Annotated in this window: 55 protein-coding genes (1 of these 55 cut by a window edge); 40 read left to right on the forward strand and 15 right to left on the reverse strand. The window is 69.0% G+C overall.

What is annotated here, in order from left to right:
* On the forward strand, positions 1–561 hold a 561-nt coding region (locus N864_RS24450), incomplete at its 5' end, for an ImmA/IrrE family metallo-endopeptidase (RefSeq protein ID WP_155892752.1).
* 288 nt (positions 562–849) lie between these two features.
* Here N864_RS24450 and N864_RS00865 read toward each other — a convergent pair.
* Positions 850–1,761, reverse strand: coding sequence for an amidohydrolase family protein (locus tag N864_RS00865; RefSeq protein WP_034712293.1), 912 nt, complete (start codon positions 1,759–1,761; stop codon positions 850–852).
* 114 nt (positions 1,762–1,875) lie between these two features.
* Positions 1,876–2,748 (reverse strand): PaaI family thioesterase, encoded by an 873-nt coding sequence (locus N864_RS00870; RefSeq protein ID WP_034712295.1) that lies wholly within the window; start codon positions 2,746–2,748, stop codon positions 1,876–1,878.
* Positions 2,749–2,821: 73 nt separating this feature from the next.
* On the opposite strand from N864_RS00870, the gene N864_RS00875 reads away from it, so the two are divergent.
* The 8 genes from N864_RS00875 (at position 2,822) to N864_RS00910 (ending at position 12,750) form a co-directional block, all read left to right on the forward strand.
* Positions 2,822–3,976, forward strand: coding sequence for an acyl-CoA dehydrogenase family protein (locus N864_RS00875; protein ID WP_034712297.1), 1,155 nt, complete (start codon positions 2,822–2,824; stop codon positions 3,974–3,976).
* A complete protein-coding gene (locus tag N864_RS00880; RefSeq protein ID WP_034712299.1) occupies positions 3,973–4,887 on the forward strand; it encodes an LLM class flavin-dependent oxidoreductase in 915 nt (304 codons plus the stop codon). The genes N864_RS00875 and N864_RS00880 overlap by 4 nt, the downstream gene beginning before the upstream one ends.
* Before the next feature lie 117 nt (positions 4,888–5,004).
* The gene (locus N864_RS00885) at positions 5,005–6,678 is read left to right on the forward strand and encodes an AMP-binding protein (RefSeq protein ID WP_034712300.1); all 1,674 of its coding nucleotides are present in this window, start codon (positions 5,005–5,007) and stop codon (positions 6,676–6,678) included.
* Positions 6,679–6,691: 13 nt separating this feature from the next.
* The gene (locus tag N864_RS23310) at positions 6,692–8,485 is read left to right on the forward strand and encodes a PucR family transcriptional regulator (RefSeq protein ID WP_162164480.1); all 1,794 of its coding nucleotides are present in this window, start codon (positions 6,692–6,694) and stop codon (positions 8,483–8,485) included.
* A 166-nt stretch (positions 8,486–8,651) separates the two neighbouring features.
* A complete protein-coding gene (locus N864_RS00895; protein ID WP_051518028.1) occupies positions 8,652–9,398 on the forward strand; it encodes an SDR family oxidoreductase in 747 nt (248 codons plus the stop codon).
* A complete protein-coding gene (locus N864_RS00900; protein WP_240474149.1) occupies positions 9,382–10,386 on the forward strand; it encodes an NADPH:quinone oxidoreductase family protein in 1,005 nt (334 codons plus the stop codon). Before N864_RS00895 ends, N864_RS00900 begins: the two co-directional genes overlap by 17 nt.
* A gap of 46 nt (positions 10,387–10,432) precedes the next feature.
* Entirely contained in the window at positions 10,433–11,200 is a 768-nt protein-coding gene (locus tag N864_RS00905) for a tyrosine-protein phosphatase (RefSeq protein ID WP_051518019.1), read from the forward strand.
* Positions 11,200–12,750, forward strand: coding sequence for a class I adenylate-forming enzyme family protein (locus N864_RS00910; protein ID WP_051518020.1), 1,551 nt, complete (start codon positions 11,200–11,202; stop codon positions 12,748–12,750). The genes N864_RS00905 and N864_RS00910 overlap by 1 nt, the downstream gene beginning before the upstream one ends.
* A gap of 208 nt (positions 12,751–12,958) precedes the next feature.
* Here the strand turns inward: N864_RS00910 and N864_RS00915 are convergent, their stop codons facing one another.
* Positions 12,959–13,831 carry an SDR family NAD(P)-dependent oxidoreductase gene (locus tag N864_RS00915; RefSeq protein WP_338033611.1) on the reverse strand — a complete coding sequence of 291 codons (873 nt, stop codon included), beginning with the start codon at positions 13,829–13,831 and terminating at the stop codon, positions 12,959–12,961.
* A gap of 40 nt (positions 13,832–13,871) precedes the next feature.
* Here N864_RS00915 and N864_RS00920 point away from each other — a divergent pair, with 40 nt between their 5' ends.
* Positions 13,872–14,918 carry a phosphotransferase family protein gene (locus N864_RS00920; RefSeq protein WP_034712305.1) on the forward strand — a complete coding sequence of 349 codons (1,047 nt, stop codon included), beginning with the start codon at positions 13,872–13,874 and terminating at the stop codon, positions 14,916–14,918.
* A 65-nt stretch (positions 14,919–14,983) separates the two neighbouring features.
* Here the strand turns inward: N864_RS00920 and N864_RS00925 are convergent, their stop codons facing one another.
* Positions 14,984–15,982, reverse strand: a complete 999-nt coding sequence (locus tag N864_RS00925) for an NADPH:quinone oxidoreductase family protein (protein WP_034712307.1) — start codon at positions 15,980–15,982, stop codon at positions 14,984–14,986.
* A 15-nt stretch (positions 15,983–15,997) separates the two neighbouring features.
* A complete protein-coding gene (locus N864_RS00930; protein ID WP_034712309.1) occupies positions 15,998–16,450 on the reverse strand; it encodes a MaoC family dehydratase in 453 nt (150 codons plus the stop codon).
* 154 nt (positions 16,451–16,604) lie between these two features.
* Between N864_RS00930 and N864_RS00935 the strand changes: the two genes are divergently transcribed.
* On the forward strand, positions 16,605–17,840 hold the full coding sequence (locus N864_RS00935) for an acyl-CoA dehydrogenase family protein (protein WP_034712311.1): 1,236 nt from the start codon (positions 16,605–16,607) through the stop codon (positions 17,838–17,840).
* Here N864_RS00935 and N864_RS25865 read toward each other — a convergent pair.
* Complete coding sequence (locus N864_RS25865) at positions 17,821–18,771, reverse strand: TetR/AcrR family transcriptional regulator (protein WP_240474150.1); 951 nt, start codon at positions 18,769–18,771, stop codon at positions 17,821–17,823. The genes N864_RS00935 and N864_RS25865 overlap by 20 nt on opposite strands.
* Between N864_RS25865 and N864_RS00945 the strand changes: the two genes are divergently transcribed.
* From N864_RS00945 to N864_RS00960, 4 genes are all read left to right on the forward strand, one after another.
* The gene (locus tag N864_RS00945) at positions 18,679–19,596 is read left to right on the forward strand and encodes a LuxR C-terminal-related transcriptional regulator (protein WP_240474151.1); all 918 of its coding nucleotides are present in this window, start codon (positions 18,679–18,681) and stop codon (positions 19,594–19,596) included. The genes N864_RS25865 and N864_RS00945 overlap by 93 nt on opposite strands.
* A 68-nt stretch (positions 19,597–19,664) precedes the next feature.
* Positions 19,665–20,645 carry a quinone oxidoreductase family protein gene (locus N864_RS00950; protein WP_034712314.1) on the forward strand — a complete coding sequence of 327 codons (981 nt, stop codon included), beginning with the start codon at positions 19,665–19,667 and terminating at the stop codon, positions 20,643–20,645.
* Between the two features lie 23 nt (positions 20,646–20,668).
* Positions 20,669–21,448 carry an enoyl-CoA hydratase/isomerase family protein gene (locus tag N864_RS00955; RefSeq protein ID WP_034712316.1) on the forward strand — a complete coding sequence of 260 codons (780 nt, stop codon included), beginning with the start codon at positions 20,669–20,671 and terminating at the stop codon, positions 21,446–21,448.
* Between the two features lie 83 nt (positions 21,449–21,531).
* A complete protein-coding gene (locus N864_RS00960) occupies positions 21,532–23,193 on the forward strand; it encodes an AMP-binding protein (RefSeq protein WP_034712317.1) in 1,662 nt (553 codons plus the stop codon).
* A gap of 98 nt (positions 23,194–23,291) precedes the next feature.
* Here N864_RS00960 and N864_RS00965 read toward each other — a convergent pair whose 3' ends face one another.
* Together N864_RS00965 and N864_RS00970 are read right to left on the reverse strand one after the other, a co-directional pair.
* Entirely contained in the window at positions 23,292–23,723 is a 432-nt protein-coding gene (locus N864_RS00965) for a MaoC family dehydratase (RefSeq protein ID WP_034712318.1), read from the reverse strand.
* A complete protein-coding gene (locus N864_RS00970; RefSeq protein ID WP_034712319.1) occupies positions 23,720–24,178 on the reverse strand; it encodes an FAS1-like dehydratase domain-containing protein in 459 nt (152 codons plus the stop codon). Before N864_RS00970 ends, N864_RS00965 begins: the two co-directional genes overlap by 4 nt.
* A gap of 73 nt (positions 24,179–24,251) precedes the next feature.
* On the opposite strand from N864_RS00970, the gene N864_RS00975 reads away from it, so the two are divergent.
* Together N864_RS00975 and N864_RS00980 are read left to right on the forward strand one after the other, a co-directional pair.
* Positions 24,252–25,427 (forward strand): acyl-CoA dehydrogenase family protein, encoded by a 1,176-nt coding sequence (locus tag N864_RS00975; RefSeq protein WP_034712320.1) that lies wholly within the window; start codon positions 24,252–24,254, stop codon positions 25,425–25,427.
* Positions 25,428–25,430: 3 nt separating this feature from the next.
* The gene (locus tag N864_RS00980) at positions 25,431–27,386 is read left to right on the forward strand and encodes an AMP-binding protein (RefSeq protein WP_034712321.1); all 1,956 of its coding nucleotides are present in this window, start codon (positions 25,431–25,433) and stop codon (positions 27,384–27,386) included.
* 106 nt (positions 27,387–27,492) lie between these two features.
* Here the strand turns inward: N864_RS00980 and N864_RS00985 are convergent, their stop codons facing one another.
* A complete protein-coding gene (locus N864_RS00985; protein ID WP_205620833.1) occupies positions 27,493–28,275 on the reverse strand; it encodes a FadR/GntR family transcriptional regulator in 783 nt (260 codons plus the stop codon).
* A 107-nt stretch (positions 28,276–28,382) separates the two neighbouring features.
* Here N864_RS00985 and N864_RS00990 point away from each other — a divergent pair, with 107 nt between their 5' ends.
* The 21 genes from N864_RS00990 (at position 28,383) to N864_RS01090 (ending at position 47,914) form a co-directional block, all read left to right on the forward strand.
* Positions 28,383–29,465 (forward strand): acyl-CoA dehydrogenase family protein, encoded by a 1,083-nt coding sequence (locus N864_RS00990; RefSeq protein WP_034712323.1) that lies wholly within the window; start codon positions 28,383–28,385, stop codon positions 29,463–29,465.
* A 150-nt stretch (positions 29,466–29,615) separates the two neighbouring features.
* Positions 29,616–30,782, forward strand: a complete 1,167-nt coding sequence (locus N864_RS00995; protein ID WP_034712325.1) for an acyl-CoA dehydrogenase family protein — start codon at positions 29,616–29,618, stop codon at positions 30,780–30,782.
* Positions 30,782–31,531, forward strand: coding sequence for an SDR family NAD(P)-dependent oxidoreductase (locus N864_RS01000; protein WP_034712327.1), 750 nt, complete (start codon positions 30,782–30,784; stop codon positions 31,529–31,531). Before N864_RS00995 ends, N864_RS01000 begins: the two co-directional genes overlap by 1 nt.
* Positions 31,532–32,731, forward strand: a complete 1,200-nt coding sequence (locus N864_RS01005; RefSeq protein WP_034712329.1) for a thiolase family protein — start codon at positions 31,532–31,534, stop codon at positions 32,729–32,731.
* The gene (locus N864_RS01010; RefSeq protein WP_034712331.1) at positions 32,728–33,969 is read left to right on the forward strand and encodes an acetyl-CoA hydrolase/transferase family protein; all 1,242 of its coding nucleotides are present in this window, start codon (positions 32,728–32,730) and stop codon (positions 33,967–33,969) included. Before N864_RS01005 ends, N864_RS01010 begins: the two co-directional genes overlap by 4 nt.
* A 26-nt stretch (positions 33,970–33,995) precedes the next feature.
* Positions 33,996–34,919 (forward strand): hydroxymethylglutaryl-CoA lyase, encoded by a 924-nt coding sequence (locus tag N864_RS01015; RefSeq protein ID WP_034712333.1) that lies wholly within the window; start codon positions 33,996–33,998, stop codon positions 34,917–34,919.
* Positions 34,920–34,952: 33 nt separating this feature from the next.
* Positions 34,953–35,711, forward strand: a complete 759-nt coding sequence (locus N864_RS01020) for an SDR family NAD(P)-dependent oxidoreductase (protein WP_034712335.1) — start codon at positions 34,953–34,955, stop codon at positions 35,709–35,711.
* 12 nt (positions 35,712–35,723) lie between these two features.
* Positions 35,724–36,581 (forward strand): 1,4-dihydroxy-2-naphthoyl-CoA synthase, encoded by an 858-nt coding sequence (gene menB / locus N864_RS01025; protein WP_034712340.1) that lies wholly within the window; start codon positions 35,724–35,726, stop codon positions 36,579–36,581.
* 35 nt (positions 36,582–36,616) lie between these two features.
* Complete coding sequence (locus N864_RS01030; protein WP_034712342.1) at positions 36,617–37,402, forward strand: enoyl-CoA hydratase-related protein; 786 nt, start codon at positions 36,617–36,619, stop codon at positions 37,400–37,402.
* Entirely contained in the window at positions 37,402–38,367 is a 966-nt protein-coding gene (locus N864_RS01035) for an EamA family transporter (RefSeq protein ID WP_051518023.1), read from the forward strand. Before N864_RS01030 ends, N864_RS01035 begins: the two co-directional genes overlap by 1 nt.
* Positions 38,368–38,489: 122 nt before the next feature.
* Positions 38,490–39,743 (forward strand): ABC transporter substrate-binding protein, encoded by a 1,254-nt coding sequence (locus N864_RS01040; protein WP_034712345.1) that lies wholly within the window; start codon positions 38,490–38,492, stop codon positions 39,741–39,743.
* 81 nt (positions 39,744–39,824) lie between these two features.
* Positions 39,825–40,676 carry a branched-chain amino acid ABC transporter permease gene (locus tag N864_RS01045; protein ID WP_034712349.1) on the forward strand — a complete coding sequence of 284 codons (852 nt, stop codon included), beginning with the start codon at positions 39,825–39,827 and terminating at the stop codon, positions 40,674–40,676.
* 1 nt (position 40,677) lies between these two features.
* Positions 40,678–41,754, forward strand: coding sequence for a branched-chain amino acid ABC transporter permease (locus tag N864_RS01050; RefSeq protein ID WP_155892756.1), 1,077 nt, complete (start codon positions 40,678–40,680; stop codon positions 41,752–41,754).
* Positions 41,751–42,452 carry an ABC transporter ATP-binding protein gene (locus tag N864_RS01055; RefSeq protein ID WP_034712355.1) on the forward strand — a complete coding sequence of 234 codons (702 nt, stop codon included), beginning with the start codon at positions 41,751–41,753 and terminating at the stop codon, positions 42,450–42,452. Before N864_RS01050 ends, N864_RS01055 begins: the two co-directional genes overlap by 4 nt.
* On the forward strand, positions 42,449–43,141 hold the full coding sequence (locus N864_RS01060; protein ID WP_034712357.1) for an ABC transporter ATP-binding protein: 693 nt from the start codon (positions 42,449–42,451) through the stop codon (positions 43,139–43,141). Before N864_RS01055 ends, N864_RS01060 begins: the two co-directional genes overlap by 4 nt.
* Positions 43,142–43,168: 27 nt before the next feature.
* Complete coding sequence (locus N864_RS01065; RefSeq protein WP_034712359.1) at positions 43,169–44,368, forward strand: CaiB/BaiF CoA transferase family protein; 1,200 nt, start codon at positions 43,169–43,171, stop codon at positions 44,366–44,368.
* 10 nt (positions 44,369–44,378) lie between these two features.
* Positions 44,379–45,200 carry an enoyl-CoA hydratase/isomerase family protein gene (locus N864_RS01070; RefSeq protein WP_081793247.1) on the forward strand — a complete coding sequence of 274 codons (822 nt, stop codon included), beginning with the start codon at positions 44,379–44,381 and terminating at the stop codon, positions 45,198–45,200.
* Between the two features lie 5 nt (positions 45,201–45,205).
* Positions 45,206–46,054: an enoyl-CoA hydratase/isomerase family protein gene (locus N864_RS01075; RefSeq protein WP_051518029.1), complete on the forward strand. Its 849-nt coding sequence runs from the start codon at positions 45,206–45,208 to the stop codon at positions 46,052–46,054.
* A gap of 3 nt (positions 46,055–46,057) precedes the next feature.
* The gene (locus N864_RS01080) at positions 46,058–47,143 is read left to right on the forward strand and encodes a phosphotransferase family protein (protein ID WP_051518024.1); all 1,086 of its coding nucleotides are present in this window, start codon (positions 46,058–46,060) and stop codon (positions 47,141–47,143) included.
* Entirely contained in the window at positions 47,121–47,582 is a 462-nt protein-coding gene (locus N864_RS01085; protein ID WP_034712361.1) for a helix-turn-helix domain-containing protein, read from the forward strand. Before N864_RS01080 ends, N864_RS01085 begins: the two co-directional genes overlap by 23 nt.
* Positions 47,579–47,914 carry a HepT-like ribonuclease domain-containing protein gene (locus N864_RS01090; protein ID WP_034712362.1) on the forward strand — a complete coding sequence of 112 codons (336 nt, stop codon included), beginning with the start codon at positions 47,579–47,581 and terminating at the stop codon, positions 47,912–47,914. Before N864_RS01085 ends, N864_RS01090 begins: the two co-directional genes overlap by 4 nt.
* 33 nt (positions 47,915–47,947) lie before the next feature.
* Here the strand turns inward: N864_RS01090 and N864_RS01095 are convergent, their stop codons facing one another.
* Positions 47,948–48,748 (reverse strand): PaaX family transcriptional regulator, encoded by an 801-nt coding sequence (locus tag N864_RS01095; protein WP_155892757.1) that lies wholly within the window; start codon positions 48,746–48,748, stop codon positions 47,948–47,950.
* Positions 48,749–48,939: 191 nt separating this feature from the next.
* Here N864_RS01095 and N864_RS01100 point away from each other — a divergent pair, with 191 nt between their 5' ends.
* On the forward strand, positions 48,940–50,106 hold the full coding sequence (locus tag N864_RS01100; RefSeq protein ID WP_034712367.1) for an acyl-CoA dehydrogenase family protein: 1,167 nt from the start codon (positions 48,940–48,942) through the stop codon (positions 50,104–50,106).
* Between the two features lie 12 nt (positions 50,107–50,118).
* Here N864_RS01100 and N864_RS01105 read toward each other — a convergent pair whose 3' ends face one another.
* Complete coding sequence (locus N864_RS01105; RefSeq protein WP_034712426.1) at positions 50,119–50,916, reverse strand: SDR family NAD(P)-dependent oxidoreductase; 798 nt, start codon at positions 50,914–50,916, stop codon at positions 50,119–50,121.
* Between the two features lie 153 nt (positions 50,917–51,069).
* Between N864_RS01105 and N864_RS01110 the strand changes: the two genes are divergently transcribed.
* Positions 51,070–52,725, forward strand: coding sequence for an AMP-binding protein (locus N864_RS01110; RefSeq protein ID WP_034712370.1), 1,656 nt, complete (start codon positions 51,070–51,072; stop codon positions 52,723–52,725).
* 112 nt (positions 52,726–52,837) lie between these two features.
* Here the strand turns inward: N864_RS01110 and N864_RS01115 are convergent, their stop codons facing one another.
* From N864_RS01115 to N864_RS01130, 4 genes are all read right to left on the reverse strand, one after another.
* Positions 52,838–53,782, reverse strand: coding sequence for an acyl-CoA dehydratase activase (locus N864_RS01115; protein ID WP_081793249.1), 945 nt, complete (start codon positions 53,780–53,782; stop codon positions 52,838–52,840).
* A 17-nt stretch (positions 53,783–53,799) separates the two neighbouring features.
* On the reverse strand, positions 53,800–55,140 hold the full coding sequence (locus tag N864_RS01120; protein WP_034712374.1) for a 2-hydroxyacyl-CoA dehydratase subunit D: 1,341 nt from the start codon (positions 55,138–55,140) through the stop codon (positions 53,800–53,802).
* Between the two features lie 31 nt (positions 55,141–55,171).
* On the reverse strand, positions 55,172–56,332 hold the full coding sequence (locus tag N864_RS01125; protein ID WP_034712377.1) for a 2-hydroxyacyl-CoA dehydratase subunit D: 1,161 nt from the start codon (positions 56,330–56,332) through the stop codon (positions 55,172–55,174).
* 131 nt (positions 56,333–56,463) lie between these two features.
* Positions 56,464–57,277, reverse strand: the 3' portion of a protein-coding gene (locus N864_RS01130) for an SDR family oxidoreductase (RefSeq protein WP_034712380.1). Its footprint extends 68 nt past the window's final position; only the last 814 of its 882 coding nucleotides appear in the window; its start codon lies off the right edge, out of view; the stop codon is at positions 56,464–56,466.

Here is a 57,277-nt window from a genome sequence, read left to right on the forward strand (position 1 = left end):
ACTGTGGGCGATGCGCGAGAGGCGCTCTATTGGATTAGTGAGAACGCCAAGTGGGACGGCTTGCGAGTATCCCCGACCAATCGTGGGTGGGACCATGCGGGCTGCCTCTGGCCCGCGAATTCCTGTCTGATTCAAGAGGCGTACGGAAAGGGGAGGCAGATCCACTCGGTGCCCATTCGTTATGAAGCGCTAATCAACTCAGCGCATACGGACGCGACACGACTGGCAACGCTGGCCCACGAGCTGGGCCACCTCTACTGCGGTCACGCCGGCACTCACGACAAGGATCTCTGGCCGGATCGGAGTGGCACGCCCGAGGAAATGAGGGAATTGGAGGCTGAGTCGGTAGCGAAGGTCGTGTTCCAGCGACGCTATCCAGGCGTTGAACTTCCTGACCACCTCAGTCAGTTCTTCAAGGGCGAGATACCCAGCCTGGACGGACTGGACTTGGAACGCGTCCTCACCGCTGCCGGCCGGATCCTCGAGACTGCGGATGGGTACCGTCCGCGCCGCTCCAAGATCCGACGGCCCGACCTGCACGGCATGACGAAAAGGGAGTAGCCCGCTGAGCAGAGCTGGTTGCTCGGCAAGTTACGCGAGGAGCCAACTTCGTGAGCGGCGCAGGGCCGACCGACTGGACTTCGTTGGCGTGTCGGCATGGGCTGTCATCCAGGACGACGTAAAGAGGAAGGGCCCCGACAAACTGTGAGTGCTCAACGTCCTACGGACGCATGGCACGACCAGTGGCCTGCCGCTCAGCACCTCGCTGAACCCGGGCTGGAGAAGCCTCGAAGGCCAGAGCCGCGATGCGCGGCTCCTGACCGGTCTCAAGGGGTCGCCCGACTCCCGTCACAAACCCAGGAACTCGAGGGCGTTGTCCCGCATGATCCGCTGCTTCGTGGCGTCCTTGAGCGGCAGCTCTTCCAGCTCGCGGACGCATCGGGTGAGGTCGAAGCCGTTGCTGCCGAGCATGATCTTGCCGCGCAGCTGCCGGTCCATGGCCCTGATCAGTTCCGGATCGAGTGTCTTGGGGAAGTAGGCGGAGATGTCGCCGTACACGTTCGGGTGCCGCCACAGCATGGAGATGAACTCGCCGGTCCAGGGCCACCCCGTGTGGGACAGGTTGATCTTCAGGTCCGGAAACTCGATGGCGACGTCGTCGACGAGCATGGGATGGCCGACGTTGCTCGGCAGCGTCTCGGCGGAGTGCCCGACCTGCATCCCCACCGGGATGCCGAGCTCCATGCACTTGGCGTACAGCGGGTAGCACCGGCGGTCGTTGGGCGCGATGCCGAAGGTCATCGGGTGGAAGTAGACGTACTTGAACCCGTGATCGCGCACGAATGTCTCGATGCGGCGCAGGCTCTCGTCGATGCGGAACGGGTTGTAGCCCGCGGCCCCGATGAACCGGTCGCCGGCGACCTTGACGGCCTCTGCCACGACCTCCTCGGGCATGTCCATGATGAGCTGGTGGTGGTGGCGGTAGGACCACATCTTGAGGCAGGCGAGCACGATCATGTCGCAGCCCTCGCGGTCCAGTTGTGCGATGGCCTCGTCGATGTGCAAGGTGGGGTCGGCCTCGGTGGGTGGGTCGTCGACCTTGACGTCCCGTCCCCACTGGGTGGTGACGACGCCGTCGTGGAGCAGTGGGCGAAGGGTGGTGCGAACCATGGTCTGGAACTCTTCGTACTGGTACTCGGTCCCCGACAGGCCCGGCGCCACATAGGGCGCGTAGTTCATGATGTCGATGACGCCGGACATAACGACTCCTAGAAGCTTGATGTCGGTCGGGATGGAAACCCGACTCTTTGGTCAGACCGTTGTAGCACCAGATAACGATCGTTCACAAGTAGCAGGTGAGAGCCGGACAGTCTGTCAGTGCTGACCGACCCCGATCGAACTGGCCGTGACGGTGCCACTGATGCACCGTTTGCCCTCGGCGGTGCGCGCTTCCACCCGCGCCACCGCGAAGGTGCGACCCGAGTGAATGACATGCGCCACAAAGCTCACCGTCGTGCCCAACGGAACAGGTCGCAGATAGGCGACGTGGATGGAGGTCGTCTCGAGGGCTCGGGCCTCGGCCTCCATGGCGGTGATCGCGACGAGGTCCGCCAGGCAGAGCGTGATGCCGCCGTGCAGGTTGCTCAGGGGGTTGACGAGGGCCGGCGTCGCGGCAACATCGAGCAGTGCGCCCTCGGATGTCGGCTTCGCCTCGACGTCGAGCAGATCAAAAACCGAGCCGACGTCCCCTGGGTCGGGTGGGCCATGGGTGGATGCACCGGGCGGCCCCTCGTCGGGAGCGCCCGGCATGGTCGCGACGAAGCGGCCCTGTTGTCGGCCGACAGCGACGAGCCGTCCCTGGTTGTCCACGATCTCACCGGACGTGACGGCGGCACGCTGGTCGGCGAACACCGGCCGCGCGCGGCCCGACAGGCGAGGGCCGGTCTCGATGGGGTGGCAGAGGTCGAGCGAGATCTCAGAGCTCACCGACCAGTGGTCGGCCGGGCGCTCGGTGAGTACGGCATAGCCGAGCACGTCGTCCGCGAGTACGCCCAGCGCCCCCAGCGAGATGCGCCCTGCGGCCCGCTCGAGCCAGGCGCCGGTCGGCATGGTGGTGGAGACGATCGTGTCACGCTCACATACCGGTTCAACACGGAACAGTCGCTCGGGTTCGCTCACCACGACCGGGAGCGGTTGCCGGGCCACGACGTTCGATCCCGCGCCGGTCGTCAGTCTCGTCGTCGCCATGGCGCCCCTCACAATTTGGTCGGTCCATTAGTACTATATGGTCTGGCCAAATTCATCTCGCCGGGAGGCCCGCATGATCTCGTTCGCTTTCACCGCTGAGCAGCAGGACTTCCGGGCAGAGCTGCTCCGGTTCGCCCGAACCGAGCTGGCGCCGAAGTACATCGAGCGGGCAGCCGCCGCGGACTTCGCGTGGGATGCGCACCGGCAGCTGGCGAAGCTGGGCGTGCTCGGCATCGGCCTGCCCGAGGAGTATGGCGGCACCGGTCCAGCTGACCCGGTGACGCTCGGCCTTGCGACCGAGACGCTGGCCCAGGGAGACATCAACGTGGCGGCCGGACCGATCTACGTCGGCCTGGTCGCCGCGCAGATCGCCGAGCACGGCCAGCCGAGCCTGGCTCGGAAGTGGGTTCCCCGGATGATCGCGGGCGAGGAGATGGTGGCGATCGCTGTCACCGAGCCGTCCGCGGGGTCGGATGTGTCGAACCTGCGCACCGAAGCCCGTGCGGTCGACGGGGGCTGGCGTATCACGGGGGAGAAGATCGCGATCAGCCACGCCATGAATGCCGGCGCCGCGCTCGTCTACGCACGCGAGCCGGGGACGAGCGGCTACGCCGGGATCAGCTGCTTCCTCGTCCCGCTCGACGCCGAAGGGGTCACCCGCTCCCACACGATCGGGATGGGCGCGCTGCCCCTCGGCTGGGGCGGCCTGTCCTTCGAGGAGGTCTTCGTTCCGGCGGACCATCTGGTCGGGGAGCGCGGGAGGGGCTTCGCCGGCGCCATGTCCCACTTCGACTTCAGCCGTCCCGCGATCGGGCTCGCCTGTCTCGGTGCAGCCCAGGCCAGCCTCGACGAGGCGATCGCGTGGTCGCAGCAGCGCGAGGCGTTCGGCCGCCCCATCGCGGCTTTCCAGGGCGTCTCCTTCCCCATCGCCGAGAGTGCCACGCTGCTCGAGGCGGCCCGCTGGCTCTGCTACCGCTCGCTCTGGGCCCGCGAGTCCGGGGAACAGCACACGCACCTCGCCGCGATGTGCAAGTGGTGGCCGCCGCAGGTGGCCAAGGACGCCATCGAGGCGGCCCTCGTGACCCACGGCAACCTCGGCTACTCCGCCGAGACGCCGCTCCAGCAGCGCTACCGCGACGTCATGAGCTACCTCATCGGCGACGGGACCGCCGCGATCCAGAAGCGGATCATCGCGACCACCCTGATCGGCAAGGTGGCTGCCCGATGACCAAGGTCGGGATCTCGTTCCCCCACGATGCGCTGATGGCCTCAGGCCCCGACCAGCGCCGCCGGCTGCTGCACCACACCACGCGCGCCGGCCTGGATCATGTGACGGTGGGCGACCACATCTCCTTCCACGGCGGAACCGGCTTCGACGGCATCGTCTCTGCGAGTTCGGTGCTCGCGACCCAGGACGACGTCTCGGTCCTCATCGGCGTCTACCTGCTCGGGCTGCGCCACCCGATGGTCGCGGCGCGCCAGCTCGCCACCCTCGCCGAGATGGCGCCGGGCCGGCTCGTCCTTGGGGTCGGCGTCGGTGGCGAGGACCGCAGCGAGATCAGCAACTCCGGGGTCGACCCCGCCACCCGAGGCCGCCAGCTCGACGAAGCGCTCGGGCTCGTCCGCCGCCTCCTGACCGGCGACGAGGTCACCCATGCAGGGGAGTTCTTCTCCCTCGACGCGGCAAGGATCCTTCCGTCACCCGCCGAGCCGATCCCCTTCGTCATCGGCGGCAAGGGCCAGGCGGCGGTCCGCCGTGCGGCTGCGCACGGCGATGGCTGGCTGGGAATCTTCTGCTCGGCCCGCCGGTTCGCCCAAACACGCGGGGAGATCCTCGAGGCGACTCGCGCGCTCGGCCGCCCCGAGCCGACCTGGTTCGGCGTGAACGTCTGGTGCGGGCTCGACTCCAACGGTGAGACGGCGCGCGGGCTCATCGGAGAACGGATGGAGGCGCTCTACAAGCTGCCCTACGAAAAGTTCCAGCACGTCGCGCCGGCCGGCACCCCGGAGCACGTCGCCGAGTGGTTGACCGCCTTCGTCGACGGCGGGGCCGAGCACATCACGTTGATCCCGGTCGCCGCCTCGGTCGAGGCAGGCCTCGAGCACGCCGCCAAGGTCAGGGAGCTGCTCGCGGGCTGAGCGGCATACCCTTGTCTTTTCGGTCCAACCATTCTAACTTAGGGGCAATCGGTGGGTGGGCCCTTCGGCCGCACCCACCGTCGGGGAACCCACGCCACTCCCAGCCCTGGAGCGCTCATGACAACGCAGTCGCCCGCCACCGTCTCCGACCGGTACACCGAGCAGCAGGTCAAGGACTTCTACGACGCCGGCTACTGGCGTCATGAGAGCTTCTACCAGGACGTCGTCGCCCAAGCCGCGGAATATCCGGACAAGGTGTTCATCTTCGACAGCACGGCCTCCTTCACCTACGGCCAGCTGCGCGACGACGCGCTGCGCTTGGCCGCCGGCCTGCGTCGTCTCGGGATCGAGCGCGGCGACCGCGTCGTCGTCCAGCTGCCCAACTGGGCCGAGTTCGGCCTCGCCGCCGTCGCCCTCTCACGCCTCGGCGCCGTCGTCGTGCCCGTCATGCCGATCTATCGGGGAGCCGAGGTCTCCTACGTCGTCGAGCACTCGGGCGCGGTCGCCGCGATCACGTGCGAGTCCGTCAAGGGCTTCTCCTACGTCGACATGTACGCCGCGATCCAGGGCGAGCACCCCGAGCAGCTCCGGCACCTCGTGGTAGCACGCGGCGGAGCGGCCGCGCAGGCCACGCCGGGCGGTGCGACCGACCTGGCCTCCCTCCTCGTGGCGGGTGATCTGACCGAGCTGGCCGGCGAGGTCGGCCCGGACAGCTCCCCCGATGACCCCTTCCTCATCGTCTACACGTCCGGGACGACCGCCAAGCCGAAGGGCTGCTTCCACACGTACAACGCGATTCGCGCCAGCTCCGCGGCGATCGCGACGAGCCTCGACTACACCGCCGAGGACGTGCAGTTCGGTCCGTCGCCGATCACCCACAGCACCGGCCTCGTCACCAGTGTCGTGCTGCCCCTCATCACCGGTGCCTCCTCCCACCTCATGGAGGCGTGGGAACCGACCGAGGGCATCGAGCGGATCCAGAAGCACGGCTGCACGGTCGCCGTCACCGCGACCGCCTTCCTCCAGATGATGATGGGCGTCCACGACCCCGCCGTGCACGACCTGAGCAGCATGCGCTACTGGGTCTGTGCTGGCGCGCCGATCCCCGGCAGCGTCGTCGAGCGGGCCGGGCAGATGCTGCGCGGCGGCCGCGTGCTCAGCCTCTACGGTCGTTCGGAGAACTTCCTCACGACGATGTGCACCGCCACCGATCCCGCGGAACGGTCGGTCACGTCCGACGGCCGTGCCCTGGCGGGCGCGTCCGTCAAGGTCGTCGACGCGCTGGGTGAGGAGGTGCCGGGTGGCACCGAGGGCGACATCGCCTACAAGGGACCGAGCCACATGCTTGGCTACTACCGGAACCCGGCCGAGACCGATGCCCTCTTCACGCCGGACGGCTACTCGAGATCCGGAGACCTCGGGTTCATGGACGATGACGGCTACGTCCGCGTCACGGGCCGGACGAAGGACATCATCATCCGAGGCGGCCTGAACGTCAGCGCGCGTGAGCTCGAGGACCTGCTGCTCGACCACCCAGCGGTCGGAAACGTCGTGGCAGTCGGGATGCCCGACGAACGCCTGGGTGAGAAGGTCTGCGTCTATGTCATCCCCGCTGCCGAGCAGGAGGCGCCGACGCTCACGGAGATCGTCGACTTCCTCAGGCAGCGCCACGTGGCCACGCCGAAGCTGCCCGAGCGGCTCGAGGTCGTGGACTCGCTGCCCATGACCGCCACCGGCAAGATCCAGAAGCACCTCCTGCGGGACGAGATCGCAGCGAAGCTGCGGGCCTGAGGGGGAGATGCCGATGCCGACTCTGCCGGCGGCCATGGCCGACCAGTTGCGCGACGTCCTGCGTCTCGCCGCGGACGCCGCCGGCGGGGCGCAGGTCAGGCTCCACATGCGTTCAGAACAAGACGTTAGGTTCGAGCTCGCCGCCACCTCCGACGATGAGTCCCCGAGCTGTGCCGCTGCGCCGCTCGCCGCGGGCCTTCGGGACCGGGTCCTGGAGTCAGAGTCTCCAATTGTCGTGGCCGAGAAGGCCACCCGCCGGCTGTTCGTCATGGCGCGGGTCCTTGGACCGAGCGGGGACGCCATTGGGTTCCTGACCCTCGATGGGGGCGAAGCCTCCAGTGAACACGGCAGCGACCCCGACTCGTCCATCCTGCGCGGGATCGCGACCGTCGCCACGTTGGCCGCCACCACGATTGCTTCTGTCTACCGGAGCCATGCGCTGACACGGGCGAACGGTAACCTCCGGGCTCGGGCCACGGTCGATGGTCGCCTGACCGAGATCATGCGTGACGGGGGCGGCCTGACCGCACTCGTGGGTGAGGTGGCGCGCCTGACCGGCAAGCCCACGACCCTCTTCGACCACGGTCATCGGCAGATCACGACTGCATCCTCCGGTGGAACCGCCCCCGTCTGGAGCCCCGCGATCCATGCGGTCCTCACCGACCACGACGCCGACGCCGGGGACACGACCGAAACCTTTATCGTGCCTGCGGGTGGCGTCGGCGGCCTCAGCCGTCGCAAGATCGTCGCACCCGTCGTCGCCGCCGGAGAGGTATTCGGCTGGCTCGTCATCGATGAGCACCCCTCGCGCTTCAGCGCGCTCGACACGTATGCCGCGCACCGCACGGCCGCTCACCTCGCCTCCGAGCTGCTCGTCCAACGGCGAGTCGCACGGATGGCGTGGAACGCGAAATCGGCCCTGGCCCGGTCGCTGATCCGCGGCACCCACACCGCCGAGGACCTCATGGCCAGCGCCGACTACCTTGGCGTCGACACCGGCGCCCGCCGCATCCTCGCCTACGTGCATGAACCATCCCACGCCAGGTCCAACGAGTGCGTCGACCAGACGCTCGCGGGAGCGATCGAACACGCCCTCGGCGTCGAGGTCCTCACGACGCGGGGGTCAGACGGAGTGCTCCTCGTGATCGAGGCACCGGCGGATCGCCCGAACGTGTCCCTGGTCCACGAGGTCAAGGCCGCGATCGCGTCTGCAACCGCACGCCTCTGCGGACCCGACGTCATCGTCGGCATCTCCAGCGTCTGCGAGCCGAACGCCCTCTCCCGGGGTTATCGCGAGGCCCGCGAGGTCGTCCACTGCATCGACCGCTTCGTCGGGCGGACTGCCAACAACGTCCTCGCGGTCGACGATCTCGGTCCTGCACGGCTGTTCCTTGCCAACAGCGACACGTCCGCGATCAAGGCCTACGTCGGTGACGTGCTCGGCCGGCTGCTGTCCTCCGAACCCGGGATGGCCGACCTGCTCCTCACCCTCCAGTGCTACTTCGACGCCAGCCGCAGTGTGCGGGCATCCGCGGCGCGCCTGGGCGTGCACGAGAACACGATTCGGCTCCGCCTGGCTCGGGTCGCGGCGGCCACCGGCCTCGATGTGGCGGGAGACGCAAACGACCAGCTGAGCGTGCAGACCGCGCTGCTCGTGCTTCGACTTCAGGGCCACCCCACGCTCGATGCAATCGGTACCCGGGTGCCCGCCGACGCGGGCGCCGCCGGCACGGAGCCGACGGAGCCCGCGAGCCGCCATACCGGCTTGGCGCCGGGGGAAGCCAGCACCGGCCGGAAGACCGCATGACAGGCGGCGGCAAGCCGAAGGCCTTCGGTCACGTCCTCCGTGGCTCGGCGGTGAAGGTGCCAGGTCGACGTGGAGATGTCGACAGCGCCATCGCGCGAGCGCGTGGACGTCGTCTGGCGTGGTCCCGAAGATGAGCAAGGCCACGTCATTCGTGAAGGGAAGTGTGATGAGTACGTCCAAGAGGTTGAAGGCCTTGGTCACGGGCGCCGCGCGCGAGGGCAGCATCGGCCAGGCGTTTGTGGCCAGGCTCGAGGCAGACGGCATGGAGGTCGTCACGCTCGACCGGGAGCCGGGGTGCACCTACCAGGCGGACATCTCGCGGGACGAGCTGCCGGACTTATCCGACATCGACGTGTATGTCGCCAACGCCGGGTTGACCACGATGTTCGGGGCCGCCCACAGCATGAGTCTCGAGAAGTGGCAGAAGGACCTCGACGTCAACCTCACCGGCACCTTCCGCGTCCTGCAGGCCTGCCTGCCGGGGATGCGGGAGCGGCGCTTCGGGCGGATCGTCGTCATCTCGAGCACCGCAGGTACCCAAGGCATGCCCGCGCAGATCTCCTACAGCACGACGAAGGCCGGCCTGCTCGGCCTCGTCAAGACGGCAGCCGCCGAGAACGTCAGTTTGGGCATCACGGCCAACGCGGTGCTGCCGGGCATGACCGCCAGCTCAGGCATCCTGTCGATGCCACAGGACATCCAGGACGCTTGGCTGGCGACCATGCCCAACGGCTTCGTCGCCCCGGCCGAAATCGCCGACGCGGTGGCATTCTTCGCCTCGCCCACGGCCAAGAGCGTCACGGGCCAGGCCCTCACCGTCGACGGGGGCGACGGGCTCAACACCCGTTCCGTCACCTCGTCCGTCACGCGCGCAGTTCCGGTCTCGCCGTCGACCAGTGGCCCCGGCCGCTGACGTGCGAGCTTTCGTCATCCCTGAACTGGCCGGACCGAGCGCGGGGGAACTGCGGGACGTACCGGAGCCGGACGGGGCGCACGAGTGGGCAGATGGCCAGCGGCTGCTCATCGACGTGCACGCCACCGGCGTGAGCTTCCCAGACTTGCTCCAGTCGCGTGGCGAGTACCAACATGGGCAGGCTCCCCCCTACGTCGCCGGGGGAGAGGTCGCGGGGGTCGTGCTCGAGGCGCCGTCAGGGTGTCGGTTCTCACCCGGAGACCGGGTGGCCAGCCTCACGCTCTGGGGAGGGCTGGCAGAACGGGCCCTCGGTCAGCCCCGGTACACCGTCCGGCTGCCCGACGCGATGTCCTTCATCGAGGGCGCCGCTCTCGAGCTCAACTACGCAACCGCGTGGTTCGCGCTCTACCGAGTCGGACTGCGACCCGGCGAGACCGTGCTCGTGCACGGTGCTGGAGGAGGCGTCGGCACTGCGACGATCCAGGTCACCCAGGCGTTGGGCGGCACGCCCATCGCGGTCGTCTCCGACGACGCGAAGGAAAGGGTTGCCCGAGAGGCAGGCGCACGGCTGGTCATTCGACCGGCAGCCGGTTGGGTCGACGAGGTCAAGGCGCTCACCGATGGCCGCGGTGTCGACGTCGTCATCGACCCGGTCGGGGGAGAGCGGTTCGTCGACTCACTGCGATCCCTCGATGTGGGCGGCCGCCTTGGCGTGGTCGGATTCGCGGGGGGCGGCATACCGGAGGTGCGTGCGAACCGGCTCCTGCTCCGTGACCTGAGCGTCGTCGGGGTCGCCCTCGCTCCCTATGTGGGGCGTCACCCCGAGATCAGCGCGGTGCTCGCCTCGGCCCTCGAGGAGCTGTCCGCCACCGGCGCGATCCGGCCCGTCGTCGGGCACGTGCTTTCGCTGGACCGGGCCGCTGAGGCCCTTGCTCTCATCGACAGGCGCGCGGCGCTCGGCAAGGTCGTCGTGCAGGTCAAGACATGAGGGTCAAGCGGTGAAGGTCGAGTCATGACGGACAAGGAGTCATCGGGTGCTGGAGACTGACACGGACCGCGATGCACCGGCCGGCGACCGTCGCCGGCTGCGGGCGGACGGCACCCACAACCTGCGTGACCTCGGTGGGCTAACGACGGTCGATGGGCGGCGCACCCGGGCAGGCCGGCTCTTCCGAAGCGAGTTCCTCGCCTCGCCGCGCATCCTCGCCGATCCACTGCTGCAGAGGATCGGCCTGCGCACCGTGGTCGACCTGCGCCGCCACGGCGAGACCGCGTTTGAACAGGTCGCCTGGGTTGACCGTGGCGTGGAGCTGCACCATGTCCCGCTACGGCTCGCTCAGGGCACCACGTGGCATGCGGGCTACCACCGCTACCTCGTCGACGGTCCGGACCGAGTGGTCGAGGCGGTGCGAACCCTCATGGACCCGGCCCGGCAGCCGGCGCTCTTCCACTGTGCAGCGGGCAAGGACCGGACCGGGGTCGTCGCGGCGCTGCTGCTGGACGCCCTGGGAGTGACACGAGACGCGATTGTGGCTGACTACGCCCTGACCGCCCGTGGGATCGCCCCGATCATCGACCGCCTCGCCGACGCCGAGCCGTACCGAGCCCAGCTGGCCGGGACGACGGCCGACGACCACCAGCCCCGGGTCGAGGTCATGTCGGCCTTCCTCGGCTGGCTGGAGGGGAGCTGGGGTGGGGCGCGACGATGGCTGCGCGTCCACGGTGTCACCTCCGCCGAGCTGCTGGCCTACGAGAGCGCCCTGCTCGAACCTGATCGAGCACTCAGGGAAAGGGACAGCTGATGCAGACACTCACCTCCATGTTCACGAGCACCGCCGCCGCATACCCCGACCGTCCCTTCTTCGTCACCGCGGATCAGTCCGTGACCTACGCGGAGTTCGAGCAGCAGACAGGCGAGCTGGCTGCCAACGGGTTGACCGAAGGCCAGCCGGTCGGGATCCTCCTGCCCAGCGGCCTCGAACTCGCGCTGACCTACTGGGCGGCGCAGCGGATCGGTGCCGTCGCCATCCCGCTCAACCCGATGTTCCGGGCCCCCGAGATCGCCGCCGCCGCCTCGCTCACCCGCCTGCAGATCCTGGTCACCGACTCCGCGGGCAGGGCCGAGGTCGGCCGCATTGACGGGGCCGCCCCCGACACCGTCCTGGTCTGGTCAGGGCCCGACGGTGGGCCCGACTCCGTCGAGGCGCTGCTGAAGAGGTCGACGACGTCATACGACCCGGCGTCGCGCCGACCGGACGACCCGGTCTGCATGTTCTTCACCTCGGGGACGACCGGTCGGCCCAAGGCCGTCGTCCAGACCCAGCTCGGCCAACAGAGCGCTCTCACGGCGATGTTCGTCCACAACCGGCTGCGCTACGGCTCGGATGTGGTCCTCAACGTCATGCCGCTGTTCAACAACTTCGGTGCGAGCGGCATCATGAATACCTGCGTGTTCGCCGGGGCCACGATGGTCCTGCTCTCGCGGTGGGACGTGGCTGTCGCCCTTGACCTCATCACCCGGCACCGCGTCACGATGCTGCTCGGGACACCGACCATCTATGTCGACATGTGCGAGCAGTACGACCCCTCGCGTCACGACCTCTCCCAGGTCCGGACCGCCATCACCGCAGGTGCGGCGGCCCCGCCTGCGCTGATCGAACGATTCCACGCGATCACCGGGGTGTGGCTGAGCCAGATCTACGGGGCCACCGAGACGTCAGGGATCGTCATCGTCGAGCCCCACCAGGGTCGGCCAAGGCCCGGCTCGATCGGGCAGGTCGTCGGCAGCGCTGTCGTGCGGATCCTCGATGACGACGGCAAGCTGGTACCGGTCGGCCAGCCCGGCGAGATCGTCATCAGCGGCGACATCATGAGCCCCGGCTACTTCGAGGACCCCGAAGCGCAGGACGCGCACACACTCCAAGGTTGGCGCAGCGGTGACATCGGCTACGTCGACGAGGGCGGCTACTACTTCCTCGTCGACCGCAAGAAGGACATGGTCATCTGCGGCGGCAACAACATCTACCCGGCCGAGGTGGAAGCGGTCATCGCCGGTCACCCCGCAGTGGTGGCGTGTGCCGTGGTCGGTGTCCCGGGTGAGCGGCGGGGGGAGATCCCGGTGGCGGTCGTCGTGCCGCGACGCGGTGGACACCTCGGCGCCGATTCGGTGACCGACTACTGCCGAGAGCGGATCGCGGCCTACAAGGTGCCCAGAGCGGTGTACACCTCACGAGCCCTGCCGTTAGGCCCGACCGGGAAGGTGCTCAAGGCCGAGCTGCGGAACCAGGTGATCGCGGGTCTCGTGTCTGAGGCGACTACCGGCGACGGATCACAGAACGGGGAAACGGCATGATCACCCCGAACGCGCAGCACGCGGGCTGCTTGGCGGGCGGCCGGACCATCGCCCAGGGGTTCTTGACGTTCTCGCTGATCCCCAGCACACGCTCGTCGCCGAGCAGGTCAACGGTGTCGGTGGCGCGTCGGCGCACGGCGATCCTGATTCATGGGTGACTGGGACGATTGAGCGACGGTACTCGAGGGCACCTCGACGGCGGGTGTCCTCAGTTGATCAGGACGCCGCCGTCGACCGGCAGGCTCACTCCTGTGATGTAGCCGGCGGCGTCGCTCGCGAGGAAGACCGCCGTGGCGGCGATGTCCGTCGGGTCGCCGATGCGCCCGATCGGGATGCGGGCCGCGACGACCTTGGCCTTGTAGTTCTCGCTGTAGTGGGCCGTCGCTTCCGAGGGGAAGACGCCGGGGAGGATCGCGTTGACGCGGATCCCTCGGGGACCGAGCTGTGCCGCGAGGTCGCGGGTGAGCCCCAGGATGGCGGCCTTGCTCGCGCTGTAGGCCGCAGCCGGCATCTTTGCCGTCGTCAGCGCCATGACGCTGGAGATGTTGATGATGGAGCTGCCCGGCTCCATGACCCTGGCGCAGGCCTGGACCATCCAGTAGGACCCGTTGAGGTTGAGGTCGACGATCGCGCGGAAGTGCTCCGGTGGGTCCTCGGTCACGAGGTGGTACTCGCCCCCACTGCCGGCGTTGTTGACTAGGACGTCGACCCGTCCGAACCCGTCCATTGCCGCAGCGACGAGTGCGTCGCAGTCCTCGATGTGCGTGACGTCGGTCTCCATCGCGATCGCCTCCCCACCGGCCGCCTCGACGAGCGCCACCGTCTCCTTCAGACGTTCCCCGCGACGTGCCCCGAGCACCACCTTGGCACCGGCTTGCGTCATGCCGAGGGCGTAGGCTACCCCGAGACCCGAGGATGCGCCCGTGATCACGACCACCTTCCCGGCAAGCGAGAAACGGTCTGGAACTGCCTTCCCCGCAGCGGCATCGAGCGTCATGGATCTGGTGTAACAGTGGTCTCGTCGACGGGGCAGCGCCGTGACGGGTTCACGCTGTGCACATCTCCACTCCGCGACCCGCATCGCATTGCGTTCGCGACGTCCCGACCGGACAGTTGAGCACGTGAGGAAGCTGGATCGAGACGTCTTGTTGGCCAGGCTGACGACCGCCGCAGACCGCCGCTGGCCGGGAGCTCAGGTGTGTGGCCTTCGACGGTTCCCCGGCGGTGTGTCGAGCCTGACCTATGCCACCAAGCTGGTGCGCCCGGGACAATCCGACATGCAGGTCGTCGTCAAGGTGGCCCCGGTGGGTCTCGAGCCCGTCAAGAACCGCGACGTCCTCCGACAGGCGCGGGTGATCCGGTTGCTCGGTGGGCAGGACGGCATCAGAGTGCCCGGTGTCCTCCTCGAGGACCACGGTGCGCCGCCGCTCTTCGTCATGGAGCTGGTCGCCGGCGACTCCTACGAGCCGCTTCTCGATGTCACGGAAGATCCCCCGGCCCCCGACGTCGTCGACACGCGAGCCCGCTCGGCCGCCCGGATGCTGGCGCGGATGCAGAACATCACGCCTGCCCAGCTGGGCGTCGGGGACGAGCCGGTCACCTCCATCCAGGAGGAGCTCGACCGCTGGGCGCGCTTGTTCAGCACGGTCGACGACGACATCTGTCCGGGCCACGCCGAGCTGCACGCGCGCCTGACAGCGACGCGGCCGGACCCTGTCGAGCCGACCCTGCTGCACGGCGACTACCGCCTCGCGAACATGCTCTTCGACGGCAGCGAGCTCACCGCCATCATCGACTGGGAGATCTGGTCGACCGGCGACCCCCGCAGCGACCTGGCGTGGCTGCTCATGCACACCGACCCGGCGCACTACTTCCGCCACCGGCGAGGCCCCCGCGACCTCGCAGCGGGCAGCGGTATGCCGCCCGCGCACGTCCTGCTCGACGAGTACCTCTCGCTCCGGCCCGGACACGTCCCTGACCTCGGCTGGTTCCTCGCCTCCTGCCACTACAAGACGGCCTCGACCATCGCCGTCTTCGTCAAGCGCAACCGCCGGCTCGCCGACCCCGACCCGCTCATCACGGTTGGGGGCGAGTCGCTGAGGGCGGTCATCGTCCGAGGCCACGAGATCATGGACGCCGTCGAGGCAGGCCGGGACTGGCTGTCCTGACGCAAGACCAAGCACGCGTATGCCGCTGAGCCGGCTCAGCGGCATACGCGTGCTTCGCTTGTAGCTCAGCCCCTCTGCTCGGGGACGACCTCGATGACGACCTTGCCGATCGCGGAACGCTCCTCGAGCGAGCGCAGCGCGGCAGCCGACTGCTCCAACGGGAAGGTCGCGCCGACGAGCGGCTTGATCGCCCCGTCGGCAGCGAGCCTCTCCACGGCGTCGCGAACCATCCGGAGGGTGCCGGGGTACTCGGTCTCCATGTTGTCCATGGTGATGCCCGTGACGGTGAGGTTGCGGTGGAGGAGACGGTTCACCTTGACGGTGGGGATCTCCCCACCCGTGAAGCCGATGACGATGAGTCGTCCGCCCTGCCGCAGGGCGCGCAACGAGTCGGTGAAGCGGTCGCCCCCGACCGGGTCGAGCACGACGTGGACGCCGCGCCCATCCGTCAGCGCGCGCACCTCCTCGAGCCAGGGCCCGTCGGACCGGACCACCTCGTCCGCGCCGCAGGCCCGCGCGGCGGCCTCCTTCGCGTCGCTCGACACGACGGCAATCGCCTTGGTCCCGAACGTCTTTGCCAGGTCGAGGGCAGCCGTCCCGACGCCTCCGGCGGCGCCCTGAACGAGGACCCACTCACCCGGCTGGACAGCCGCGCGGTACAAGGCGTACCAGGACGTCGCGTAGTTCATGTACAGGGCGGCGCCCTCCCTGAACGACATCGAGTCGGGCAGCTTGACGGTGTACTCGGGCAGGGCCAGGGCGCGTTCCGCCAGGCCCCCGTGCCAGATGATCCCCCCGACACGGTCGCCGTGCTCGAACCCCGACCCCTCGGGCGCCTCCAGGACGACGCCGGCGACCTCACTGCCCGCGATGTAGGGCGTAGCCACCCCGTTCTGGTAGAGCCCCCGCGTCTGCAGGGGGTCGATGAACGACAGACCGGCGGCGTGAACCTCCACCAGGAGGCGCTCGCCCTGCGCCCGGGGGTGGGCGCCGGTCGGTTCCGGAATGTCGCTCAGGACGGCGGCGTCCGGTCCGGTCAGCTCAGATACGACGATGGCCTTCATGACTATGCGCCTCTCTCAGTCGAAGTAGGCGACGACGGAGTCCGCCACGGCGGCGGGCTTCTCCTGGCCCTGGATCTCGAAGGTCTGCGTGATGGTGACGCGGTGCCCTCCAGGGATCGGATCGACCGCCTTGAGGGTCGCGGTCATCCGGATCCGCGAGTTCACCTTCACCGGGTTGAGGAAGCGGACCTTCTCGAAGCCGTAGTTGAGGCCCAGTGAGGGTCCGTCGAGCGAGTAGATCTCGTACAGGAACTTCGGTCCGAGCGACAACGTGTAGAGGCCGTGCGCGATGGTGCCGCCCAGCCCTGCCTGCCTGCCGCGGGCCTCGTCCAGGTGGATCTGCTCGAAGTCGTCGGTCGCGTCGGCGAAGGCGGTGATGCGGTCCTGGGTCACGTGGTGCCAGTCGCTCGTGCCGAGGTCCTGGCCCACCCGCTGCTCGAGCTCTGCGATGCCGTTCAGGGTCAACATGCGTCGATGAGACCACGCCGTCGCCGTGAGCGTCCCGTCGATGCCCCGGCGCGCTGGAGCAATCCACACCGCACTCCGGAGCGGTCGACCCGGAGCAGGGCCGATCCGACCTACCGTCCCCGGAGGAACCAGCACGTACAGGAAGGAAGGGCCCATGGACTGGTCGATTCCCGAGGACGTCACGACCTTCGTGAAGCACCTCGACGACTTCATCGAGCGGGAGATCAAGCCGCTCGAGGACGAGCACCCGCAGTTCTTCGACCACCGGAGGGAGTACGCCCGCACCGACTGGGAGCGGGACGGCTTCCCGACGAAGGCTTGGCGTGAACTGCTGCAGGAGATGCGCCGCCGCGCCGACGCAGCGGGCTTCTTCCGGTACCCCCTCCCGGCGACGATGGGTGGCCAGGCGGGTACGAACGTCGCGATGGCCTTCGTCCGCGAGCACCTGTTGACGAGGGGCTCGGGGCTGCACTTCCCCCACTCGGACGAGGCCTCGGTGGTCGCCAACCTGCCGATCGCGCTCGTCCTCGACGAGTTCGGCACCCCGGAGCAGCGCGAGCTCATCGAGCCGCTCATCCGCGGAGACATCGAGATCGCCTTCGGCCTCACCGAGCCGAACCACGGGTCCGACGCGACCTGGCTCGAGACGACCGCCCGCCGGGACGGCGACGACTGGGTCATCAACGGGGAGAAGCGCTTCAACTCACTCGTCGACTGCTCCGAGTACGACATCGTCTTCGCCCGGACCGGCGGCCAGGACGGCAAGGCCGACGGCATCACCGCCTTCCTCGTCCCCATCCCGACTTCAGGCTTCTCGATCCCGTTCAACCACTGGACGTTCAACATGCCAAGCGACCACTCCGAGGTCCACCTGCGCGACGTCCGCGTCCCCGCGGGCGCCGTCATCGGCGAGGTGGGCAAGGGCCTCGAATGCGCCCAGCTGTTCGTGCACGAGAACCGGATCCGGCAGGCCGCCGCCTCCCTCGGCGCCGCACAGTACTGCATCAACGAGTCGGTGAAGTACGCCCAGGAGCGCGTGGTCTTCGGCAAGCCGCTGCACGAGCACCAAGGCATCCAGTGGCAGCTCGTCGAGCTGCAGACCGAGGCCGAGCTGGTCCGCAACACGATCTACAAGACAGCCTGGATGATGGACGAGCTGGGCAAGACCGGCGTGAGCGACAAGGTCGCGATGGTCAACTTCCGAAGCAACCAGCTGGCCTGCAACGCCGCCGACCGAGCCATGCAGATCCACGGCGGCATGGGCTACACGCGAGCCAAGCAGTTCGAGCTGATCTACCGGCACCACCGCCGCTACCGCATCTCGGAGGGAACCGACGAGCTGCAGAAGCGCCGGATCGCCAGTGCCATGTTCAGCTTCGCGAAGGGATGACCAGCGGTTCCAGAGCCTGCAGGCTCGAGATCGCCAGCCCGACGACCAGGTCCTCGACGGACCGCCCGCGCAGCAGGCCACTCGGCCAGGTCGTGATCGAGAAGATCAGGCCGAGGCACGCCTGTGTCGCGACGGACACCTCCGCAGCACGCGCCTGTGCGTACCGCCGGGCAACATGGCGCTCCCAGAGCTCCACGTATCGCTCGCGCCGGCGACCGAAGCGGCCTCGCCACGGTTCGACCAGCGAGCGGCCCTCGCGGTAGTAGACATTGACGAGATGCCGGTTGCCGATGGTGAATCTGACGTGGTGGCGGATGAGCCGATCCAGGTCCTCTTGAGGATCGGTGCCATCGGGCGTCCCCGCAGCGTCGAGCAGCTCGTCCATGGCCAGGTCGAACAGTGCGGCGAGGATCTCGTTCTTCCCCGCGAAGTGTCGATAGAGGGCCGGTCCGCTCAGTCCGGCGCGGCTACCGAGCTCGTCCATGCTGGCTCCGTGAAACCCCTTCTCGTGGAAGAGCTCGGCAGCGGTCTCGAGAATCTGACGGTCACGGTCCACGGTTGCGACGCTAGCACGCGCGTTAACGATCGTTATGATGTGGCGATGAGCACGCATGGACGAGGGTCCCGTCTCAGGGATCGCGCGGCCGAGCTGCTCTGTATGACGGACGAGCTGGCCGACTCGGACCTGACGCCCGCGCCGGCGGCGCTCGAGAGCCTGCGTGCGCTCGACGCCCATCTGGCCGTTCGCGGCGGGCAGTTGCGCGACCGCCTCCTGGGCACGGATACCGGCGGCGAGCGGGCGCACGCTGTCAGCATCGCCTTGGCCGACGTGCAGACCATGCGCTTCGAGATCCGCGACTTCATCGTGCACGAGCGCCTGCGACGGCTCGAGCAGCTCGAGAGAGGTCTGGCCGGCCTGCGCGACCTGCACGACCCCGATGTCTTGCTCGGGAGCGTGTGCCGGGCCGTGGTCGAGTCCTGCGGCTTCGATCGGGTCATGCTCTCTCGCGTGGAGGGGACCATGTGGCGACCCTGGAAGAGCTATGCGGTCCATCGGCAGGACGCAGAGTTGCGCTTCCGCGACTGGATGGCCCAGATCCCCGAGATCCCGCTCGACCGCCTCCTGCTCGAGTCCGACATGGTGCGTCGGGGCGAGGCCGCCATCGTCGAGAACGCCGCGACCGACCCGCGGGTCAGCCCCGTCCTCCGCGCGGCGTCGGGTCACCGGTCGTACGTCGCGGCGCCACTCATGCCGGAGGGTCGCGTCGTCGGCTTCCTGCACGCGGACTACCGGGCGCTCGCGGTGACGCCGCTCGACCGCGACGTGCTGGCAGCCTTCGCCCGGGTCTTCGACGGACTCTTCGAGCGTGCTGTGCTGGTGCGCCGGCTCCAGGAGCAGCGTGACCAGGTGCGTGCCGCGCTCCAAGCAGTCGCCACCTCGCTCGACGACCTCGCCAACGCCGAGATCGGGCTGGCCAGGCATGACCGCCCGACCGCCCTCGGCGCGGGCCAGCGACGGATGAAGCGCACCGCTGATCTCGGTCGGCTCGAGAGCCTGCTGACCAAGCGTGAGCTCGAGGTGCTCGCCCTCGTCGCAACGGGCGCGACCAACGACCGCATCGCCGAACGCCTCGTCATCTCCAGCGACACCGTCAAGTCGCACATGAAGCACATCCTTCGCAAGCTGCACGTCGACAACCGCGCCGAGGCCATCAGCCAGTACCTGCGCCTGACCCTCGAGGGCGGCGAGGGCTGAGCTTGGGGTTGCCTCGCGGCCATCCCCTCGGTAAGGTCTAATGGTCAGACCGATATAGGAGTGTCGACATGCAGGCCGTCCTGATGAGGACCTTCGGAGAGGCCGACGTCCTCCGCGCGGAGTCGGTGGCCGATCCCGAGGCGCGGGCCGGGTGGGCGACCGTGCGCCTCAAGGCCGCTGCCCTCAACTGGCACGATGTGCTCGTCCGTCAGGGCCGGTACGGCTCGCCGCTCCCGCATGTCATCGGAGCCGACGGTGCCGGCGTTCGCGTGGACACGGGCGAGGAGGTCGTCGTCCTGCCCTCCCTCTGGTGGGGCGACGACGAGTCCGCGCCCGGTCCGGACTTCGAGATCCTCGGCGACCACCGTTGGGGCACCTACGCCGAGCTGGTCCGGGTACCGGTCGACTGCCTCGCCCCGAGGCCGGCCGGCCTGAGCTGGGATGAGGCGGCAGCCCTCCCGCTCGTCGGGGTCACCACGTACCGAGGCCTCTTCTCCCGTGGCCGCCTTCGCCGGGGGGAGAGCCTGCTGGTCCTCGGTGCCGGCGGAGGGGTCGCGACGATGGCCGTCTCGCTGGCCTCCGGCGTCGGAGCCCGGGTCGTGGTCACGTCATCCTCGCCCGAGAAGATCGCGCAGGCCAAGGGTCTCGGCGCTGCTGGTGGGGTGCTCTACACGGAGGACGACTGGCCCGACCAGGCCAGGGCACTCTCACCCGGCGGGGCCGGCTTCGACCTCGTCCTGGACTCGGTTGGTACGTGGCGGGACTCGCTCCGGTGCCTGCGGCACGGCGGGCGCCTCGTCGTCCTCGGCGCGTCGCGTTCCGACTCCGTGGTCCTCGAGCCCCGGCCCTTCTACTTCGGGCAGTACGAGCTGATCGGCACGACGATGGGCAGCCCCAGGGACTTCGCCGGCCTGCTCGCGCTCATGGACGGGAATGACATCGTGCCACCTCCGATCAGTGCCACGTACCCCCTCGACGCCGCTGCGGACGCCCACCGGTTCCTCGAGGCCGGCGCGGGCTTCGGCAAGGTCGTCCTCACCCAGCCCTGACTGCAACCCGAAAGGAAGCCGACGTGACGAACAAGGTGCGCTACGAGGTGGCCGACGCCGTCGGGACCATCACCCTCGACGACCCCGAGGTCCGCAACGCACTCAGCGACGAGCTGCTCGACGACCTCATCTCGGCGTTCCTGCGGGCGCGGGCGGACGACACCGTGCGCGTCGTCGTGCTCACCTCCTCGCACGACCGGATCTTCTCCGCGGGCGGTGACCTCAAGGCGTTCGCCGGCGACGCTCCGACGATCACCAAGTATGGCGGCCTGGACCGGTTCCCCCGGCTCTATCAGCTCATCGGAGGCCTCGGCAAGCCGGTCCTGTGTGCCGCGAACGGTGACGTGCTGGCCGGCGCCTTCGGGCTGGCCCTCGCGTGCGATCTGATCATCGCCAAGGACTCGGTGCGCTTCGGATGTCCCGAGATCAACGTCGGGGTCTTCCCGTTCATGATCTCCGCGGTGATCTACCGCAACATCGGCCGGATGAAGGCGAACGAGCTGATGATGCTCGGCGAGTCCATCACGGCCGGTGAGGCGCTCAGCCTGGGCATCGTGAACCGCGTGGTGTCGGCGGAGGCGTTCGACGAGACGGTCCGCGACTGGGCCCGGCGTCTGGCCACGAAGTCGCCACTGCTCATGCGACTGGGCAAGGACGCCATCAATGCCACGCGGGACCTCCCGCTCCCCGCGGCGCTCTCGGCCCTGCAGGCGCAGCTCGCCCTCGCGTTCACCACCGAGGACATCAAGGAGGGGGTGGCCGCCTTCAAGGAGAGGCGCGCCCCGAAGTGGCAGCTGCGTTGACACCGGAGACCTCTTGATCCTTCGGTCTAACCATTTTATGATCGGTCCAACACACGAACAGACCCCGAAGGGACCGTCGCCCGATGAAGCTCGCGCACGTCACCGACCGCTACTCCGCCGACGAGATCGCGACGTTCTACGACACGGGCCAGTGGCGCGCCGACACCCTCTTCGACCTGCTCGAGCGCCAGGTGCAGGCCCAGCCCGATCGCGTCTTCCTCACGGACGACACGACGGGGCTCACCTTCCGGCAGTTGCGCGACCGGGCCCTCGGCCTCGCGGTCGGTCTGCACCGGTGGGGCCTTCGAGCCGGTGACCGCGTCACCGTCCAGCTGCCCAACTGGACGGAGTTCGCCGTCATCACGGTCGCGCTCGCGCGCCTCGGCGCGATCATGGTGCCGATCATGCCGATCTACCGGCGAGACGAGGTGGCCTACATCTCGGGCAACGCCGAAGCCCGCCTCGCCTTCACCGCCGAGTCGTTCAAGGCGTTCGACTACCCCGGGATGTACGCCGAGATCCGGGACGAGCTGCCGGCGCTCGAAGCCGTCGTCGTGGTCCGCGGCGCGGGGGTCGGGGACGAGAGCACCATCGACGTCGAGTCGCTTGTGGTCGACGTCGACAGCCAGGCGGGCGCGACCGAGATCGGGCAGGGGGTCGGGCCCGACGAACCGTTCGTCATCGTCTACAGCAGCGGCACGACGTCGTTTCCCAAGGGCTGCCTGCACACGTTCAACACGATGGCGTGTGGCGCCCGCATCCTCGGCGACGCCTGGGGGGTCACGACCCAGGATGTCCAGTTCGGGCCGTCGCCGGTCACCCACACGACCGGCCTCGTCACCAGCGTCATCGTGCCGTTGATCCGCGGCTCCCAGTCGCACATCATGCAGTCCTGGGAGCCCAGGCTCGGGCTCGACCAGATCAGAGAGCATGGCTGCACGATCACCGTCAACGCGACCACGTTCCTGCAGATGGCGCTCGACGCCTACGACCCGGAGGTGCATGACGCGAGCAGCATGCGCGTCTGGGTCGCCGCCGGAGCGCCGATCCCGGGGACCATCATCGAACGCGCGGCCACGGTGTTCCCGGCGATGAAGGTGCTCAGCCTGTACGGACGCACAGAGAACATCACGACGACGATGTGCAGGCCCGACGACGAGCCGCGCCGGTCGCTCACCTCGGACGGCCAGGCTCTGCCACTCCAGTCGGTCAAGATCGTCGACGAGGAGGGCAACGAGGTGCCGCGGGGCCAGGAGGGCGACGTCGCCTACAAGGGCGCCATGCACATGCTCGAGTACGTCGCCAAGCCGGTCGAGACGGCGGAGCTGTTCACCCCCGACGGCCACTCCCGCTCCGGCGACCTGGGGGTGATGGACGAGGACGGCTTCGTCAGGGTCACCGGGCGGACCAAGGACATCGTGATCCGCGGCGGGCTCAACATCAGCGTGCGTCAGGTCGAGGACCTCCTGACGGCACACCCGGCCGTGAGCAGGGTCGCAGTCGTCGGGATGCCTGACGAACGACTGGGGGAGAAGGCGTGCTGCTATCTCGTTCCGACGGCGGGCAACGAGGGCATCACTCTCGAGGACGTCACGACCTACCTGCTCGACCAGGGCATCGCGAAGGTCAAGCTGCCCGAGCGCCTCGAGATCGTCGACGAGCTGCCCACCACTGCGACCGGGAAGATCCAGAAGCACGTCCTGCGCAAGATGATCGCCGAAAAGCTGAGCGAGCCGGTCGCCTGAGGGAGCGTCTCGCGCGAGGCGCGAGCCCAGCGGCATACGAGAGCATCGACCTTATGCCGCTGGGCTCGTCGCGCTCTCCCGTCGGGCCGGTGGTGGTCTCAGGAGGCGGAGACGACCACGTCGGCCCTGCCCGTGACCACGAGACTGCCGTCGTCCTTCGTCGCACGAAGCTCGACGGTGGCGAGCTGCCCCGCCTCGCGCTGCTCGACCGAGACCACCTCACCGCCCACCGTGACGGCGTCGCCGATCATGAGCGGCGCGACGAAGCGGACCTCGAGGCTGCGCAGGTGCTCGACACCCAGCCAATCGGACACCCAACCGGCGAGCAGGCCGGCCTGGAACTGCCCCATCGCGATGGGACGCGGGAAGCCTGCGCGAGCGGCGAACTCCGGGTCGTGGTGCAGCGGGTTGAAGTCACCGCCGGCACCGGCGAAGCGGACGATGTCGGTCTGGGTGATTGGCCCGATGACCCGGGCCGGGTGGGTGTCGCCGACGGCGACGGCGGCCGGCGCTCGCCCGGAATGCGTCATGAGGATGCTCCACGCTCGATGATCGTCTCGGTCAGCCGCACGACGGGGGAGCCTGCCGCGTCGAGGTATTCGGTCTCCAACGTGATGATTCGCACGGTGCCGCCCCGGGACCCGGCTCGCTGCACGTCGCTCGTGACGCGACGTGTCCCGCGCAACGTGTCACCGGCCACCAGTGCTCGCTGGTACTCCCACCGCACGCCGCCGACCACCACCCGTTCGAGCGCCAGACCCAGGCGGTCGACGAAGGCACCCTGGTCCCGCACGTGCCCGGCGACGACGACGTGTGTCGGCGTCGCGAGGACGTCTTCGAAGCCGGCGGCGCGTGCCGCGGCGCGGTCGGTGTGGATGAGGTCGTCGGTCGCGGTGGCGGTCGCGAACTCGCGGATCTTGCCACGCTCAACGTCGAACGACACCTCGTCGATGACGGTGCCGACGAGGCCATCGGTGGCGCCCATGGTGCTCCTCAGAGGTCTCATTTCGGTCTGACCTATAGTATCATTTAGCCAGAGAGACGAGAAAGGGCGGCTGATGGACCTGACCGACTCCCCGACGGAGGCGCAGTTCCGGACCGAGGTCCGGGAGTGGCTGGCCTCGGCGCTGCCACAGCTGCCCTGGCCGCAGCCTGTCGACCTCGTCGAACGCGCTCCGTTCTGGCGCCAGTGGCAGCGGATGCTCTATGACTCCGGGCACGCCGGCATGTCGTGGCCGGTCGAGTACGGCGGGCAGGGCGCGGACCCGATCCGGCGCGCCATCTGGGGCGAGGAGCTCGACCGGGCCGGAGCGCCCGAGCCGCTCAACATCCTGGGCGAGAACCTCGCGGGCCCGACGATCATCGACTTCGGCACCGAGGCTCAGAAGGAACGCTTCCTGCGTCCGATCCTCACCGGCGAGGAGATCTGGTGCCAGCTCTTCTCGGAGCCCGAGGCCGGTTCCGACCTCGCCTCCCTGCGGACCAAGGCGACCCGGGTCGACGGCGGCTGGCTCATCAACGGGCAGAAGATCTGGACGAGCCGTGCCCATCTCGCGTCCAACGCCATCCTCCTCGCCCGCACCGGGGGAGGCCCGCGGCACAAGGGGATCACCTACTTCCTCCTGCCGATGGACTCGGCCGGCGTCACGGTCAGGCCGCTCCAGCACATGCTCGGGGAGGCAGAGTTCAACGAGGTGTTCCTCGACGACGTCTTCATCCCGGACGACCTCGTCGTCGGTGAGGTCGACGGCGGGTGGAAGGTCACGATGGCGACGTTGTCCTACGAGCGGGTCGCCATCGCGACTGGCCGGGTCAACACCAAGCAGGCGGTCGAGGAGATCATCGACGACATCCGCGAGATGGTCGACGACTCGGGGCGCCCGCTCGGGCAGTCCACCGCGGTGCGCCAGAAAGTGGCCGACCTCTACGGCCGAGCCTTCATCCACTACCTCATCGGCCAGCGGGTCGTCACCTCCACCGCGGGTGGCGGCGCCCCAGGCCCGGTCACCTCGATCGGCAAGCTCTACTTCTGCCCCCTCGTGGACGACCTGGCCGACTTCCGGCTCGCCCTCGAGCCGCTCGGCGGCCAGCTCGGGCTCGACGACCCGGACCAGGGCGCGGCCCGATGGCTGCGTCTGGCCTACCAGTCCCGCGGCAGCGCGATCGCCGGGGGATCGACCTTCATCCAGCGCAACATCGTCGCCGAGCGGATGCTCGGCATGCCGAGGAGCTGAGCCGTGTCCGACTACGTCTGGAACCCGTCCACCGACTACGTGGAGCGCGCCAACGTCACGCGCCTGGCCCGGGCCAACGGTCTGGCCGGCCTGCCCGAGCTGCGCGCGAAGTCCGTCGCCGACGTCGGGTGGTACTGGGACGCCGTCGTCAAGGACCTCGGCCTGCCCTTCCGCACCCCCTACACGCAGGTCCTCGACCTGGGCCGGGGCATCGAGCACCCGGAGTGGTTCGTCGGGGGGCGGCTCAACATCGTCGACGCCTGTCTCGGACGGTGGCGCGACGACCCGGCCGTCGCCGACCGGCTGGCGGTCGTTCACGAGAGCGAGGACGGCACGGTCGTCACCCTGACCTACCGAGAGCTGACCGGTCTCGTCGAGCGCGCGAGCGCCGGTCTGCGCGACCTCGGGATCGGCAAGGGCGATGCCGTCGCCGTGTTCCTGCCGATGGTCCCCGAGGCGGTCGTCTCGCTGTATGCCGTGGCGCGGCTGGGCGCCGTCCTCGTCCCGCTCTTCTCCGGGTTCGCGCCGACCGCGATCGCCACACGGCTGCAGGATGCCGACGTCAAGGCGGTCGTCGTCGCCGACGGCACGGTGCGCCGTCGCAAGGTCGTCGCGATGAAGCCACTCCTCGAGGAGGCGCTCGGGTCCTGTCCGAGCGTCGAGCACGTCATCGTCGTCGACAACCTCGGAGCGGCCGCACCCGCCGACAGCAAGCCGGTGTCCGGTCGTCGCGAGATCATGTGGACGGACCTGATTGCATCGCGGTCGGATCCGGGCGATGTCGAGCTCCTGGAGGCGAGCGACACCCTGTTGTTGGCGTACACGTCCGGCACGACAGGCAGGCCCAAGGGCGCTGTCCATACGCATGCCGGCTTCCTGCTCAAGACGGCGAGCGAGGTCGCCTACTCCTTTGACGTCAGCGCGGGCGACGTCTTCTGCTGGGTGACCGACATGGGCTGGGTGATGGGACCCCTGTCGATCATCGGCACCCACGCCAACGGGGCGACCCTGCTGCTCTACGAAGGCTCTCCGGACGTGCCGGACCTGAACCGGCTCTGGCGACTCGTCGAGAAGCACCGGGTGACCATGCTCGGGGTGTCACCGACTCTGATCCGGACCCTGCGACTGACCGAGCAGGGGCAGTCCGAGCCGTTCGACCTCTCCTCGGTCCACGTCCTCGGCTCGACGGGGGAGCCCTGGGACCCCGACTCCTACGAGTGGCTCGCGAGGGACCTCTTCGGTGGCCGCATCCCGGTCATCAACTTCTCCGGCGGCACGGAGGTCGGTGGGTCGTTCCTCGCGCCGTACCCGGTCGAGCCCATCCGGAGCTGCTCGCTGGGAGGCCCCTCGCTCGGCATGGACGTCGACGTCGTCGACGACGCCGGTCGCTCGATCCGGGGCGAGGTGGGCGAGCTCGTCTGCCGCCAGCCCTGGCCGTCGATGACCCGGGGGGTCTGGAAGGACGAGGAGCGCTACCTCGAGGCCTACTGGTCGACCTTCCCCGGCATGTGGCGGCACGGCGACTACGCGCTCGTCGAGGACGGCCAGTGGTACATCCGCGGTCGCAGCGACGACGTCATGAACGTCGCGGGCAAGCGGCTTGCCCCGGCCGAGGTCGAGGCGGTCATGGTGACCCACCCGGCGGTGTCGGAGGCGGCCGCCGTCGGGGTCCCCGACGCCAAGAAGGGTGAGGCGGTCTGGGCCTTCTGGGTTCCGCGGCCCGACTCCACGCAGGACGTTTCCGAGGAGCTCAAGGCGATGGTCGCCAAGGAGCTCGGCAAGCCCTTCGCGCCGAGCCAGGTGCACCGGATCGAGCGGCTGCCCAAGACCCGGTCCGCCAAGATCCTGCGGCGGGCGATCCGGGCCGCTGCGCTCGGCACCGACCCGGGCGACCTCTCGGGCGCCGAGAACCCCGAGGCGATCGACGAGATCCGTGCCGTCGTGGACCAGCCCCGCTGAGCCCTCCGGCGCCTGCGGGCTGCTGAGCCCGCCGGCGCCTGCGCCAGGCAGAGAACGTCGTATGCCGCTGGGCCGGGGCCCAGCGGCATACGACGTCGTGCGTCCGTCAGTCCGCGTCCGGGATGTCGATCTCGGTGCGCTTGTCGACCGCCAGGAGCGCCTTCGCGTAGGAGTGCACGTGCCGCGACATGCGGCGCACCGCGGCGTCCGGGTCGCGGTCGCGGATCGCGTTGGTGATGGTGCGGTGGGCCCGGACTGCGGTCCTGCGGACCTCCTCGTCGACGAAGGACTCGTTCTCCGTCGAGGTGTAGATCGCCTTCTGCAGTGCCATCATCAGGCCGGTGAGCAGCTCGTTGTGGCTGGCCGTCGCGACCGCCACGTGCCAGTCGACGTTGGCCTGCAGGAAGCCGGCCAGGTCGGTGCCCGACCCGGCGATCGCGTCGTTCGCGGCCTCGATCACGACGAGGTCCTCATCGGTACGGTGCAGGGCGGCGAGCCGGGCACACGAGGGCTCGATCGCCTCGCGGGTCTCCAGCAGGGCCGACAAGCGGATCTGCCGACCCCGGATGAGCAGGCCGACACTGCGCGCCATGTCCTCCTCGCCCGGGCGCTGCACGAAGGCCCCGCCGGCGCGCCCGGCCTTGATGCGGACCAGGCCCTGGACCTCGAGGATGCGCAGCGCCTCACGGACCGTTGTGCGGCTCATCCGGGTCTGCGTCACGAGCTCGCGCTCCGGCGGCAGGGGGGTGCCTTCGACGAACTCGCCGCTGAGGATCCGCTCGCGCAGGTTGCCGGCCAGCACGTCGGAGGCCTTGGGCACCTCCATCGGCGCCAGCTGGATCGCGGATCGCCCTTGCCTGACGGTCGTCTCGGGGGCGTTGCTCATCATTGTCCCATCCATTGTGGTTTAACGGTCTGACCTAAGGTACCATTCTAGTCATCGAATGGCCGTATTGTGGAGAGTAGTCCTTCGCGGGACTGGGAGGAGTGAGGCGCGTGCGCTGGGAGCTTGCCGAGGAGCAGGACCTCTTCCGGGAGTCACTCCGGGGCTGGGTCGAGAAGGTTGCCCCGTCCGACACCGTCCGGGGCTGGTTCGCCACCGGCGACCCGTCCGAGTTCGAGAAGCGGCTCGCCGACGAGGGCTGGCTCGCGGTGGGGACGACCGAGGAGCGCGGCGGGCAGGGCGGCGGGCTGCTGGAGACCGCGCTGACCGCCGAGGAACTCGCGCGCCGTGCCGCCCCCTCGGCCGCGTGGACGGCCTCGGTCCTCGCCCTCCCGGCCCTTCCGGACGACGTCGCGGCCGACGTCCTGTCGGGGGGCGGTTTCGCCACCCTTGTCGTCGATGCCGGTCGCCCCGTCGACGCGGCGGGGACTGACGGGTCGTGCCATCTGGACACCGACGGCAACCTGACCGGCCGGGTCGAGTCGGTGCTCGGGGCGGATCGGGCCGCCCGCCTCGTGGTCCCCACGACCGGCGCGGACGGCTTAGCGCTCCACCTCGTGGACGCGTCGGACCAGGGCGTGACCCTGACACCGCACGACCTGCTCGACCGGTCCCGCTCCGTCGCGACCGTTGCGTTGACCGCCGCCGCGGGAACCCGACTCGACGTCGACGCGGACGCCCTGCTGGCCGAGGCGGCCCTGCGCTCGGCGGCGCTCGTCGCGGCCGACAGCCTGGGTGCCATGGAGCGCATGCTCGAAATGGCGGTGGACTACAGCCTGCAGCGCAAGCAGTTCGGCGTGCCGATCGGCTCCTTCCAGGCGGTGAAGCACGCGGCGGCGTCGATGCTCGTCTCGGTCGAGGCGGCCCGGTCCATCGCCTACTTTGCGGCCTCCTCGGTCGACGACGGCAACTCGGAACGAGCCGTGCACGCAGCGATCGCCAAGGCGCAGGTCTGCCGCGACGCATCGAAGGCCGCCGACTCGGCGCTGACGATGCACGGCGCCATCGGCTACACGTGGGAGCACGACCTGCACCTGCTCTACAAGCGGGTCAAGCTCAACGAGCGACTCTACGGGTCGACCACCGCGTGGAACGAGCGGATCGCGGCCGCGCTGCCCCTCGTCCCGCGGGGCTGAGCGAGAACCCTCCCGGCGGCATACGGCAGCGGGTGGGTGGCACGCCACAGCCCGCGGGTGAGGCCTCGGTCACGCTCTCGACGGTTGACACTTTGGTCAGTCCTTTATAATACTTCTTGTCACGACGATGCGCGCAGATGGGATGCCACGGTGGACTTTGACCTGACCGATGACCAAGCGGAGATCCGCAAGGCGGTCCGTGAGCTGGCCGGCCGCTTCGACGACCAGTACTGGCTCGAGAAGGACTGGGCGCACGAGTTCCCGAGCGAGTTCTACGACGAGTTCGCCAAGGGCGGCTGGCTCGGGATCACGACGCCGGAGGACTACGGCGGGCACGGGCTCGGGATCACCGAGGCCTCGATCATCCTCGAGGAGATCGCCGCCTCGGGTGCCGGGATGAACGGCGCGAGCTCGATGCACCTGTCGATCTTCGGGATGCACCCCGTCATCGTGCACGGCTCCGAGGAGCTCAAGGCCCGGACCCTGCCCCGGATCGTCAACGGCGACTTGCACGTGTGCTTCGGCGTGACCGAGCCCGGCGCCGGCCTCGACACGACCCGGATCACGACCTTCGCCCGGCGGGACGGCGACCACTACGTCGTCAACGGGCGCAAGGTGTGGATCTCCAAGGCGGTCGAGTCCGAGAAGGTTCTGCTCCTCACCCGCACGACCAAGCTCGAGGACGTGCAGAAGAAGACCGACGGGCTCACCCTCTTCCTCACCGACATCGACCGCTCGGCGATCGACGTGCGCCCGATCAGGAAGATGGGCCGCAACGCCGTCACGTCCAACGAGCTGTTCATCGACGATCTGCACATCCCCGTCGAGGACCGGGTCGGCGAGGAGGGCAAGGGCTTCAAGTACATCCTCGACGGGCTCAACCCCGAGCGGATGCTCGTGGCGGCCGAGGCGCTGGGCATCGGCCGCGCGGCCCTGCGTGCCGCGGTCCGCTACGGAAACGACCGAGAGGTCTTCGGTCGCCCGATCGGCAAGAACCAAGGCATCCAGTTCCCACTCGCCGACTCGCTCGCGCGGCTGGACGCCGCCGAGCTCGTCCTGCGCAAGGCGACCTGGCTCTACGACAACGGCCGGCCGTGCGCGCGCGAGGCCAACACGGCCAAGTACTTGTGCGCGGACGCCGGCTTCGACGCGGCCGACCGCGCCCTGCAGACGCACGGCGGGATGGGCTACTCGGAGGAGTACCACGTCGCTCGGTACTTCCGTGAGGCCCGGCTCACCCGGATCGCTCCGATCAGCCAGGAGATGATCCTCAACTACCTCGGCGAGCACGTGCTCGGCCTCCCCAGGAGCTACTGATGTTCGACCTCACCGGCCGCACCGCCCTCGTCACCGGCGCTGGCAGTGGCATCGGCGCCTCGGTAGCCCAGGCCTTCGCGGCCGCGGGCGCCGCCGTCCTCGTCACCGACGTCAACGGGGAGGCCGCCGCTGCCATCGCGACGGCGATACGCGACAGCGGCGGCCGGGCGGAGTCTTTCGTCCTCGACGTGCGGGACGCCGGGCAGGCGGCCGAGGCGGTCGCGAAGGCTGCCGGGCTCGGCGACGGCACCCTCAACATCCTCGTCAACAACGCGGGCGCCATCGCGCCGGCGATGGTCGCGAACCTCACCGAGGAGGACTTCCGCCGGATCGTCGACATCCACCTCGTCGGCAGCTTCGTCTGCAGCAAGGCGGCGCTGCCGCTCCTGCCCGACGACGGCACCGGTCGCATCATCAACGTCACGTCGGCCGCTGGTCTCGTCGGCACGATCGGTCAGGCCAACTACGGCGCCGCCAAGGCCGGCATCATCGGGCTGACGAAGTCCCTCGCCAGGGAGCTCGCCCGTCGCCAGATCAAGGTCAACGCGATCGCGCCGCTGGCGGCGACGCCCATGACGCAGAACATCCGCGACAACGAGAAGCTGTCGGCGATGACCCTCGCGCGCATTCCGCTTGGCCGCTGGGCCGAGCCCGACGAGATCTCGGCGAGCTTCGTCTTCTTCGCGTCGGACGGCGCGTCGTACATCACGGGCCAGGTGCTGCCCGTCGACGGTGGGACGGTGATCTGAATGGCCAAGACGACGACGAGCCCCTTCCTCGCGAACTCGCGTGAAGTCCTCATCGCTGAGGCGGTGCGCACCCCAATGGGCAAGTCGCACCCTGAGCGGGGCTGGTATCGCGACATCCACCCGAACGAGATCCTGGGACGGGTCTACACCGAGCTGCTCCACCGCTCGGGCCTGGCGCCTGAGGTCGTCGAGGACCTCGTCGTCGGGTGCACCGCACCCTTCGGCGAGCAGTCCCGCAACGTCGGCCGCAACGCATGGCTGCAGGCGGGCTTCCCGCCCGAGGTGCCCGCCGTGACCCTCGACCGGCGTTGCGGCTCGGCGCAGACCGCGGTCGAGATGGGCGCGGCCCTCGTCGGCAGCGGCACCCACGACGTCGTCATCGCCGGGGGCGTCGAGCACATGCACCACGTGCCGATGAACTCGCCCGCAAAGATCTCCGAGCTCTTCGGTGAGCCGTGGCCACAGGAGCTGCGCGACCGCTACGACTTCGTCGGCCAGGGCGAGAGCGCCGAGCTCATCGCCGACCGGTGGGGGATCAGTCGCGCGGAGATGGACGAGTTCGCAGTGCGCTCGCACGCGCTGGCGGCCGCGGCCATCGAGGCCGGGCGGTTCGACGCGGAGCTGGTGCCGTGGGAGCTCGACGGCGAGGTCCGCCATGGCGACCAGGCGGTCCGCCCGGGAACCTCGATGGAGACCTTGGCCGGGTTGAAGACGGCCTTCCGCCAGGACGGCAGGATCACGGCCGGCTCGTCGTCGCCGATCTGCGACGGCGCCTCCGGCGTGCTCCTCGCCTCGCGGGAGGCGGCGCGGGAGCACGGGCTGCTCGCCCGTGCCCGGATCCTCGACCAGACGACGGTCGGGGTGGATCCGATCATCATGCTGACCGGCCCCATCCCGGCGACCCGCAAGCTGTTGGAGCGCAACGGCCTGACGATGGCCGACATCGACCTCGTCGAGATCAACGAGGCGTTCAGCTCCGTCGTGATCGCGTGGGAGCGCGAGCTGAAGCCCGACATGGACCGGGTCAACGTCAACGGCGGCGCCATCGCGCTCGGGCACCCCGTCGGTGCGACGGGTGGCCGGCTCATCGCCACGATCGTCGCCGAGCTCGAGCGGCGCGACGCCGAGATCGGCCTCGTCACGATGTGCTGCGGCGGCGGCCTCGGCACCGCGACCCTCGTGCAGCGGGTCGACGGATGATCGACCTGCGGCCGCACATACCGCCCGGCGCCGGGATCTGGTGGAGCCAGACGAGCGCAGAGCCGACCCCGCTCGTGCACGCGCTGCTCGACCAGGCCGCCGACCTCGGGGCGCTGCGGGTCTTCGTGGGCCTGACGTGGGACCGCCGGCTCACCCGCGAGCTGCCTCCCGAGGTGACCGTGGTGTCCTACGGCGGGCTCGGCGAGCTGCGGGCCTTGAGCAAGCAGGGGCGCCTCGAGGTCGTGCCGTGCCACTACGCGGCGCTGCCGCGCCTCTTCGCGGAGGGCCGGCTGCCCGCCGACGTCGGTCTCGTGCAAGTGTCGCCCCCCGACACCGACGGGATGTGCTCGCTCGGGGTCGGTGTGGACTACGTCGCCGACGCGGTCGCCCACACGCCCGTCCTCATCGCGGAGGTCAACCGCCGTATGCCGCCCACGCGGGGCTCCGCACGCATCCCGCTGTCCCGCTTCGCCGCCGTCGTCGAGACGGACCGGCCGTTGCGCGAGGCGCCCGACCGGCCTGTCGGGCCGGTGGAGCTGGCCATCGCCGGTCACGTGGCCGCACTGGTGGAGGACGGGGACACAATCCAGGTCGGCGTGGGGTCGCTGCCGTCGGCGGTGCTCGACGCGCTCGGCGGGCACCGGGACCTCGGCCTGCACTCGGGGATGGTGTCGGATGCGGTGGTGCGGCTCGTCGACAGCGGCACGCTGACCGGCGCCCGCAAGGAGATCGACCCCGGAGTGCTCGTCACCGGGGCTGCGCTCGGCACGGCCGTGGGCCTCTACGACCGCATCGAGGGCCTGCCGATCGAGTTCCGTCCCGCCAGCTACACGCACAGTCCCGCGGTGCTGTCGCAGCTGTCCACGCTCGTGTCGGTCAACTCGGCCATCGAGGTCGACCTCACCGGCCAGGTCGGCGCGGAGGTCGCGGGGCGCACCTATGTTGGGGCCGTCGGCGGGCAGGTCGACTTCTCGCGGGCGGCGGCCCTGACCGGGGCCCGCTCGATCATCGCGCTGCCCTCGACCAACCGTGAGGTGTCGTCGATCAAGCCGGCTCTCGACTTCGGCGCGGTCACGACCGCCCGGGCCGATGTCGACTTCGTCGTCACCGAGCACGGGGTGGCCGAGCTGCGTGGCGCCTCGCTGCACCAGCGGGCCCTGCGGTTGGCCGCGGTGGCGGCCCCCGAGCATCGGGACGAGCTGCAAGAGGCTTGTCGGACCATGGAACTCGCGTCATGACGACGCCCAACGAGAGGGGAGGCGCCATGACGCGCCCCACGTCAGTACAGATCCGGGAGGTCGGCCCGCGGGACGGCTTCCAGAACGAGCCCGAGAGCATCCCGACCGATGACAAGGTCCGCCTCATCAACTCGCTCGGCCGGGCCGGCTTCAAGCGGATCGAGGTCGCCAGCTTCGTGCGGCCCGACGTGATCCCGCAGCTCGCCGACGGCGTCGAGGTGCTGAACCGCATCGACGTGCCCGCCGACGTCAGGCTCATGGTGCTCGTGCCCAACAGCCGGGGTCTGGACAACGCCCTCAAGCAGCGCGACAAGTTCCACGAGGTCGCGATCTTCGTCAGCGCGTCGGAGACCCACAACAAGAAGAACGTCAACCGCACGGTCGCCGAGAGCATGGCCGACAACGACGTCATCGCCAGGCGGATCGTCGCGGAGGGGCTCGACTGCGCGGCCGTCATCGCCACGTCGTTCGGCTGCCCCTACGAAGGCAAGGTCGAGATGACCCGCGTGCTCGACCTGGCCGAGCGCTTCGCCGAGGCCGGGGCCACCGAGCTCGGCTTCGGTGACACCACCGGCATGTGCAACCCGGCCTACGCCGGTGACTTCTTCCGAGCGGCGATCGAGCGGCTGCCGGGCGTGGAGATCACCGCGCACTTCCACAACACGCGCGGCCAGGGCCTCGCCAACGCCTATGCCGCGCTCGAGGCCGGGTGCGCCAGCTTCGAGTCGAGCTTCGGGGAGCTCGGCGGCTGCCCCGTGCCGGCCGGCTCCACCGGCAACATCGCCACCGAGGACCTCGTCAGCATGTTCCACGAGATGGGCGTGCAGACCGGCCTCGACCTCGAGGGCGTCATCGCGTCGGCGCGCGAGGCCCAGGCCGTCCTCGGGCGCAAGCTGACCAGCCACTCCATCATCGCCGGCGCCATCAACTGGGCGCCCAGCGCCTCCTGACGTCCACCGACACCCGAGCAGAGAGAAGACACCATGAGCAACCGAGTAGCACTCGTCACCGGCGGTGCCCAGGGAATCGGCAAGGGAATCTCCATGGCGCTCGGCGCCGCCGGGTTCCGCGTCGCCGTCGCCGACCTCAACACCGAGGCCGCCGACAAGACCGTCGCCGAGATCGTCGGCAATGGCGGCCAGGCCATCGCCGTCGGGATCGACATCACCGACACCGCCTCGGTGCAGTCCGCCGTCACCGCCGTCACCGAGCAGCTCGGCCCGGTCGAGGTCGTCGTCAACAACGCCGGATGGGACGACTTCATGACGTTCCTGCAGACCGACGAGGACTTCTGGGACAAGATCCTCGACATCAACTTCAAGGGGGCCCTCCGGGTGAGCCAGGCCGTCGTGCCCGGCATGGTCGAGCGCGGCTGGGGCCGTGTCATCAACATCGGCTCCGACGCCGGCCGTGTCGGCTCGTCCCTCGAGGCCGTCTACTCCGGCGCCAAGGGCGGGATCATCGCCTTCAGCAAGACCCTGGCCCGCGAGGTCGCGAGGAAGGGCGTCACCGTCAACACGGTCTGCCCCGGCCCGACGGACACCCCAGCGCTGCGCAAGTTCGCCGACGCCTCCGGTGGCGACGCCGACAAGGTGCTCGCCGGGATGGTCGGGGCCGTGCCCATGAAGCGGCTCGGGCGGCCGAGCGACGTCGGTGCGGCCGTGGCCTTCTTCGCCTCAGACGCCACCGAGTTCATCACGGGCCAGACGCTGTCGGTCAGCGGCGGCCTGACGATGGCCTGACCGGGACAGCCCGTGACGACACCTGAACCGGTCCCCGCCGCGGTCACGTGGACCGCTCACGGCGACTACGAGGACATCCGCTACGAGCACTCCGGCGACGGGATCGCCAAGATCACGATCTGCCGCCCGGAGGTCCGCAACGCGTTCCGCCCGCAGACCCTGATGGAGGTCTCGGACGCCCTCGTCGACGCTCGCGAGGACGGCTCGGTCGGCGTCATCGTCCTCACCGGGGAGGGGCCCGACGCCTTCTGCTCCGGCGGGGACCAGAACGTCCGAGGTGACACCGGCTACCTGACCGACCCAGGTCGACAGGGCAGCGTAGGCCGCTTCCACGTCACCGACCTGCAGGTGCAGATCCGGCGTCTGCCGAAGCCGGTGGTGGCCATGGTCGCCGGCTACGCCATCGGGGGCGGACACATCCTGCACCTCGTCTGCGACCTGACGATCGCCGCCGACAACGCCCGGTTCGGCCAGGTCGGCCCCAGGGTCGGATCCTTCGACGGCGGCTTCGGTGCCGGGCTCCTGGCCGACCTCGTGGGGCCCAAGAAGGCCAAGGAGATCTGGTTCCTGTGCCGGCAGTACACCGCCGACGAGGCCCGGCAGATGGGTCTCGTCAACACGGTCGTGCCGCTCGCGGACCTCGAGGCCGAGACCGTTGCCTGGTGTCGCGAGATGCTCGCAATGTCGCCCTTCGCCCTGCGCCTGATGAAGGCGAGCTTCAACGCGGCCGAGGACGGGATCTCCGGCATCCAGCAGCTGGCGCACGACGCGAACCTCCTCTTCTACGCCACGGACGAGGCGAAGGAAGGGCGCGAGGCCTACAAGCAGAAGCGGCGCCCCGAGTTCGAGAAGTTCCCCCGGCGGCCATGAAAAGCGCAACCGCCCCGATCACAGAGGACCGACCCATGACCGACACCCCAGAACCCGCGGTAGCCTGGCACGTCGCCACCCCCGGCGTGCTCGTCGTGACGCTCCAGCGCCCTCGGGCCAACGCCCTCGGTCTGCCGATCATCGAGGGCCTGACCGAGGCGCTCGACTCCGCTTCGGCACGCGGCGACATCAAGGTCGTCATCGTGAGTTCGAGCCTGCCCGGGTTCTTCGCCGCGGGAGCCGACATCAAGCACATGGCCACCGTCGACGCGACGTCGTTCACGGCATACGGGGATGCCCTGCGGGGGGTGCTCGACCGGCTCGCCGGGGACACCTGGATCGCGATCGCCGCCATCGACGGCCTCGCCCTCGGCGGCGGCCTGGAGCTCGCGATGGCCTGCCACCTGCGGGTGGCGGGCAACGGTGCACGGCTGGGTCTGCCCGAGGTCAGCCTCGGCCTCATCCCCGGTGCCGGTGGCACCCAGCGGCTCCCGCGCCTGGTCGGGCGCGGGCGAGCGCTCGGCATGATGCTCACGGCACGTCAGGTCCCCGCAGACGAGGCGCTGACGATGGGACTCGTCGACCGTCTCGTCCCAGAAGGGACCGCGCTCGAGGCGGCGCTCCAGCTCGCTGACACACTCCTCGAGATGTCGCTGCCCGCCCAGTCCGCCGTCATCCGCTGTGTGGATGCGGCCTTCGACACCAGCCTCGAGGACGGCTTCCGCTTCGAGGTCGCCCAGGAACAGCGGCTCTTCGAGGAGGGCGAGGCGAAGGAGGGCATCACCGCCTTCCTCGAGAAGCGCCCGCCGAAGTTCTCGTAGTGGCCGGGGGACGGGCGAGCAAAAGGCAGGTCTGGTTCGCGCTCGGCCTCGTCTACCTCATCTGGGGATCGACCTACCTCGGCATCCGACTCGTCGTCGACGAGGCGCCGCCCCTCGTGTCGATGGGACTGCGGTTCGTCCTGGCGGCAGCGATCATGGGCCTGTTCCTCGCGGTACGCGGTGGCGTGCGGCAGTTCCGCCTGACACGCGGGGAGGCCCTGGGCGTCGCGTTCCTCGGGTTGCTCCTGCTCGCCGTCGGCAACGGCATGACCGCGCTGGGCCAGCTGCAAGGCGTTCCGTCGGGGGTCACGGCGCTGCTCATCGCCATCGTGCCGGTCTGGGTGGCGGTCTATCGCACCATCGCCGGAGACCGTCCGTCTGCACTGAGCACGCTCGGGATCGTCATGGGGCTGGTCGGGCTCGCGATCCTCGTTCTGCGCAACCGCGGTGGGGGAGTGCTGCCACTCCTGGGCGTCGTGGTCATCCTCATCTCCAGCGTCTCCTGGTCCTTCGGCTCATGGATTCAGCCTCGAATCTGGTTGCCCCGCAACGTATTCGTGAGCTCGGCCTACCAGATGCTCACTGCCGGCACCGTCCTCGGCCTGGCCGGCGTGCTCTCGGGGGAAGACCTGCATGCAAACCTCGGCCCCCAGGCCTGGGGCGCCCTTGCGTATCTCGTCGTCGTGGGGTCCGTCATCGGATTCACGGCCTATGCGTGGCTCCTCGACCACGCCCCGATCTCGCTCGTTGCGACGCACACGTATGTCAACCCGGTCGTGGCCGTCTTCCTCGGATGGCTGGTGCGGAGCGAGCCGGTGACCAGCCCGGTGCTGATCGGCGGTGGCGTCGTCGTCGCGTCGGTCATCCTCATCGTCTCGGGCGAACGGCACGGCGCCAGGCAGTCCTTGGCCGTCAGCCGGGTTCGCGAACGCGTCCCCACCGCGCCTCCACCCATCGGGGGATGAGAGATCACCCTTTCGGGGGATGCCGAAGGTCGAATAATCAGACCATAGTGGGATGGCGCAATACACATCGATGTGACGCGCTCGAACCGGGGCCCAGGTGGCTCCACGATCCCCTGGGAGTTATGAACGTGACGAAGAAGCTCTTCCCCGCGCTCTCGGTCCTGGTCCTCGGAGGCCTGGTCGCTGCCTGTGGCACGCCGGGCGGTGCGGCAACCTCTGGCGGTGCGGGTGGCGCCGACGCGGCAGGCAGCACCATCAAGGTCGCCCTGATCCCTCCGTCGAGCGGCGCGCTGGCGCAGTTCGGCTCCGACGCTGCAGACGCGTGGCAGTTCGCCGCGGACGAGGCGAACGCCGCCGGTGGCGTGGCCGGGCACAAGATCGAGCTCATCAAGATGGACACCGACGCCACGGCGGCGACCACCCTGCGAGCGGCTCGGGAGGCTGTCACCCAGAAGGGCGCCAAGTTCATCGGGGCCGTCATGACCTCGACCGAGCACGGCGCCCTCGACGCCCAGTTGGCCGGGCTTGGCGCCCTCGAGTTCAACGGCCTTGGCAAGGACGACGCGCTGACCGGCAAGGACTGCAAGGCCAACGCATTCCGCGTCGTGCAGAGCACCTCGATGGACATGAACGCAGTGGCCGAGGCCCTGGCGAAGCTACCGGGCAAGAAGTGGGCCATCCAGGCCGTCGACTACTCGACGGGGCACACCTCGGCCAAGGTCTTCAAGGAGGCCGCCGCCAAGGCCGGCAAGCAGGTCGTCCTCGAGCAGTACGCCCCGCTCAACACCACAGAGTTCGGCAGCTACATCACCAAGCTCCAGCAGAGCGACGCCGACGCGCTCTTCGCCGTCGAGTACGGCGCCGACGGCGTCGCCTTCGTCAACCAGGCCGCGCAGTTCAAGCTGAACGAGAAGTTCAACACGATCCTCGGCTTCAACATGGTCTCCGAGCCGCTGTTCAAGGCTCTCGGCGACAAGGTCGTCGGCTATTACAACAACCTCGGCTACGACGTCAGCTCCGACAACCCGCTCAACCAGAAGTTCGTCACGGACTGGGCCGCGAAGCACGGCGGCTCGAAGCCGTACTACGTCGTCGCCGACAACTACCTGGCCGCGCAGACGCTCTTCGAGGGCATCAAGAAGGCCAACAGCGGCGACCCGATCAAGGTCCGCGACGCGCTGAACGGCCTCAGCTTCGACAGCATCGTCGGCAAGGTGACCATGCGTGGCGCCGACCACCAGCTGATTCGCTCCTCGTACCTCGGTCAAGTGGTCAAGGATCCCAACGGGATCGGGGGGCTGGGCTGGAAGATCGTCCACGAGGCCGACGGCTCCGTCACCGCCCCCGCGCCGGACCCGGCCTGCAAGCTGTCCTGACCCGCGGTGGTCGGCCCCCCGGCGCCGCGTCGGCGGGGGCCGGCCACCTCACCTTCGGCACCACTCTCGGACAGGCTCGCCATGAACTTTGCTCAAGTGCTCAACGGCATAGCGCTCGGATCGCTCCTGATGATCCTCAGCTCCGGGCTGGCCATGATCTACGGCCTGCGCGGCGTCACGAACTTCGCCCACGGAGCGCTCTACATGGCCGGTGCGTACGTTGCCTACAGCGTCAGCACCCACATCAACTTCTGGGCTGCGCTCATCGCGGCGCCGGTCGTCCTGGCCGTCCTCGGGGCGGTCCTCGAACTCGTCTTCTTCCGGCGGATGCAGCACCGCAACCACATCGAGGTCGGTCTCGTGACCTTCGGGGCCGCCATGGTCATCGAGCGCGTCATCGTGCTCATCTGGGGAGAGCGCACCCTGTCCGTCGACGCTCCATCCGGTCTGGGCGGGACCACGTCGATCCTCGGGACTGACTACCCGACCTACCGGCTGCTCATCATCGGGATCGCCCTGGCCCTCGCCATCGGACTCGTCCAGTGGATCCGGCGAAGCGACGTCGGCCTGCACATCCGTGCCGCGAGCCACGACGTCGAGACCTCGGGCATCCTCGGCATCAACGTCGACAGGGTGAGCCTCATCGTCGTCTGCCTCGGCGCAGCGCTCGCCGGGCTCTCCGGCGCGCTTGCGGCACCATACGTCAGCGTCTACCCCGCCATGGGGATCAGCATCCTCATCACTGTCCTCATCGTCGTCGTCATCGGCGGGGCGGGCAGCATCGGCGGGGCCATGGTCGCGGGAATGGCGCTCGGCATCATCCAGACGCTTGGCTCGGTGTGGATCCCCAGCCTGTCGGTGCTGGTCCCCTACGTCGCGCTCGTCGTCGTCCTCCTATGGCGCCCAACCGGGCTCGCCGGAAAGCGGGTCTGACGTGAATGCCCCCACCAAGACGACCGGCCCGACGGCCCCCACCAGTGACACCCCAGTGGTCAGTCCGGGCGCGCGCCGGCTGGGCCTCAGCCGCGGACTCGCCCTGCGAGGCGTGGTCATCGCGGCCGTCGTGCTGGCTGCCGGCATGGCCGTGCCCTACATCGTGCTCGACCGGTTCTACATCAGCATGCTCTTCGACGGCCTCGTGCTCGCCCTGCTCGCCCTGTCGGTCGGCTTCCTCGCCCGGCACCTCGGGCTGATCAGTCTCGGCCACACGGCGTTCTACGGAGGAGCCGCCTACCTCGTGGGTATCAGCGTCACCCAATGGGGATGGAGCCCACTGATGGCAGCCCTCACCGGCTTGGTCGGCGGCACGGTCCTCGCCCTCGTCATGGCTTTGCTCGTCGTCCGATCGTCGGGGATGGGATTCCTCATGCTGACGCTTGCTTTGGGGCAGGCGCTCTACCAGTTGTCGATCCAGCGCGTCGCCATCCCCTACACCGGAGCCTTCGACGGGCTGCAGATCAGCTTCGACGCCGACGCGACCTTCCTCGGGCTGTCCGTCGCCCAGATGATGAACGGCGCCCTCTTCTGGCCAGTTGTGTGGACCGCGCTCGTGCTCAGCGCCCTTGGTCTCTGGCTGGTCGGCCGCTCGCGGTTCGGCACGGTTCTGGAGGGCATCCGGGAGAACGAGGAACGGATGCGATTCTCGGGCTTCAACACGTACTGGCCCCGCGTTCTCGCCTTCACGATCTCCGGCGCCGTCGCCTCGGTCGGAGGGGTCCTGTTTGCCCTCAACGCGGCATACGTCTCGCCGGACGTCCTGAGCTTCCTCAAGGCCGGCGATGCCCTGATTGCGGCGATCGTCGGAGGTCTCGGCGTCCTGCTCGGACCGATCCTCGGAGCACTGCTGTACATCGTCGCGCAGTCGCAGTTCAACCAGTCGGGCAACCTCTACCTCTACACCGGGCTGGCCCTGATCCTGGTGCTCATGTTCCTTCCCGGGGGCATCCTCGGCTCGATCTCGTCCATCCGCAAACGGCTCGCGCGCCGCTCGGCAAAGGAGAACTCGCCGTGACCCTCTTCCAAGGCACCGGAGTCACGGTCCGCTACGGCGCCGTCAAGGCGCTCACCGATGTCGACATCACACTCGAGCCCGGCGTCGTCCACGGCGTCATCGGCCCGAATGGCGCGGGGAAGTCGACGTTCATCGACGCACTCTCCGGCCGGACCCGGATGACGTCGGGCACGGTCCTGCTCGAGGGAGAGGACATCACGAACCGCCCGGTGGGATGGCGCCGGCACCACGGCGTCTCACGATCATTCCAGCGGACCAGCGTGTTCAACTCGATGACGGTTCGCACCCAACTCGAGATGGTTGCCTGGCGCAACGACGAGCCGGACCTGGACGGACTCATGGCCACTCTGGGACTGGAACCGGTCCTGGACCAGGTGTGCAACGAGATCGCCTACGGCACCCAGCGGTCCGTCGACCTTGCCATGGCCCTGATCGGCAGCCCCCGTGTCGTGCTGCTCGACGAGCCGTGCGCAGGACTCGTCGCCGACGAGTCCGTCCGGATGCTGCAGCACGTGCGGGACCTCTGCAAGGACCGGGGCGTGGCGGCGCTGCTCGTCGAACACGATGTAGACGGTGTCTTCCGCACCTGCGACCGGATCACGGTGCTCAACCTCGGGACTGTCCTCGCCTCAGGCGAGCCGGCGGAGATTCGCGCCAACCCGGACGTCGTGCGGGCCTACCTCGGGAGTGCCGCATGAGCGCCGTGCTCGAGTTCCGCAAGATCGGCGCATCGTATGACGGCGCCGTCGTCCTCCAAGACGTGTCGTTCGCGATCGAGCAGGGCGAGACGGTGGGACTCGTCGGCCGCAACGGTGCCGGCAAGACCACCGCGCTGATGTCGGTCTACGGAGTCCCCGACGTGACGGGGCACATCCTCATCGACGGCCGCCCGATCGGCCGGAGAAGCTACGAACCGACCGGCCGGGGCGTCAGCCTCGTCCCGCAGGGCAAGCGCATCTATCCCAACCTCACGGTCGAGGAGAACATCATGCTCGGCCGCGCCTCCGGTCGGGAGAGCCACTGGAACCTGGCGCGGATCTATGAGCTCTTCCCCAATCTCGAGCGTGGGTCCAACCGGATGGGAACTGCCCTCAGCGGCGGCGAGCAGCAGATGCTGGCCATCGCGCGTGCCCTCATCTCCGGACCAAAGCTGCTCATGCTCGACGAGCCCACGGAGGGACTCGCCCCGGTCATCATCGACGAGCTGATCAGCGCCTTCCAGAAGATCCGGGAGACTGGAACCGCTCTGCTCCTCGTGGAACAGCACATCGCGATGATCCAGAAGCTTGCCAGCCGCTACCTCGCGCTCCGCAAGGGAGAGCTGGTCGGCGACGGGCCGGTGGCAGACCTGGATCGCCGCGAAGTCCAGGAACTGATCGCCCTCTGAGCCCGCGCTCCCCTGTGAAAGGAAACCATGCAGGTGCCCGACCAGCGCCCCGCCTTCACCGGCCCCCTCGCCGGCCTCAAAGTCGTCGAGATCGGGTCCATCGGACCAGGACCCTTCTGCGCCATGCTCCTTGCTGATCTCGGAGCGGATGTCATTCGCGTCGACAGGGTGTCAGGTTCTGCGCTGGTCGGCCCGAGCGACAACTTCCGCACCGAGCTGCTCAACCGCGGTCGCCGGTCGATCGCCGTCGACCTCAAGCACCCCGACGGCGCGGAGATCGTGCTCTCCCTCGTCGAGCAGGCCGATGTCATCATGGAGGGCTTCCGGCCCGGGGTGGCCGAGCGGCTTGGCATCGGACCCGAGGACTGCGCCACCCGCAACCCGACGATCATCTACGGGCGGATGACCGGCTTCGGCCAGGACGGGCCGCTGGCGCAAGCGGTGGGGCACGACATCAACTACGTCGCCCTGAGTGGGCTGCTGTCGATGGTCGGTCGCCACGGGGAGCCACCGACCCCGCCGCTCGCACTCGCCGGTGACTTCGGTGGTGGTGGCATGGTCCTGGCGCTCGGGATCCTGGCTGCGGTCTTCGAGCGGGGACGCTCAGGCAAGGGTCAGGTCATCGACGCCGCCATGGTCCACGGGGCCGCGTTGCTCGGGACCTGCTTCTACGGCTACACCCAGACCGGGGAGTGGAACCCTGAGCGGGGCACCAACATCGTCGACTCGGGTGCCCCCTACTACGACGCCTACGAGACGGCCGACGGCAAGTGGTTGTCGGTCGGCGCGATGGAACCGCACTTCTATGCGGACCTCGTCAGGCTCCTCGACCTGCCCAACGACCTGCCCGACCAGAACGACCAGAGTGCCTGGCCGCGGATGAAGGTGGTCTTCGCCGACGCCGTCAGGAGGCGCACACTCGATGAATGGCTGGCCTCGGCGGAAGGGTTGACGCCCTGTATCGCTCCGGTGCTCGACGCCCTCGAGGCGCCGAAGCACCCGCACCACGTGGCCCGTGCCACCTTCATCGAGGTCGACGGCCTGGTCCAGCCGTCCCCGGCGCCCCGGTTCAGCCGGACCCCGGCCACGGTCGACCGCCGGCCCCCGGTGCCGGGAGAGCACACCACCGAGGCGCTGCTGGACTGGGGCCTCGACACCGAGCGCGTGAGCAGCTGGACCCAGTCCGGCGCCGCCGCGGACCTGGCAAGAACGACTGACGACGCGTGAGGAGCACGACGTGACAACGCAGCAGGACAAAGACCTGGTCCTCGAGACGATCCGTGTGGAGCGCCCGCGACCGGGCATCGTGGTAGCCACCCTGAACCGGCCGGACCGCATGAACGCGATGACGAACACCATGTTCCGGGAGTTCGAGGAGCTCGCCTTCGCACTCAACCACGAGGACGACCTCCGGGTGCTCATCATCACGGGGGAGGGACGGGCGTTCTGCGCCGGGTTCGACCTCGACTCCGCCGAGGAGCTGCCGTCGATGACTCCGATGGAGTTCCTCGACCAGCAGGAGCTCGCAGCCCGTGGCCTGCTCGCCATCCGCTCGATGCGCGTGCCGGTCATCGCCGCTGTCAACGGGCCCGCCGCCGGAGGCGGCCTGTCCCTCGCGCTCGCCGCCGACATCCGGCTCGGGTCGCCCAATGCGCGGTTCAACGCCGCCTTCGTGCGGATCGGCCTGTCCGCCGGGGACCTCGGCGCCTCCTGGATGCTGACCCGGATCATGGGCCCCGGCCGCGCCGCCGAGTTCGCCTACACCGCCGGACTCATCGACGCGGAGGAGGCCGAGCGCACCGGGCTGCTCAACCACGTCCACCCCGCCGAGTCGCTCGTCGACGAGGCCATCGCGATGGCCGAGCTGATCGCGCAGAACTCACCCGGCGGCATACAGATGTCGAAGCGCGCCCTGCAGGCCAACATGGAGGTCACCTCGTATGCCGCAGCGCTCGAGCTCGAGAACCGCGGCCAGGCCCTGCTGACCCAGGGCGAGGACATGCCGGAGGCGTTGGCGGCCTTCAAGGAGAAGCGTCGTCCCGTCTTCACGGGCCGGTGACCGAGATGGCTGAGACCACCGCCACGGCGCCCGCGACCCTGCGCAACTACGTCCCGCCCGAGCTGGAAACGCTCAAGCTCGACGTCCTCGACCACGGCGTCGTCGTCATGACGGTCAACCGGCCGGACCGGATGAACTCCCAGACGGTGAAGATGTTCGAGGAGTTCAACACCGTCGGGTACGCGCTGCGCGACAGCGACGCGCGGGCGCTCATTCTCCGAGGTGCCGGCGAGCGGGCCTTCTGCGCCGGCTTCGACCTCGACGAGATCGACGTCATCACCACGATGGGGGTCCGAGACTTCCTCCAGTTCCAGGAGCTCGCCACCGGAGGCATGTCCGGCATTCGTCACCTGCCCTTCCCGGTCATCGCAGCGATCCACGGGGCCGCGGCGGGTGGCGGGCTCGCCCTCGCCCTGGCAGCCGACATCCGCCTCGTCGCGCCGACCGCCAAGTTCAGCGCCGCCTTCGTCAAGCTCGGGCTGTCGGTGGGTGAGCTCGGCACGTCGTGGCAGCTGACCCGGCTCGTCGGCCCCGGTCGCGCCGCCGAGATCGCCTACACGGCGCGCCTCGTCCACGCCGAGGAGGCCGTCCGCATCGGCCTCGCCAACCGGTTGGTCCCCTCCGCGGAGCTCATGGACGAGGCGATCGCCCTGGGGTCGCGCATCGCCTCGAACTCGCCGGGAGGGATCCGCGTGTCCAAGCGGGCCCTGCAGCGCAACCAGGAGATCAGCTCGTATGCCGCCGCCTCCGAGATCGAGAACCGCGGCCAGACGATGCTGGCGCGCAGCCCCGACATGCCGGAGGCGCTCGCGGCCTTCCGGCAGAAGCGCCCGGCGCGCTTCACGGGGCGCTGAACCGTGGTCTGGGACTGGACTGCTGACTCCCTGCGGGCCCTCGAGGCATTCCTGGCGGAGCGCGGCGTCACTTCCGGACCGCTGACGACGAGGGCCATCGGCGACGGGCACTCGAACCTCACCTACCTCGTGTCGGACGGCACGCGGCAGGTGGTCGTCCGCCGGCCACCGCCCCCACCGGTGCCGCCCGGCGCGCACGACATGCTCCGGGAGGCCCGTCTCATCGCAGCGCTCGACGGCAGTGACGTGCCGGTGGCGCAGGTGCTCGCCACGAGCGACGCGGGCGAGGTGCTCGATGTCGGCTTCTACGTCATGAGCTATGTCGCCGGGCCGGTCGTCACCACCACGACCCCCGACGCCCTGGCGACGCCGGAGGACCGCCGCGCGATCGGGTTGGCGCTGGTGGACACGCTCGCCGCGCTGCACCAGGTCGACTGGCGCGCTGCGGGTCTCGGGGAGATGGGTCGGCCCGAGGGGTTCAACGCGCGACACCTCAGACGGATGGGCCGCTTGGTTGCTGACGAGGAGGGCCGTCCCCCAGCAGAGTTCGCGGATGTCGACGCCTGGCTCGCCGCGAGTATCCCGCCCGAGTCCGGCGCCGCGATCATCCACAACGACTACCGCCTCGGCAATGTCATCCTCGGCGCCGCCCCGCCGGGCCGGATCACCGCAGTCCTCGACTGGGAGCTCGCCACGATCGGGGACCCGCTCTTCGACCTCGGCTACTTCCTCGCGTCCTACCCGGTCCCTGGCGAGCCGCTGACACCCACGCAGGAGCTTGGGGTCGCGGTGCTCGAGGAGGGCTACCCCACGCGCGGCGAGCTGGCGGAGCGGTATGCCGCCGTCACCGGCGCGGACCTGAGCAACCTCGGCTGGTACACGACGCTGGCGCTGTGGAAACTTGCCGTGCTGTACGAGTACGGCCGGCGCCGGGCCATCGAGGGCGTGGGTGACGAATACTACCGCGACCAGGCGCTCGTCGAGTCGTTCCTGGTCGCTGCGCGGACATCGGCGGGTCTCGTGCCCACCAGCATCATGACTGATAGCGCCCCGCTATCATGGGTGCATGAGGCAGGCACCGACCGCTGAGACGCTGCGACGGCGGAGGCGGGCCTCGGGACTGTCTCAGCGGGCGCTCGCCTTGCGCTCCGGCATACCTCAACCGAATATCGCGGCGTACGAGAACGGCCGTCGCGCTCCGACTGCCCAGACGCTCGAGCGGCTCGATGCGGCGCTACGGATCCCAACGCTGGTTCGCCTCCGGCTGGTCCGGGAGGAGATCATCGCGGCAGCACAGCAGCGCAGGCTCTCCCACGTCAGGGTCTTCGGTTCGGTCGCCCGCGGCGAGGCGGGGTCCGGATCGGACGTCGACCTGCTCGTCCATCCGGGGCCGGACGCGTCGGTCTTCGACCTAGCGCGATTCATGGTCGATGTCGAGGAGTTGCTCGAGGTCAGTGTCGACGTTGTCTCCGATCGCGGCTGTGGCCCCGTGATGGACCGAATCCGCGCCGAGGCCGTTGCCCTGTGAGTGGCGATCTGGATCGCACACCGGCTGTGCTCGCCGATATCGCCCGGTTCGCGGTGACTGCCCGCCGGGTCGTCGAGCGCGGCCACGAGAGGTTTACCGATCCGGATGACGACGACCAGCGACGTATCGCCCGCTCAGTCCTCATCGACCTGTCAGCTGCTGCCGATCGGCTGCCGGCGTCGTTCCGCCGGGCGCACCCCGACGTCGACTGGCGTGGCATCCGAGCCGTCCGCAACTTCATCGCTCACGACTACGACGGGACGGACGAGGAAGTCCTCTGGCAGGCGATCGTGCAGTTCCCGGCGATAGTTGCTGCGCTCCTGCCCGGGTAGTTCGCCGGCCGTTGACAGGCACGTCAGATCCCCTCAAGCACGGTTGAGCTCTGCGTAGCGCTGGCGGGTGATGGGGGTCCACTCTGCGCGTAGCTGCTCGATCCGCCGGGCGACGCGCCGGCCGATCCAGTGGGGCAGCAGGGCTTCGGGCAGCTGGGGGTCCGTGCGCGGGAACTCCTGCCACTCGTTCATCGTCTGGATGTGGGTCAGGAGGATCTCCTCGGCCCCGACAGGCCGCAGGCGAGAGACCCGCTCGAGCACTTGGGCGTAGTGGTCCTGCAGGGCATCGAGGTCCCAGCCGCGGGAGATGATCTCCGAGGTGGACAACCCGATCGACGCGACCGTACCGGTCAGTGACACTGTGTGCTCGACGAGGTCGAGCTCCTTGATGAGCCACGCCACCTCCTCCGCCCGCTCGACGTGTGGTGACAGCCAGAGACCCGGAGCCGGGTCGCCGAACCCGGCCCAGGTCAAGCCGGCATACAGGGGGCGGCGTGCCGCGCGGCGCGACTGGGGGATCGTCGGCATCACCGAGAGCCACCGGCCGTCCCAGTCCGTCACGGGACGGCTGAGGGAGTACACGCGGACCGAACCTGTCACAAAGATGTCGATGATCTTCGGGGTGAGGGCCCAACTGACCTCGCGGCCATTGCGCCGGGCCTCGATCCAGTCGGATGCGGAGGCTCGCGCGATCGCCTGGCGTGCGGTCTGCTCCTCGAACCCGAGGCCGGTGAGGATGTGCACGAGGGTCGCGGTGCGCACGGTCTCGCCGGCCGGCCAGACCAGCTCGCCGAGGGCAGTGAACAGCAGCGACCGGGCGCTGCCCGGTGTCACGGATGCACTCTCGGCCCGGAAGCGCGCGACCTGCAAACCCGTTGCCACACGAGGTGTCACATGGAGCCCTTTCTCGGTCGTGTGGTGGCCACACCCGCCGTGCACGGGCACAATATCCCGGGGTCGTCCCCGGGACCGGAAGCCGATAACATCCTACATGAGGTGACACTCACTTGTAGAGGATGTAGATAATGACGGCGTTCGGCCTCACCGAGGACCAGATTGCCCTGCGTGACGCGGTCCGCACGTTTGCCCAGGCGCAGGTGGCCCCGGGCTACCTCGACCGGGCGAGCAGGACGACCTTCCCGTGGGAGCTGCACCGGAGGCTCGGGGAGCTGGGGGTGCTCGGCATGCTCGCGGGGCCCGAGCACAACCCGACCGGAACGGACGACTTCGTCGCGGCCGGGCTTGCCGTCGAGGAGTTGGCCTACGCCGACTTCAACGTGGCCAATGCGGTGATCCCTGTGCTCCTCATGTCGTCGCTCATCGCGGCCCACGCCTCACCCGGCATCAAGGAGCGCTGGTTGCCGCCGCTCGTCGCCGGACAGACCTACGTCGCGTTCGGGCTGACCGAGCCCCACTGCGGCTCGGACGCCACGGCGCTGCGCACGACCGCCGTGGCCGACGCGGACGGCTATCTGCTGACCGGTGAGAAGACCTCGGTGACGATGCTGGGAAATCCGGAGGCGATGATCGTCACCGCCCGCACGGTTCGGGATGGGGAACACCGCGGCGTGAGCACCTTCCTGGTGGACTTGGGCGCCGAGGGGATCGGCACGTCGGACATCCCCGACACGGGATTCCAGCCCATGGGTCGGGGAGTACTCCACCTCGATGGTGTTCGGGTGGCGGCGAGCGCCCTCATCGGGCCGGAGGGGTCGGCCTTCCGCAGCGTCCTCGGGGGGTTCGACTTCACCCGCCCGCTCCTTGCCCTGACCGGGATCGGGTGCGCACAGGCGGCTCTCGACATCACCGCGACCTACGTGCGCGACCGGGAGGCCTTCGGAGCGCCGCTCTCGCGCTTCGAGGGGGTCTCCTTCCCCCTCGCCGAGCACTGCACCACCCTGGAAGCCGCCCGGCTGCTCTGCTACTCCGCGCTCTGGCGCCGCAACGAGGGGCTGCGCCACACCGCCGAGGCGGCGATGTCCAAGTGGTACGGCCCCCTCATGGCCAGCCAGGCGGTCAAGGACTGCCTTCTGCTTCACGGCAACTACGGTTACGCCCGCGAGTACGGCCTCGAGCAGCGATTGCGCGACGTCATGGCGGTCGAGATCGCCGACGGCACCGCACAGATCCAGAAGATCATCATTGCTCGTGAGCGGTACGGCGCCGAGTTCGTCCCCTATCGCAAGGGATAGCGATGCGGTGGGTCAGGCCGCGGAGATGCCGCCGTTGACGCTGATCGCCTGACCGGTCAGCCGGGCAGCGCCCGGCCCGCCGAGGAAGACGATCAGCGCGGCCAGGTCGTCGGGCTCGGCCACCCCGAGGTGGGCCTGCTGGGCGGCCTTCTCGAAGAGAGCCTTGCTGAAGCCGTCCCGCAGGACGTTTTCGGCAGTCGGGGTCCCCGCGATGAGCGAGGGCGTCACGGCATTGACCCGGATACCGTTGCGCTTGCCCTCGATGGCGGCCACCCGCGAGAACATGACGATCGCGGCCATGGCAGCGCCGAGGACGCTCTCACCCGGCGTCGCCACCTTCGCCGCGTCGGAAGCGACGTTGACGATGCTGCCCCCACCCTGTGCCTGCATGATCGGCAGCACCGCTCGCGTCAGGTGCATGGGCGGCAGCGCCTGCCTGGTCAGGATGCCGGAGACGTCGGCCAGGGAAAGGCGGTGCAATAGTTCCGGCCGGTACGTCGAGGTCATCGAGTTGACCAGCACGTCGATGGCGCCGAGAGCCCGGTATGCAGCGTCAACCGACGCCTCGACCTGCGCCGGGTCGTCGGCGTCTGTGCCGATGAAGTGGACCTGCGCTTGCGGACAGGCCGCCAGGACGGCTGCTCGCGCCGCCGCTCCCCGTTCGGGGCTGCGGGCCAGCAACGCGATCCGCCGGACCCCGGCACGGACGAAGCCGAGTGCGCTGGCGAGGCCGACACCCGAGGTGCCGCCGGCCACGACGACACCGGCCTCTGAGTAGGCCCGCACGAGCGGCGATTGCTGCGATGTCACGAGGACCTCCAAACGGTGACGGGGACCTTGCCGGACCCTACATGTGAAGGGACTGAGTTTCTACAAACGTCTTGTATTGTACTGGTCCAACCATATACATTCTCGGTAGGGGCCGCGACCGCGTGACCTCCTTCACGAGTCCAGGAGAGCCGAATGGCGTCGACATCCCTCCTCCAGACCTCCCACTGGCCCGCTGAGCCAGGTGAGGTCCGTGACGTCACCGTGTGCGAGCTGCTTCGTCACGCAGCTGCAACCGTGCCCCACCGCATCGCCCTGGTCGACTGCGTCGAGGACCAGTCCGCCCGCACACAGTGGACCTATCGCGAGTTCGTGGCCGATGCAGAGCGGGTGGCCCGAGCCCTGCTCGAGCGCTTCGAGCCGGGCGACCGGATCGCGATCTGGGCGCCCAACAGCGCCGCCTGGATCATTGCCCAGCAGGCGATCAGCCTGGCCGGCATGGTCCTGGTAGCCCTCAACCCGGCCTATCGGGCGCGCGAGGTCGGCTTCGTGCTCGCCCAGTCGACGGCCGCCGGGGTCTTCATCGTCGACGAGTTCCGCGGCTTCGACATGAGGGCGATGATCGACGAGATCCGAGACGAACTGCCCGCGCTGCGCGAGGTGATCTCGTTCTCCGACTGGGACGCCTTCCTGGACACCAGTGACCCCGCGCGCGAACTGCCAGAGGTCGCACCGCATGACCTGATCCAGATCCAGTACACCTCCGGCACGACCGGCTTCCCCAAGGGAGCCATGCTGCATCACATGGGCCTGGTCAACGAGGCGACCTTCGTCGCCGAGCGGGCCGGGATGTCCGACGGCGGCGTATACATCAACGCCATGCCGATGTACCACATCGGGGGTGGCGCGGTAACCTCCTTCGGGGCGTGGGCCAAGCGCGGCACCTTCGTGATCCTGCCCGGCTTCGACTCGAGCCACGTGCTCGAGGCGTTCGAGACCTACCGGGGCACGCACACCCTCGTCGTGCCGACGATGCTCATTGCGATGCTCGACCACCCGGACCGTGAGACCCGTGACCTGTCCAGCCTCCAGACGATCCTGAGCGGCGCCTCGGCGGTACCGGCCTCGCTGGTGCGCAAGACGATCCAGCTTCTCGACTGCCAGTTCAGCATCCTGTTCGGCCAGACCGAGTCGCATGGGGTCATCAGCCAGACGCGGGTGACCGACGCTCCCGAGGACCAGGCCGACACGGTGGGCCAGCCGCTACCCCAGCTCGAGGTCAAGATCGGCGATGTTGCCACGGGTGAGCCCGTGCCCCTGGGCGAGGAGGGGGAGATCTGTGTCCGCGGGTACCAGACGATGCACGGCTACTACGAGATGCCCGCCGAGAGCGCTGCCGCCCTGGACGACGACGGCTGGCTGCACATGGGCGACATCGGCTCGATGGACGAGCGCGGCTTCCTGCGGGTCAGCGGACGGGTCAAGGACACGATCATCCGTGGTGGCCTAAACCTCTACCCAGCCGAGATCGAGGCTGCGCTGCAGGATCATCCCGCTGTCGAGTACGCCGCTGTCATCGGCCTGCCCGACGAGAAATGGGGCGAGCAGGTTGCGGCTGTCATCACGGTCCGCGCGGGGTTCGAGGCGCCCAGCGTGGCTGAGCTCAGCGAGTTCCTGCACGGGCAGATCGCGGCGCACAAGGTCCCCTTGTACTGGACGGTCGTCGACCACCTGCCGATGACCCCGTCCGGCAAGACCCAGAAGTTCGTCCTTCGCGAGGAGGCGGCCTCGGGCGAGCTGTCCTTCACGGAGCGGGAGACCGCCGCCTGGCGGGTGGGGGAGCGCGCCTGACGGGCGGGACACACACGAGGGCAGAGGGCGGCATACCTCATGGGTATGCCGCCCACTTCTCTTTGGCGCGACGGTGACCTCGGCGTGGGCGAGCCACCTGCCCGCGGCGGCGTCAGGGCCGCCGGTCGGCTGCGATCGACGCGGTCCACAGCTCGACGTCGATGGGCTGGTACTTGGCCCGTCCGAGGCTGCACGTCGAGCAATCGCGCCCGTTGGGCTGCTGGCCGGTGTGGACGTGCTCACGGTCGACGGCTTGGCCGATGACCCTGGTCTCGCCCTGCAGCGACTCGAGACCGAGCAGCGCGGCGCCGTAGGCCCCGCTGATCTGCGGTTCCGCCGGTACGATCACAGGTGCCCGGAGCGACTCGGCGAGGAAGTGCACGGCCGCCCGGCTGCGCGCCACCCCGCCGGTCATGACGACGGGAGCCGCCCGGCCCACCCGGGAGACGAGACCGAGGGTGCGTGCGGAGACCGCGCGGTGCACCGAGGCAGCGATGTCTGTTGGCTCCTCGCCCTCGGCGAGCAGCGAGATGATCTCCGTCTCGGCGAACGTGGCACACATGCTGCTCACCTCGAGGTCCTGACCACCGGCCAGCGCGAGGTCATCGAGGTCGTCGAGCCGGCACTCGAGGGCACGTGCCAGCACCTCGAAGAACCGGCCGGTGCCGCTCGCACACCGGTCATTCATGGCGAAGTCGTCGACGAGTCCGACCTCGTCCACCCGGATCGCCTTGCTGTCCTGGCCCCCGATGTCGATGACCAGGGCCGCGCCCGGGCACATCGCGGCCACACCCCTCGCATGGCAGGTGATCTCCGTGAAGGTGCGGTCGACGTCGGGAACGAGGCGCCGGCCGTAGCCGGTCGCGATCACCTGGCCGAGGTCGCCCCGCTCGAGCCCGGCATCGTCGAGGACCGCGTCGATAGCGGCGGCGACACCGCGACGGCTGACCGCGCCCATCTGGACGACGCGATGCGCGACGATCCCGCCGGCCTCGTCGACGACGACGGCCTTCGCGGTCGTAGAGCCGAGGTCGACTCCCATCGTGCGCAGTGCCATGACCCGCTCCTTCGGTCTCAGACGCCGGCCTTGGCCCGGCGCACGTCGATGCTCTCGAGCATGGCCACCAGGCGACTCTCGAGGATGTCGTCCTTGTAGAACGAGGCGTCGGCGACGTCGCCCTCGAAGAACATCGCAGGGATGCCGAGGTGCTCGCGTGCGGTCGACGCGAGCATCGTCTGCGGATTGGTGAAGGCCCGGCAGGTCCGGGTCGAATGGAAGACGAGCCCGTCGATCTCGAAGCGCTCGCAGTCACGCAGCGTCAGGTAGTTCAGCGTCTTGAGGCTGTGGTTGATCGGGCAGAGCAGATAGTGCTGGGCCATGCCACGCAACGGGTCCTCGGGATCGATGAGCTGCGGCTCCTGCCAGAACGACGAGTGGGTGTACCGGCCGGCGATGACGGCCGCGTCGTACTCGGCGAAGCGCTTGGCCAGCCAGCCGAGCTTGTTCCAGTTCATGATGCCGTCGAAGTAGAGCCGGTAGCGCTCGTTCTCCAGAGCGGGCACGCCGGCGTCGACCCGGGCCTGGATCTCGTCCCGCACGGAGGCGAAGTAGTCGACCAGGGCCTGGTCACCGGGCAGGAAGTTGATGTGCGCGATGCTGGCCACCCAGTCCCAGTAGGTGGCAGGCGTCGGCTTCCGCTCGCACAGCGCCATACCTTCGAGGCGCAGCTCGGAAGCGCGGCGGATGTACGACATGCTCTCGGAGAGGGCGTCCCAGTCGAAGGGGCGTCCGGTCTGGGCTTCGATGAAGGTGACGAGCTCGCGCAGCTGCCCGACGACGTAGTCGGTCGCCTCGTCCCACTCCTGACCAGCCATGTAGGTCGAGTCGGGTCGGTTACCCCAGAGGAACGGGATCGAGACGTTGAAGATGGGGATTGACCTGCCGAAGACCCGGTAGGTCATCTCGTCCCACTGCTGGCCCGTGCTGCAGCCGGAGTAGGCGTTGACGAAGAAGTCGGGCTTGGGCAGCTTGCTGGCCAGCTCCTGCTGGTCGAGCGCGTCGACGACGCCGGTCTCGGAGCCCGGCGCCGGTCCGCCGCCGTTGCTGAGGACTGCGCAGCCGAGGTGGGTGCGCGAGTAGGAGCAGAGCTCGTTGATGTAGCCGTACTCCGCGCCCGCGAGCTGGGCCGGGCCCTCCAGGTGCTGGGCGGCGAGCCGGGCCGAGAAGGCCTCACCATGGCACCACTCGAGCCCGGCCGCCTGGAAGATCGGGTTGAGGGCGGAGCCGTTGTACCACACGACGTGCTTGCCCCGCTCCCGAGCGGTGAAGATGTTGTCCCAGTAGTCCGCGATCATCTGGCCGCCCGCGCGGGTGGTCTGCATCCGGGTGACGGTGCTGCCAGTCTGCGTCGTCATTGCTGCGCTCCGTGGTGTCTCGGTGGGATGGTTAGCTGGCCGCGACCGCGGCCCGCCGCGAGATGCGCTCGACGAGCGCCTCCACCCGGGTCCGGAGGGTCTCCATGGGCAGGCCCGCATGCTCGGTCTCGACGAGCAGGTAGGGGATCTCGCGGGCCTCCAGCGCCTTTCGGAGCTCCGGGTAGAGCAGCATGTGGGGCTCGCAGAACTTGGCCATCAGGATCACCACGCCGTCGGCGCCGCTCTCGCTGACCGCCTTCGTCAGGTAGGTGTCCCAGTCGGCGTTGTGCTGGACGCGGGTCGGGCAGGGGACGTTGACGTTACGGTCGAAGTACCACTGGCTCAGGGCGGCGACCGGCTCGAGGTCTTCGCGCACGTCCGTCGTGATGTAGCGGCGGCCGTGGTAGAGGTCGTCGTCGACGATCTCTGCTCCGCAGTCCTCGAACAGCTCGAGCAGCGCCTGCTTGGGTGCGTGGCAGAAGTGGCCGGACAGGTGCAGGCGAACCCGCGCGTGGGGATCGTGGGACTCGATGCCGTCGGAGAGCAGCTGCTCGAGGAGGGCGATGTGCTCGGCCTTGTCCATCACCATCGAGGACTTGACGAGGTTCTGCATGGCCTTGGAGGAGAGGTGGACCCGGCCCTCGCGCCGCGCGTCGAAGACGGCCCGGAGCAGCGCCCGGTCGCGGTTGTACAGCCGGATGCTCTCGGCGAGCCGGCCATGGTCCAGGGGAACGCCGGTGCTGCGTTCCACCTCGGCGACGATGTGGTCGAGCTCCCCGCGAACCCTGGCAGGCGTGGACGGCTCGCTCATCGACGCGATGAACTGTCCGAAGAAGATGGGCGTGTGGGGCTGCTTGAAGCGCATCACGTCTGCGGCCCCGAGGAGCTGGACGCAATGGTCCGCGAGGAAGAACGCGTCGTAGATCTTGAGCCGGCCCTTGGCCGCCTGGTCGGCGAGGTTGCGGGTGTAGCCGCAGTAGAACTCGGCGAGGATGACGCGTCCCTCGGTGTCCGGCTCGTTGTTCTCTTGGATCACCACGGGGAGGAACCCGGCGGCGTGCAGCAGCTCCTCCGGGAAGTTCATCGGCAGGACCCCGGCCACCTTCCGGTCGGGGTGGGTCCGCTTCCATTCGACGACGTACCGGTCCGGATCCGCGGCCACCTCGGCGAGCCGGTCGAGGATTGCGTTCATGAGGGCGTCCTCTCTCCTGGGCGACACATCAGAGTTTACGTGACGTGTGTCTGAAGCGCAATATCTGTAGAACGACGGTCGCGTGACTCCACCGGATGGTCGCCGCGCCAAAGGCAGGACAGCGGGTGGGCTCAGGGCGCGTAGCCAGTGCCCTCGAGCACGCTCGGTGGCTTGGCCAGGTGGAAACCACGGAAGGGCTCGGTGTTGTCAGATCCGCACAACGGCCAGCCGCCACGCCAGTTCGGTGTGCCGCCGTCGATGCGCAGGCAGGACCCGGTGATGTAGGCGGCGGCTGGGGAGAGCAGGTAGACGATGCCTGCCGAGATCTCGGCCTCGGTCCCGAACCGTCGCAGCGGGATGACCGGCACGGCCTGCTCGCGGAAGTAGGCCCGGTCCTGCTCCGTGTAGGTGTCGAACCCGCTGGAGGCGATGCCGCCCGGCGCGAGCGCGTTGACCCGGATGCCGTACTCGGCCCACTCGCACGCGGCTGTCTCGGTCAGCGTCCACATCCCGCCCCGGGCCGCTCCTGAGTGACCCATGCCCGGCCAGCCGTGCCACATGTCGGCGACGATGTTGACGATTGCTCCGCCGTGCTCGGCCATCCACTGGTTGACGGTCTCGCGCATCATGATGAAGCCACCGGTGAGGTTGTTGCGCACGACCGCCTCGAACCCCTTGGTGCTGATGTCCCTCAACGGCGACTTGTACTGTCCCCCGGCGTTGTTGACGAGCCCGTGGATCGCGCCGTGTTCCTCGATGACGCGCGACACGGTGTCGCTGACGGCTGCCTCGTCGCGGATGTCGCAGACGAGCGCCGAGGCTGAGCCACCGTCGGCTCGGATCTCGTCGACGACGGCATCCAGCTTGTCCCGGGTCCGTCCGGTGATGACGACTGTCGCGCCGAGGTGGGTGAGCTCGTGGGCGGCGCAGCGTCCGAATCCGCTG

The sequence above is a fragment of the Intrasporangium chromatireducens Q5-1 genome (assembly GCF_000576575.1).
In the GTDB taxonomy this organism is placed as follows: Bacteria; Actinomycetota; Actinomycetes; order Actinomycetales; family Dermatophilaceae; genus Intrasporangium_A; species Intrasporangium_A chromatireducens.

Excerpts from the sequence above, each read along its gene's own strand:
- N864_RS00865 (WP_034712293.1), bottom strand. The coding sequence starts at position 1,761 with ATGTCCGGCGTCATCGACATCATGAACTACGCGCCCTATGTGGCGCCG.
- N864_RS00870 (WP_034712295.1), bottom strand. The coding sequence starts at position 2,748 with ATGGCGACGACGAGACTGACGACCGGCGCGGGATCGAACGTCGTGGCC.
- N864_RS00875 (WP_034712297.1), top strand. The coding sequence starts at position 2,822 with ATGATCTCGTTCGCTTTCACCGCTGAGCAGCAGGACTTCCGGGCAGAG.
- N864_RS00880 (WP_034712299.1), top strand. The coding sequence starts at position 3,973 with ATGACCAAGGTCGGGATCTCGTTCCCCCACGATGCGCTGATGGCCTCA.
- N864_RS00885 (WP_034712300.1), top strand. The coding sequence starts at position 5,005 with ATGACAACGCAGTCGCCCGCCACCGTCTCCGACCGGTACACCGAGCAG.
- N864_RS23310 (WP_162164480.1), top strand. The coding sequence starts at position 6,692 with ATGCCGACTCTGCCGGCGGCCATGGCCGACCAGTTGCGCGACGTCCTG.
- N864_RS00895 (WP_051518028.1), top strand. The coding sequence starts at position 8,652 with ATGAGTACGTCCAAGAGGTTGAAGGCCTTGGTCACGGGCGCCGCGCGC.
- N864_RS00910 (WP_051518020.1), top strand. The coding sequence starts at position 11,200 with ATGCAGACACTCACCTCCATGTTCACGAGCACCGCCGCCGCATACCCC.
- N864_RS00915 (WP_338033611.1), bottom strand. The coding sequence starts at position 13,831 with ATGCGGGTCGCGGAGTGGAGATGTGCACAGCGTGAACCCGTCACGGCG.
- N864_RS00925 (WP_034712307.1), bottom strand. The coding sequence starts at position 15,982 with ATGAAGGCCATCGTCGTATCTGAGCTGACCGGACCGGACGCCGCCGTC.
- N864_RS00930 (WP_034712309.1), bottom strand. The coding sequence starts at position 16,450 with ATGTTGACCCTGAACGGCATCGCAGAGCTCGAGCAGCGGGTGGGCCAG.
- N864_RS00935 (WP_034712311.1), top strand. The coding sequence starts at position 16,605 with ATGGACTGGTCGATTCCCGAGGACGTCACGACCTTCGTGAAGCACCTC.
- N864_RS00945 (WP_240474151.1), top strand. The coding sequence starts at position 18,679 with ATGCGCTTCGAGATCCGCGACTTCATCGTGCACGAGCGCCTGCGACGG.
- N864_RS00950 (WP_034712314.1), top strand. The coding sequence starts at position 19,665 with ATGCAGGCCGTCCTGATGAGGACCTTCGGAGAGGCCGACGTCCTCCGC.
- N864_RS00960 (WP_034712317.1), top strand. The coding sequence starts at position 21,532 with ATGAAGCTCGCGCACGTCACCGACCGCTACTCCGCCGACGAGATCGCG.
- N864_RS00965 (WP_034712318.1), bottom strand. The coding sequence starts at position 23,723 with ATGACGCATTCCGGGCGAGCGCCGGCCGCCGTCGCCGTCGGCGACACC.
- N864_RS00970 (WP_034712319.1), bottom strand. The coding sequence starts at position 24,178 with ATGGGCGCCACCGATGGCCTCGTCGGCACCGTCATCGACGAGGTGTCG.
- N864_RS00975 (WP_034712320.1), top strand. The coding sequence starts at position 24,252 with ATGGACCTGACCGACTCCCCGACGGAGGCGCAGTTCCGGACCGAGGTC.
- N864_RS00985 (WP_205620833.1), bottom strand. The coding sequence starts at position 28,275 with ATGATGAGCAACGCCCCCGAGACGACCGTCAGGCAAGGGCGATCCGCG.
- N864_RS01000 (WP_034712327.1), top strand. The coding sequence starts at position 30,782 with ATGTTCGACCTCACCGGCCGCACCGCCCTCGTCACCGGCGCTGGCAGT.
- N864_RS01005 (WP_034712329.1), top strand. The coding sequence starts at position 31,532 with ATGGCCAAGACGACGACGAGCCCCTTCCTCGCGAACTCGCGTGAAGTC.
- N864_RS01010 (WP_034712331.1), top strand. The coding sequence starts at position 32,728 with ATGATCGACCTGCGGCCGCACATACCGCCCGGCGCCGGGATCTGGTGG.
- N864_RS01015 (WP_034712333.1), top strand. The coding sequence starts at position 33,996 with ATGACGCGCCCCACGTCAGTACAGATCCGGGAGGTCGGCCCGCGGGAC.
- N864_RS01020 (WP_034712335.1), top strand. The coding sequence starts at position 34,953 with ATGAGCAACCGAGTAGCACTCGTCACCGGCGGTGCCCAGGGAATCGGC.
- N864_RS01030 (WP_034712342.1), top strand. The coding sequence starts at position 36,617 with ATGACCGACACCCCAGAACCCGCGGTAGCCTGGCACGTCGCCACCCCC.
- N864_RS01040 (WP_034712345.1), top strand. The coding sequence starts at position 38,490 with ATGAACGTGACGAAGAAGCTCTTCCCCGCGCTCTCGGTCCTGGTCCTC.
- N864_RS01045 (WP_034712349.1), top strand. The coding sequence starts at position 39,825 with ATGAACTTTGCTCAAGTGCTCAACGGCATAGCGCTCGGATCGCTCCTG.
- N864_RS01060 (WP_034712357.1), top strand. The coding sequence starts at position 42,449 with ATGAGCGCCGTGCTCGAGTTCCGCAAGATCGGCGCATCGTATGACGGC.
- N864_RS01065 (WP_034712359.1), top strand. The coding sequence starts at position 43,169 with ATGCAGGTGCCCGACCAGCGCCCCGCCTTCACCGGCCCCCTCGCCGGC.
- N864_RS01075 (WP_051518029.1), top strand. The coding sequence starts at position 45,206 with ATGGCTGAGACCACCGCCACGGCGCCCGCGACCCTGCGCAACTACGTC.
- N864_RS01085 (WP_034712361.1), top strand. The coding sequence starts at position 47,121 with ATGAGGCAGGCACCGACCGCTGAGACGCTGCGACGGCGGAGGCGGGCC.
- N864_RS01100 (WP_034712367.1), top strand. The coding sequence starts at position 48,940 with ATGACGGCGTTCGGCCTCACCGAGGACCAGATTGCCCTGCGTGACGCG.
- N864_RS01110 (WP_034712370.1), top strand. The coding sequence starts at position 51,070 with ATGGCGTCGACATCCCTCCTCCAGACCTCCCACTGGCCCGCTGAGCCA.
- N864_RS01115 (WP_081793249.1), bottom strand. The coding sequence starts at position 53,782 with ATGGCACTGCGCACGATGGGAGTCGACCTCGGCTCTACGACCGCGAAG.
- N864_RS01120 (WP_034712374.1), bottom strand. The coding sequence starts at position 55,140 with ATGACGACGCAGACTGGCAGCACCGTCACCCGGATGCAGACCACCCGC.
- N864_RS01125 (WP_034712377.1), bottom strand. The coding sequence starts at position 56,332 with ATGAACGCAATCCTCGACCGGCTCGCCGAGGTGGCCGCGGATCCGGAC.